The organism is Thalassobacillus devorans, assembly GCF_900176565.1.
In the GTDB taxonomy this organism is placed as follows: Bacteria; Bacillota; Bacilli; order Bacillales; family Halobacillaceae; genus Thalassobacillus; species Thalassobacillus devorans_A.
This window is the reverse complement of sequence record NZ_FXEH01000006.1, coordinates 1,494,249-1,551,379: the sequence shown is the minus strand read 5'-3', so window position 1 is coordinate 1,551,379 and position 57,131 is coordinate 1,494,249. Positions and strand designations below refer to the sequence as shown.

At 40.7% G+C, this 57,131-nt stretch carries 59 protein-coding genes, 7 tRNA genes and 1 riboswitch (2 of these 67 cut by a window edge); of the genes, 44 read left to right on the top strand and 22 right to left on the bottom strand.

The genetic code is table 11. The features are described 5' to 3' along the window. Positions 1–604, top strand: partial view of a Nif3-like dinuclear metal center hexameric protein gene (locus B9Y67_RS18835; protein WP_085508896.1) — the 3' portion only. The gene continues 518 nt to the left of window position 1, outside the view; the window shows 604 of its 1,122 coding nt (coding positions 519–1,122); the start codon falls outside the window, past its left edge; its stop codon occupies positions 602–604. Between the two features lie 27 nt (positions 605–631). Here the strand turns inward: B9Y67_RS18835 and B9Y67_RS18830 are convergent, their stop codons facing one another. After that, on the bottom strand, positions 632–1,582 hold the full coding sequence (locus tag B9Y67_RS18830; protein WP_085508895.1) for a 4-hydroxy-3-methylbut-2-enyl diphosphate reductase: 951 nt from the start codon (positions 1,580–1,582) through the stop codon (positions 632–634). A gap of 211 nt (positions 1,583–1,793) precedes the next feature. On the opposite strand from B9Y67_RS18830, the gene B9Y67_RS18825 reads away from it, so the two are divergent. Continuing rightward, positions 1,794–3,113 carry a DEAD/DEAH box helicase gene (locus tag B9Y67_RS18825; RefSeq protein WP_085508894.1) on the top strand — a complete coding sequence of 440 codons (1,320 nt, stop codon included), beginning with the start codon at positions 1,794–1,796 and terminating at the stop codon, positions 3,111–3,113. 26 nt (positions 3,114–3,139) lie between these two features. After that, complete coding sequence (locus B9Y67_RS18820; protein WP_085508893.1) at positions 3,140–4,033, top strand: deoxyribonuclease IV; 894 nt, start codon at positions 3,140–3,142, stop codon at positions 4,031–4,033. Between the two features lie 40 nt (positions 4,034–4,073). On the opposite strand, the gene B9Y67_RS18815 is transcribed toward B9Y67_RS18820, so the two are convergent. Beyond that, complete coding sequence (locus B9Y67_RS18815; protein WP_085508892.1) at positions 4,074–4,361, bottom strand: DUF2624 family protein; 288 nt, start codon at positions 4,359–4,361, stop codon at positions 4,074–4,076. Positions 4,362–4,551: 190 nt separating this feature from the next. Between B9Y67_RS18815 and B9Y67_RS18810 the strand changes: the two genes are divergently transcribed. Together B9Y67_RS18810 and B9Y67_RS18805 are read left to right on the top strand one after the other, a co-directional pair. After that, entirely contained in the window at positions 4,552–5,253 is a 702-nt protein-coding gene (locus tag B9Y67_RS18810; RefSeq protein ID WP_085508891.1) for a lytic transglycosylase domain-containing protein, read from the top strand. Positions 5,254–5,868: 615 nt separating this feature from the next. Next, on the top strand, positions 5,869–6,276 hold the full coding sequence (locus B9Y67_RS18805; protein ID WP_085508890.1) for a hypothetical protein: 408 nt from the start codon (positions 5,869–5,871) through the stop codon (positions 6,274–6,276). Between the two features lie 37 nt (positions 6,277–6,313). Here the strand turns inward: B9Y67_RS18805 and ispG are convergent, their stop codons facing one another. Next, positions 6,314–7,408, bottom strand: coding sequence for a flavodoxin-dependent (E)-4-hydroxy-3-methylbut-2-enyl-diphosphate synthase (ispG, locus tag B9Y67_RS18800; protein WP_085508889.1), 1,095 nt, complete (start codon positions 7,406–7,408; stop codon positions 6,314–6,316). Positions 7,409–7,594: 186 nt separating this feature from the next. Further along, positions 7,595–7,966 carry a hypothetical protein gene (locus tag B9Y67_RS18795; RefSeq protein WP_085508888.1) on the bottom strand — a complete coding sequence of 124 codons (372 nt, stop codon included), beginning with the start codon at positions 7,964–7,966 and terminating at the stop codon, positions 7,595–7,597. Between the two features lie 125 nt (positions 7,967–8,091). Between B9Y67_RS18795 and B9Y67_RS18790 the strand changes: the two genes are divergently transcribed. After that, a complete protein-coding gene (locus tag B9Y67_RS18790) occupies positions 8,092–8,736 on the top strand; it encodes an NfeD family protein (RefSeq protein WP_085508887.1) in 645 nt (214 codons plus the stop codon). A gap of 24 nt (positions 8,737–8,760) precedes the next feature. Here B9Y67_RS18790 and B9Y67_RS18785 read toward each other — a convergent pair whose 3' ends face one another. Continuing rightward, positions 8,761–9,252, bottom strand: a complete 492-nt coding sequence (locus B9Y67_RS18785) for a DUF1189 family protein (protein WP_085508886.1) — start codon at positions 9,250–9,252, stop codon at positions 8,761–8,763. Between the two features lie 195 nt (positions 9,253–9,447). Between B9Y67_RS18785 and B9Y67_RS18780 the strand changes: the two genes are divergently transcribed. From B9Y67_RS18780 to phoU, 15 genes are all read left to right on the top strand, one after another. Further along, a complete protein-coding gene (locus tag B9Y67_RS18780) occupies positions 9,448–11,082 on the top strand; it encodes a Na/Pi cotransporter family protein (protein WP_085508885.1) in 1,635 nt (544 codons plus the stop codon). Between the two features lie 239 nt (positions 11,083–11,321). Continuing rightward, positions 11,322–11,393, top strand: a tRNA-Asn gene (locus B9Y67_RS18775). A gap of 8 nt (positions 11,394–11,401) precedes the next feature. After that, a tRNA-Met gene (locus tag B9Y67_RS18770) sits at positions 11,402–11,478 on the top strand. A 29-nt stretch (positions 11,479–11,507) separates the two neighbouring features. Next, a tRNA-His gene (locus tag B9Y67_RS18765) sits at positions 11,508–11,583 on the top strand. Positions 11,584–11,586: 3 nt separating this feature from the next. Continuing rightward, positions 11,587–11,663 (top strand) — tRNA-Ile (locus B9Y67_RS18760). 9 nt (positions 11,664–11,672) lie between these two features. After that, a tRNA-Ser gene (locus B9Y67_RS18755) sits at positions 11,673–11,765 on the top strand. Between the two features lie 69 nt (positions 11,766–11,834). Next, positions 11,835–11,907: transfer RNA gene (locus B9Y67_RS18750), tRNA-Phe, on the top strand. Positions 11,908–12,154: 247 nt separating this feature from the next. After that, positions 12,155–12,766 carry a superoxide dismutase gene (locus B9Y67_RS18745; protein ID WP_085508884.1) on the top strand — a complete coding sequence of 204 codons (612 nt, stop codon included), beginning with the start codon at positions 12,155–12,157 and terminating at the stop codon, positions 12,764–12,766. 101 nt (positions 12,767–12,867) lie between these two features. After that, positions 12,868–14,145: an MFS transporter gene (locus tag B9Y67_RS18740; RefSeq protein WP_085508883.1), complete on the top strand. Its 1,278-nt coding sequence runs from the start codon at positions 12,868–12,870 to the stop codon at positions 14,143–14,145. Positions 14,146–14,226: 81 nt separating this feature from the next. Continuing rightward, on the top strand, positions 14,227–16,371 hold the full coding sequence (locus tag B9Y67_RS18735; RefSeq protein WP_085508882.1) for a peptidoglycan D,D-transpeptidase FtsI family protein: 2,145 nt from the start codon (positions 14,227–14,229) through the stop codon (positions 16,369–16,371). A gap of 156 nt (positions 16,372–16,527) precedes the next feature. Beyond that, positions 16,528–17,490, top strand: a complete 963-nt coding sequence (locus B9Y67_RS18730) for a PstS family phosphate ABC transporter substrate-binding protein (RefSeq protein WP_085508881.1) — start codon at positions 16,528–16,530, stop codon at positions 17,488–17,490. A gap of 122 nt (positions 17,491–17,612) precedes the next feature. Further along, positions 17,613–18,560, top strand: coding sequence for a phosphate ABC transporter permease subunit PstC (gene pstC / locus B9Y67_RS18725; RefSeq protein ID WP_085508880.1), 948 nt, complete (start codon positions 17,613–17,615; stop codon positions 18,558–18,560). Further along, positions 18,560–19,426: a phosphate ABC transporter permease PstA gene (gene pstA, locus B9Y67_RS18720; RefSeq protein WP_085508879.1), complete on the top strand. Its 867-nt coding sequence runs from the start codon at positions 18,560–18,562 to the stop codon at positions 19,424–19,426. Before pstC ends, pstA begins: the two co-directional genes overlap by 1 nt. Positions 19,427–19,549: 123 nt before the next feature. Continuing rightward, positions 19,550–20,308 (top strand): phosphate ABC transporter ATP-binding protein PstB, encoded by a 759-nt coding sequence (pstB, locus tag B9Y67_RS18715; protein WP_254901867.1) that lies wholly within the window; start codon positions 19,550–19,552, stop codon positions 20,306–20,308. A gap of 21 nt (positions 20,309–20,329) precedes the next feature. After that, a complete protein-coding gene (gene phoU / locus B9Y67_RS18710) occupies positions 20,330–20,992 on the top strand; it encodes a phosphate signaling complex protein PhoU (protein ID WP_369668774.1) in 663 nt (220 codons plus the stop codon). Between the two features lie 77 nt (positions 20,993–21,069). Here the strand turns inward: phoU and B9Y67_RS18705 are convergent, their stop codons facing one another. Both B9Y67_RS18705 and B9Y67_RS18700 read right to left on the bottom strand, forming a co-directional pair. Next, positions 21,070–21,546, bottom strand: a complete 477-nt coding sequence (locus B9Y67_RS18705) for an MltG/YceG/YrrL family protein (RefSeq protein ID WP_085508877.1) — start codon at positions 21,544–21,546, stop codon at positions 21,070–21,072. Next, entirely contained in the window at positions 21,543–21,854 is a 312-nt protein-coding gene (locus B9Y67_RS18700) for a hypothetical protein (protein ID WP_085508876.1), read from the bottom strand. Before B9Y67_RS18700 ends, B9Y67_RS18705 begins: the two co-directional genes overlap by 4 nt. Positions 21,855–22,038: 184 nt before the next feature. On the opposite strand from B9Y67_RS18700, the gene rpmG reads away from it, so the two are divergent. The 6 genes from rpmG (at position 22,039) to B9Y67_RS18675 (ending at position 27,157) form a co-directional block, all read left to right on the top strand. Continuing rightward, a complete protein-coding gene (rpmG, locus tag B9Y67_RS18695) occupies positions 22,039–22,188 on the top strand; it encodes a 50S ribosomal protein L33 (protein WP_028783218.1) in 150 nt (49 codons plus the stop codon). A 297-nt stretch (positions 22,189–22,485) separates the two neighbouring features. Continuing rightward, on the top strand, positions 22,486–23,043 hold the full coding sequence (locus B9Y67_RS18690) for a 5-formyltetrahydrofolate cyclo-ligase (protein WP_085508875.1): 558 nt from the start codon (positions 22,486–22,488) through the stop codon (positions 23,041–23,043). Between the two features lie 35 nt (positions 23,044–23,078). Beyond that, entirely contained in the window at positions 23,079–24,089 is a 1,011-nt protein-coding gene (locus tag B9Y67_RS18685) for a ThiF family adenylyltransferase (protein WP_085508874.1), read from the top strand. A 105-nt stretch (positions 24,090–24,194) separates the two neighbouring features. Continuing rightward, complete coding sequence (locus B9Y67_RS18680) at positions 24,195–25,160, top strand: L-lactate dehydrogenase (RefSeq protein WP_085508873.1); 966 nt, start codon at positions 24,195–24,197, stop codon at positions 25,158–25,160. A 52-nt stretch (positions 25,161–25,212) separates the two neighbouring features. Next, positions 25,213–25,389 carry a hypothetical protein gene (locus B9Y67_RS20815; RefSeq protein WP_157620209.1) on the top strand — a complete coding sequence of 59 codons (177 nt, stop codon included), beginning with the start codon at positions 25,213–25,215 and terminating at the stop codon, positions 25,387–25,389. A gap of 217 nt (positions 25,390–25,606) precedes the next feature. Further along, positions 25,607–27,157, top strand: coding sequence for a rhomboid family protein (locus B9Y67_RS18675; RefSeq protein ID WP_085508872.1), 1,551 nt, complete (start codon positions 25,607–25,609; stop codon positions 27,155–27,157). Here B9Y67_RS18675 and B9Y67_RS18670 read toward each other — a convergent pair. Then, positions 27,142–28,017 carry a hypothetical protein gene (locus B9Y67_RS18670; protein WP_085508871.1) on the bottom strand — a complete coding sequence of 292 codons (876 nt, stop codon included), beginning with the start codon at positions 28,015–28,017 and terminating at the stop codon, positions 27,142–27,144. The two genes, B9Y67_RS18675 and B9Y67_RS18670, sit on opposite strands and share 16 nt — an antisense overlap. A gap of 85 nt (positions 28,018–28,102) precedes the next feature. Here B9Y67_RS18670 and B9Y67_RS18665 point away from each other — a divergent pair, with 85 nt between their 5' ends. The 8 genes from B9Y67_RS18665 (at position 28,103) to B9Y67_RS18630 (ending at position 36,723) form a co-directional block, all read left to right on the top strand. After that, positions 28,103–29,152: a M42 family metallopeptidase gene (locus B9Y67_RS18665; RefSeq protein ID WP_085508870.1), complete on the top strand. Its 1,050-nt coding sequence runs from the start codon at positions 28,103–28,105 to the stop codon at positions 29,150–29,152. A gap of 60 nt (positions 29,153–29,212) precedes the next feature. Next, on the top strand, positions 29,213–30,667 hold the full coding sequence (locus B9Y67_RS18660; protein WP_085508869.1) for a spore germination protein: 1,455 nt from the start codon (positions 29,213–29,215) through the stop codon (positions 30,665–30,667). A 75-nt stretch (positions 30,668–30,742) separates the two neighbouring features. Next, positions 30,743–30,955, top strand: coding sequence for a YqgQ family protein (locus B9Y67_RS18655; RefSeq protein ID WP_085508868.1), 213 nt, complete (start codon positions 30,743–30,745; stop codon positions 30,953–30,955). A gap of 1 nt (position 30,956) precedes the next feature. Beyond that, positions 30,957–31,916, top strand: coding sequence for an ROK family glucokinase (locus tag B9Y67_RS18650; RefSeq protein ID WP_085508867.1), 960 nt, complete (start codon positions 30,957–30,959; stop codon positions 31,914–31,916). A 318-nt stretch (positions 31,917–32,234) separates the two neighbouring features. After that, positions 32,235–34,157, top strand: a complete 1,923-nt coding sequence (locus B9Y67_RS18645) for an LTA synthase family protein (RefSeq protein ID WP_085508866.1) — start codon at positions 32,235–32,237, stop codon at positions 34,155–34,157. Positions 34,158–34,250: 93 nt separating this feature from the next. Further along, positions 34,251–35,123 carry a M14 family metallopeptidase gene (locus B9Y67_RS18640; protein ID WP_085508865.1) on the top strand — a complete coding sequence of 291 codons (873 nt, stop codon included), beginning with the start codon at positions 34,251–34,253 and terminating at the stop codon, positions 35,121–35,123. Between the two features lie 131 nt (positions 35,124–35,254). Further along, positions 35,255–35,923, top strand: a complete 669-nt coding sequence (locus B9Y67_RS18635) for an ABC transporter ATP-binding protein (RefSeq protein WP_254901841.1) — start codon at positions 35,255–35,257, stop codon at positions 35,921–35,923. A gap of 11 nt (positions 35,924–35,934) precedes the next feature. After that, positions 35,935–36,723, top strand: a complete 789-nt coding sequence (locus B9Y67_RS18630) for an ABC transporter permease (protein ID WP_085508863.1) — start codon at positions 35,935–35,937, stop codon at positions 36,721–36,723. A gap of 176 nt (positions 36,724–36,899) precedes the next feature. Here the strand turns inward: B9Y67_RS18630 and B9Y67_RS18625 are convergent, their stop codons facing one another. Further along, complete coding sequence (locus tag B9Y67_RS18625) at positions 36,900–37,064, bottom strand: DUF2759 domain-containing protein (protein ID WP_085508862.1); 165 nt, start codon at positions 37,062–37,064, stop codon at positions 36,900–36,902. A 172-nt stretch (positions 37,065–37,236) separates the two neighbouring features. Between B9Y67_RS18625 and B9Y67_RS18620 the strand changes: the two genes are divergently transcribed. Then, complete coding sequence (locus tag B9Y67_RS18620) at positions 37,237–37,863, top strand: MBL fold metallo-hydrolase (RefSeq protein ID WP_085508861.1); 627 nt, start codon at positions 37,237–37,239, stop codon at positions 37,861–37,863. Between the two features lie 156 nt (positions 37,864–38,019). Beyond that, the gene (locus tag B9Y67_RS18615) at positions 38,020–39,105 is read left to right on the top strand and encodes an SAM-dependent methyltransferase (RefSeq protein WP_085508860.1); all 1,086 of its coding nucleotides are present in this window, start codon (positions 38,020–38,022) and stop codon (positions 39,103–39,105) included. Positions 39,106–39,153: 48 nt separating this feature from the next. Here the strand turns inward: B9Y67_RS18615 and B9Y67_RS18610 are convergent, their stop codons facing one another. The 10 genes from B9Y67_RS18610 to comGA all read right to left on the bottom strand — a co-directional run bounded on the left by B9Y67_RS18610 (position 39,154) and on the right by comGA (position 44,477). Next, positions 39,154–39,393: a DUF2626 domain-containing protein gene (locus B9Y67_RS18610; RefSeq protein ID WP_062446698.1), complete on the bottom strand. Its 240-nt coding sequence runs from the start codon at positions 39,391–39,393 to the stop codon at positions 39,154–39,156. A gap of 88 nt (positions 39,394–39,481) precedes the next feature. Then, entirely contained in the window at positions 39,482–40,162 is a 681-nt protein-coding gene (locus B9Y67_RS18605; RefSeq protein WP_085508859.1) for a helix-turn-helix transcriptional regulator, read from the bottom strand. Between the two features lie 303 nt (positions 40,163–40,465). Beyond that, positions 40,466–40,537, bottom strand: a tRNA-Gln gene (locus B9Y67_RS18600). 68 nt (positions 40,538–40,605) lie between these two features. Then, entirely contained in the window at positions 40,606–40,911 is a 306-nt protein-coding gene (locus tag B9Y67_RS18595) for a hypothetical protein (RefSeq protein ID WP_085508858.1), read from the bottom strand. Positions 40,912–40,948: 37 nt separating this feature from the next. After that, on the bottom strand, positions 40,949–41,374 hold the full coding sequence (gene comGF / locus B9Y67_RS18590) for a competence type IV pilus minor pilin ComGF (RefSeq protein WP_085508857.1): 426 nt from the start codon (positions 41,372–41,374) through the stop codon (positions 40,949–40,951). Continuing rightward, complete coding sequence (locus B9Y67_RS18585; RefSeq protein WP_139823853.1) at positions 41,355–41,711, bottom strand: hypothetical protein; 357 nt, start codon at positions 41,709–41,711, stop codon at positions 41,355–41,357. Before B9Y67_RS18585 ends, comGF begins: the two co-directional genes overlap by 20 nt. Continuing rightward, the gene (gene comGD, locus B9Y67_RS18580) at positions 41,677–42,114 is read right to left on the bottom strand and encodes a competence type IV pilus minor pilin ComGD (protein WP_085508855.1); all 438 of its coding nucleotides are present in this window, start codon (positions 42,112–42,114) and stop codon (positions 41,677–41,679) included. Before comGD ends, B9Y67_RS18585 begins: the two co-directional genes overlap by 35 nt. A 9-nt stretch (positions 42,115–42,123) precedes the next feature. Further along, positions 42,124–42,435, bottom strand: coding sequence for a competence type IV pilus major pilin ComGC (gene comGC / locus B9Y67_RS18575; RefSeq protein ID WP_085508854.1), 312 nt, complete (start codon positions 42,433–42,435; stop codon positions 42,124–42,126). A 16-nt stretch (positions 42,436–42,451) separates the two neighbouring features. After that, entirely contained in the window at positions 42,452–43,510 is a 1,059-nt protein-coding gene (comGB, locus tag B9Y67_RS18570; RefSeq protein WP_085508853.1) for a competence type IV pilus assembly protein ComGB, read from the bottom strand. Further along, on the bottom strand, positions 43,473–44,477 hold the full coding sequence (gene comGA / locus B9Y67_RS18565; protein WP_085508852.1) for a competence type IV pilus ATPase ComGA: 1,005 nt from the start codon (positions 44,475–44,477) through the stop codon (positions 43,473–43,475). Before comGA ends, comGB begins: the two co-directional genes overlap by 38 nt. A 104-nt stretch (positions 44,478–44,581) precedes the next feature. Between comGA and B9Y67_RS18560 the strand changes: the two genes are divergently transcribed. Together B9Y67_RS18560 and B9Y67_RS18555 are read left to right on the top strand one after the other, a co-directional pair. Continuing rightward, positions 44,582–45,073 (top strand): shikimate kinase, encoded by a 492-nt coding sequence (locus B9Y67_RS18560; protein ID WP_085508851.1) that lies wholly within the window; start codon positions 44,582–44,584, stop codon positions 45,071–45,073. A 51-nt stretch (positions 45,074–45,124) separates the two neighbouring features. Continuing rightward, complete coding sequence (locus B9Y67_RS18555) at positions 45,125–45,298, top strand: YqzE family protein (protein WP_082412084.1); 174 nt, start codon at positions 45,125–45,127, stop codon at positions 45,296–45,298. A gap of 23 nt (positions 45,299–45,321) precedes the next feature. Here B9Y67_RS18555 and B9Y67_RS18550 read toward each other — a convergent pair whose 3' ends face one another. Then, entirely contained in the window at positions 45,322–46,128 is an 807-nt protein-coding gene (locus B9Y67_RS18550) for a YqhG family protein (RefSeq protein ID WP_176224052.1), read from the bottom strand. Beyond that, positions 46,125–47,768, bottom strand: coding sequence for a DEAD/DEAH box helicase (locus B9Y67_RS18545; protein WP_085508849.1), 1,644 nt, complete (start codon positions 47,766–47,768; stop codon positions 46,125–46,127). The genes B9Y67_RS18550 and B9Y67_RS18545 overlap by 4 nt, the downstream gene beginning before the upstream one ends. A gap of 165 nt (positions 47,769–47,933) precedes the next feature. Beyond that, positions 47,934–48,024: riboswitch (glycine riboswitch) on the top strand. A gap of 177 nt (positions 48,025–48,201) precedes the next feature. Between B9Y67_RS18545 and gcvT the strand changes: the two genes are divergently transcribed. From gcvT to gcvPB, 3 genes are read left to right on the top strand one after another with little or no spacing between them, the layout of a single operon-like run. Then, on the top strand, positions 48,202–49,305 hold the full coding sequence (gcvT, locus tag B9Y67_RS18540; RefSeq protein ID WP_085508848.1) for a glycine cleavage system aminomethyltransferase GcvT: 1,104 nt from the start codon (positions 48,202–48,204) through the stop codon (positions 49,303–49,305). A 25-nt stretch (positions 49,306–49,330) separates the two neighbouring features. Further along, positions 49,331–50,680 carry an aminomethyl-transferring glycine dehydrogenase subunit GcvPA gene (gene gcvPA / locus B9Y67_RS18535; RefSeq protein ID WP_085508847.1) on the top strand — a complete coding sequence of 450 codons (1,350 nt, stop codon included), beginning with the start codon at positions 49,331–49,333 and terminating at the stop codon, positions 50,678–50,680. After that, positions 50,673–52,136 carry an aminomethyl-transferring glycine dehydrogenase subunit GcvPB gene (gene gcvPB, locus B9Y67_RS18530; protein ID WP_085508846.1) on the top strand — a complete coding sequence of 488 codons (1,464 nt, stop codon included), beginning with the start codon at positions 50,673–50,675 and terminating at the stop codon, positions 52,134–52,136. Before gcvPA ends, gcvPB begins: the two co-directional genes overlap by 8 nt. Positions 52,137–52,204: 68 nt before the next feature. On the opposite strand, the gene B9Y67_RS18525 is transcribed toward gcvPB, so the two are convergent. Then, positions 52,205–52,576, bottom strand: a complete 372-nt coding sequence (locus tag B9Y67_RS18525; RefSeq protein ID WP_062446668.1) for a rhodanese-like domain-containing protein — start codon at positions 52,574–52,576, stop codon at positions 52,205–52,207. A 625-nt stretch (positions 52,577–53,201) separates the two neighbouring features. On the opposite strand from B9Y67_RS18525, the gene B9Y67_RS18520 reads away from it, so the two are divergent. Together B9Y67_RS18520 and B9Y67_RS18515 are read left to right on the top strand one after the other, a co-directional pair. Further along, positions 53,202–54,314, top strand: a complete 1,113-nt coding sequence (locus B9Y67_RS18520) for an IS110 family RNA-guided transposase (RefSeq protein ID WP_085504929.1) — start codon at positions 53,202–53,204, stop codon at positions 54,312–54,314. A gap of 1,013 nt (positions 54,315–55,327) precedes the next feature. Continuing rightward, a protein-coding gene (locus B9Y67_RS18515; RefSeq protein WP_085508845.1) for a vitamin B12-dependent ribonucleotide reductase crosses the window boundary here: on the top strand, positions 55,328–57,131 show its 5' portion. Its footprint extends 764 nt past the window's final position; only the first 1,804 of its 2,568 coding nucleotides appear in the window; its start codon is at positions 55,328–55,330; its stop codon lies beyond the right edge, outside the window.

Below are 57,131 nucleotides of genomic sequence, written 5' to 3'. Positions count from 1 at the left end.
CATGCCAGGAAAAGGGCGGTTTATGCCAACAGATGCGGCTGATCCTTATATAGGAAAATCTGGGGAATTAGAGATCGTAGAAGAACAACGAGTAGAGTTCTTACTGCCACAATCTAATTTAAAAGGCGTGCTGAAAGCGATGGAAGATGCACATCCATACGAGGAAGTGGCTTATGATGTCTATACGCTTGAAAATGAAGGAGAATCCTTTGGGATCGGTCGAATAGGCGTACTGAAGGAAAAAATGACGTTAAGCAAATTTGCGGAGCATGTAAAAGAAAGCTTAAATGTACCTGGTTTGCGTGTGATTGGTAACATGCAGGATAAAGTTGAAAAAGTAGCCATCCTTGGCGGAAGCGGTGAAAAATACATTTATGATGCCAAAAGGCAAGGGGCTGATGTTTACGTCACAGGAGATATGACTTTCCACCCCGCTCAAGAAGCAGCGAATATCGGCTTGAATGTGATAGACCCTGGTCACCATGTGGAAAAAGTGATGAAAACTGCTGTTAAAAATTATTTAGATGAAAAGTTCAGCCAAAGTAAAGGTGAATTAACTGTTTATGTTTCTGAAGCGAACACGGAACCATTTCAATTCATGTAAAAAAGGCTGCCATTCGGCAGCCTTTTTTTAGGCTTTCTTCTTCGTTTTTACTTTTGGCAGAATTTTCTTTTGCTCGACTTTTGATTCTCTTATCCAAGTGTCTTCGTTTTCCGTATCATATTGTTCAATGAACTTGATAACTTCTTTGGTTATTGGAGTAGGTGTGGAAGCGCCTGCTGTTACTGCCACTTTTTCTACACCTTGCAGCCATTCTAATTGGATTTCCGTTACATCAGCAATTCGATATGCCTCCGTACCAGCGATTTCTTTAGAAACTTGAGCCAATCGATTGGAGTTGTTACTTCGCGGATCCCCAACGACCAAGGTCAAGTCTGCATCTTTTGCTTGTTCTGCTACAGCTTCTTGACGAACTTGGGTTGCCATGCATATCTCCTGATGAAGTTCGACGTGGGGATATTTTTCTTTGATTTCTTCCATGACATCATAAACGTCCCACTGACTCATCGTAGTCTGGTTAGTCACCAGCAGCTTATCATGTTCAACACTCAACTGTTCGACATCCTCTTCCGTTTGCACGAGATGCACTTTACCTGGAGCTACACCAACGGCGCCTTCTGGCTCAGGATGTCCTTTTTTACCGATATAAATGACTTCATAACCGTCGCTTACACGGTCACGGATCAAGTTGTGTGTATTAGTTACATCAGGACAGGTCGCATCAAGCACAGTAAGACCTTTGTCCTTTGCACGCTCTTTGACCTCCGGTGAAACACCATGAGCAGTGAAAATAACGGTGCCCTCAGTAATTCCCTCTAATATATCTAAACGATTTTTTCCATCCAGTGTGACGATTCCCTGGTCTTTAAAAGCTTCCGTTACGTGTGTATTATGCACAATCATACCCAATATATAGATAGGACGGGGTAAATTGGGGTCTTTGGATGCATTTTGTGCGATTACCATGGCATCTACTACCCCATAGCAATAACCACGCGGTGCGATTTTAATTACTTCCATGCTGGTTGGTTCCCCCTCTGCTTAAAATAAATCTTTATTCTTCCAGACATCAATTCCATTATAAAGGGAAAAGTGGAAGATGACAAAGAAGAGCTGTTTAGAAACGTGCAATTGTGCGCAGTGTCTACTATAATGAGGAAGGAAGTTTTTTTCAATGGCTAAGTTCAGTTTGCATCTATCATGGACTTGTCTCTAAAAAAGGAGTAATAAAATGAAAAATCATGAGTTCAATCAATTTGCTATCCATCCGGTAGTCAGTGAAATTATTACTAAATATGGGTTCACCACACCGACTCCGATTCAACAGAAAGTCATACCTGCAGCTTTGCGTGGGGAGAGCATCATCGGACAGTCCCATACTGGATCGGGAAAAACCCATTCCTATTTGCTCCCTCTATTGAACCAATTAGATGAAACGAAAAATCATGTGCAATTTGTTGTCACTGCTCCTACACGAGAGCTGGCTATCCAGATTTATGATGAAGTGCGTAAAAGTATCCACTATGCCGAGAAGGATCATCGTTGGAGGGCTAAGCTTCTGATTGGCGGGACAGATAAACAGAAAACAATGGAAAAATTAAAGGAACCGCCGCATATTATCGTCGGTACGCCAGGTCGTATATTGGATTTGGTAAAAGAGGAAGCTTTGAATTTGCATCAGGCGAATGCTTTTGTACTTGATGAAGCCGATTTGATGCTGGACTTAGGGTTTATAGACGATGTCGATCAGATTCTAATTCGCATGAGTCCGGAGGTACAGCTGCTTGTATTCTCAGCTACTATCCCGGAACGCTTGCAGCCGTTTTTGAAAAAATATCTCTCCAACCCAACTTATATCCATATTAAAGATGAAACGCCTTCTCCGGCTAATATGGAGCACCGGCTGATCCCATTGCGTCACCGCTCTGCTTCAGATATGATTATCAGCATTTCTGAAGTGATACAGCCCTATTTGGCGATTATTTTTACAAATGGAAAAGAACATGCCGACCGCCTCGCACGTGAATTACAGGAAAAAGGTTTAGAGGTCGGTATCTTACACGGGGGGCTGTCTCCGCGTGAAAGAAAAAGAATGTTAAAGGAATTGCAAAATTTGCGCTATCAGTATATCGTAGCAACTGACCTGGCTTCTAGAGGCATTGATATCCAGGGAGTGAGTCATGTTATCAATGCGCAGATGCCGAAGGAAGAAGAATTCTATATCCATCGTGTGGGAAGGACAGCTCGTGCCGGACTTGAAGGCACGGCGATCAATCTGTTCACAGATGAGAATCTTCCTTTAGTGCAACGGTTAGAGAAAAAAGGTATTTCCTTCACTTACTACGACATTCGTAATGGAGAATGGAAAGAAGTAAAAGCGCACAATGAGCGACAAAAACGTGAAAAAACGCAGGAATCAACGGTAGAAAAGCAGGCATGGAATATGGTGAAGAAACCGAAAAAAGTGAAGCCTGGTTATAAAAAGAAAATGAAGAGACAAGCAGAAAAAAATATGAAAAAGCTAAAGAGAAACAATTTTAAAAAGAAATAATATAGATTGCAGAGGTGTCGTTGTTAATGGTTAAAATAGGGTCACACGTTTCTATGAAGGGGAAAAAAATGCTTTTAGGCGCCAGTGAAGAGGCGGCTTCTTATGGTTCCAATACATTTATGATTTATACTGGTGCTCCTCAAAACACACGGAGAAGAGCAATAGAGGAGCTGAACATCGAGGCAGGAATAGAGCATATGCAAGCGAATGAAATTTCGGATATCGTGGTCCATGCTCCATACATTATCAATGTTGGCAATACGACGAAACCAGAAACATTTCAATTAGGCGTTGATTTTCTTAGAAATGAAATTCTGCGGACAGAAGCCATCGGTGCTGATCAGATTGTTCTTCATCCTGGTTCTCATGTAGGGGCAGGAGCAGAGCAAGGGATAGATAAAATCATTGCTGGTTTAAATGAAGTTCTGCATAAAGATCAAAAAGCCCAAATCGCATTAGAAACGATGGCAGGTAAAGGGTCGGAATGTGGCAGAACTTTTGATGAGTTAGCTAAAATCATTGATGGAGTCGAGCTGAACAATAAATTATCTATTTGTCTGGATACTTGTCACATTCATGATGCAGGTTATGATATCGTAAATAATTTTGATGGGGTACTGGAAGAGTTTGATAAAATCATCGGACTCGATCGTCTAAAAGTCATCCATGTCAATGATAGTAAAAACGAGCGCGGAGCCGCAAAAGACCGACATGAAAATATCGGCTTCGGTCACATCGGTTTCGATGCACTAAGTTACGTCGTCCATCATCCGCAGTTACAAGAACTCCCTAAAATATTGGAGACCCCATATGTAGGCGAAGATAAGAAAAATAAAAAGCCTCCATATAAATTTGAAATTGAAATGTTAAAAGCTAAGAAATTCGATGAAAAGTTAAAAGAAAAGATCGTAGAGCAATAAAAATCACGCTCTCCCTTAAAAAGGAGAGCGTGATTTTTTGTTATTTAAGTAAATGACTGACCCCGTATTCCTTGGCGATTTGATTTAATATACGATTTACTTTATTAGCTGTATCACGACTTGTGATGGCTGCTAATTTTTTTAGCATCATTAAACGCTCATTACTATCTAAAGGATTCAGTTTATTACTTTTCAGTTCCTTGATAATCTCCTCTGCTTCCTGACGACTAATATCTATCTGGTACATATTACTATATTTAATAATGTCTTTTACGGTTAGCTGCTTTAATTTTTGGGTAACTATATGTTGTGCCATCTCTTTTTTCATACGGACCGCCTCCTTGAGGGTTATTCTCTTTACACCGTATTCCTACATAATGGAAACGTGAATGGTAAGTTCAGGAATGTAGTGTATTTGAATTGCTTTCTCATAACTAGTCCGTTAGTATCGTTTGATGAGTCCAATTATCTATTGTTCCATTCGGAACAGCCAGTGACTCATCGTAAGGAGTGATATTATGCTATCAACAATAAAAAAGGTTTTTAAATTAGGAGCTACCGTTTTGCTTGTCGGTTTATTCTTTTTTGTTCTTCATATAATCAAAGCAGATACTAAAACAACTGCAGAAGAAAATGATAAGGAAAGGGAAGAAAGAATTGTGGCAGATAGTGCCAAGTCTGCTACACCAAAAAAGTCACAGAAATTAGAAGAAGGGCATTATAAATGGCAGGAGCTGGAGATTAATGCGGACAGGTTAGTGAAAGAAAGTGAAGGAAGGTTTAAGAAGTCATGGGCTATGTTCCTCGTTCGAGAATCAGAGCGTTACGAAATCGATCCATTTTTAGTATATGAACTTTTGAACGTGGAGACAGGAGGAACTTTTAATCCTGAACTGGTCGGCCCATCAACAAAATATGGACGAGCTTATGGAATGGCTCAATTCATGAAAAATACGGCACCATGGATTGCGGATATGGGAGGACTGCCTTATGAAGATGAATTATTGTTCGACCCATACTATTCCATGCAATTATCCCTTATCTACCTGGATTATCTTCACGAAAAATATGGAAACTGGGATGAAGCCTTGACCGCTTACCATCGAGGCGTAGGTGGGTTAGAAAATTACAAAAAAGAGAATGGCCACGCCAGAAGCTGGTATGCTGTTGAAATTCAAGAAAATGCAGAAACCCACCCTACTTTCGCTTCTGCAAATTAACAGATAAGCCCGGGAACCTTCAAAGGTCTTCCCGGCTTTTTGTAATTATGCTCTGCTAAAACTCAGTCTTGATATAGTTGGGCCCTTTATCATGATTGGGAAAGGATGGGCTGGGAAACGACTCGCTTTCCTGCGGGGGATCTGGCGAGCTTCCTCGGGCAAAAAAGCCCTGCGGGAAAGGATAGACTGGCAAGACCCCGCAGAGCTTATAGCTCGAGGAGGCTTTCCGTCTTCCCCGCGGAAAGAAATTAATGCGTAATCACCTTGGGAGACACGACACGCATAAGCAGAACATCAAAAGGGAAGTGATTTTTCTTCCCGTTGATGGACTGCTTATGTCGCGAGTGTCTAGGTGATGGAGCTGGAAAGCGAATCCTTCCCCATCGCCCCTAAACTCTCACAATCATCTCGAAATCAAGTCTTCGACTTTTCAGCCCTTTTGTTGAATAAACCTTTTGTGAAAATCAATTACAACTTCTAACAGAGCAATTATTTAAGGAAGTTTTTCTTTGTAAAAGAAACTAATAAGGACTTTTGTAATATTTACCGTGTAAGTTCAAGTGCTGCCTGCAAATAATATAAAGGAATCTCCATAAAGAAAGTGAGGGTGTCAGCATGGATGATTCCAAAAAGCGCTCAACCTATGATGAGGTGGAAAAAGCACCTCATTATGGAGATGACCACAGGCAGGAAGAAAAACAAGGACTTGTTTATCATGACGAGCCTTATCGGGAAGAGGAATATGAGGAAGAATTCGCCCAGGAACTGGCGATGAGCCCGAATGAAGCGATGAGATCTGAAGAACAAGAGACAGAAATGCAAACAGAAGTGAAATCCGGTATGGGCTGGTTAGCATTAATCCTTGCTGGATTGTCTCTATTTTTTGCTCCCATCCTTTTAGGAGGAGCAGGGATTGTACTTGGTTTCATCTCCAGAAAACGAGGAGCAGAAACCTTAGGAAATACAGCAATCTTCATTGGTGTGGCTTCCATCCTCTTGTCACTGTTTTTCAGCCCGTTTTAGTATAATAAAAAAAGTGAGCCCGATTGGGCTCACTTTTTTATGCTTCCTGCTTTTGTTTTTTGTAATGCTCTTCCGCTAATTTATCGACTTCTTTTTTCAATTCATCAACCATTATATCCTCTGGTACTTTTCGGATGATTTCGCCATGACGGAACAATAATCCTTCACCCCGCGCACCGGCAATACCAATATCCGCTTCACGAGCTTCACCCGGCCCATTAACCGCGCAGCCTAATACAGCTACTTTTATAGGTGCTTTAATGTTTTGAATATATTCTTCCACTTCATTTGCAATGGAAATCAAATCAATTTCAATCCGTCCGCAAGTGGGGCAGGAAATAAGAGTGGCTGCATTAGCAGCAAGGCCAAATGATTTGAGAAGTTCACGACCGACTTTCACCTCTTCTACAGGGTCCGCACTAAGAGAAATTCGTAGTGTGCTGCCAATACCTTTGCTTAAAATAGCTCCCAAACCTGCCGCACTTTTGACAGTGCCGGCAAACTGTGTGCCTGATTCTGTAATTCCTAAGTGGAGCGGATATTTGATCGCTTCCGCAGCTTTCGTGTATGCCTCGATTGCCAACTGCACATCGGATGCTTTTAGAGAAACGATGATGTCATGAAAATCCAGGTCTTCGAGAATCTTGATATGATGTAAGGCACTTTCCACCATTCCATCAGCGGTTGGATAGCCATATTTTTTCAAAATGTGCTTCTCTAAGGAACCAGCATTGACCCCAATTCGAATAGGGATGCCTTTTCTCTTAGCAGCATTTACTACAGCTTCCACCTTTTCCCTGCGACCGATATTACCAGGGTTGATTCGGATTTTATCTGCTCCGCCTTCAATGGCTTTTAAGGCCATTTTATAATCAAAGTGAATGTCGACAACAAGAGGGATGTTAATGCGTTTTTTAATTTCCGGGATGGCGTCAGCAGCTCGATCATCCGGACATGCGACCCTTACAACTTGACAGCCGGCTTCTTCCAGGCGATGTATTTCATTTACGGTAGCTTCTACATCATGCGTTTTGGTGGTGGTCATGGATTGTACCACTACCTGGTCTGATCCACCAATTATCAAATCGCCGACTCTGACTGGCCGGGTATCTTTTCTATGCGTAATTGCCATAAGTGAAACGCTCCTTTGTTTGTTCACATTGAAGTGTAATTCTCTATTCTTCAAGAAAGTTTACCTTTATTAGTGGAATTAAGTCAAAGACTTTCGTAGTAATATATCGGCGACAAGCCGGATTACTATAACACCATCCTTTATTATAAGGCCTAAAGTTTAAAATGAGAAGTAAGATTACTTAGATTATCTTTCTGCTTGTTCATTTTCGTATAAGGGAAAGTAATAAACTTTATCAATGGAGAGAGAAGAAGGTTCAGTTCCCGGGTTCAATTGTTGAAAGTCATGAAGCATATCTTCAATAGAATGGTGATAGCCCCCGTTGTGGAGCTGTTCCATAATAGAAAGGACTGTATCGCCAGGTTTTACCTTCACTGGCACTTGCTGTTCGTATCGGAGTGGTGGATCGAGAATTTCAGCTTGTGAAGGCGGAGGATATTCGATATTTGCAGGCTTTTTTTCGGTTTCAGTACGCACTATTGTTGTGCCAACAGTCAAGTCTTTGTATAAACTAACTAAAAGCAGTAAGATAAAGATAAATAAACCGAACTTTTTCATACAACAGGTCACCCCCGAAGAAGATATATATGTTCTATTCGCCTTTGAATAAAAAGTTTCCTTGTTTGAAACAAAATTAAATTTGATTCGTATATATCTATATAGTATGGAGAGGGCGTGATGAAGTGGGAATTTTACAGTATGATTGGGTCAGCTTTGTTATTACATTCTTAGGTACCTTATTTTTGATTGGTGAGCTGCTTGTCAACGCACGTGGGATATTTGGAATTGTAGGTTTAGGGTTCATCACCGTTTATTTTTATTCCTTCCTTTCCCCAAGCATGTTTATTATTATGATGTTCATTTACCTGATTGGACTTATTTTGATTATTATAGATGGCAAACTTATTAATGATGGGACATTGGCTACCATCGGTGGAGTTTGTATGATTATTGCTGTCGGTTTCAGCTCACCTAACTGGGTAGCCGGATTGTACGGAATAATAGGGGTAATATTGGGTTCTGCAAGCTCCTTATTTTTCTTAAAAGCATTTAAGCGTAGAGATATGTGGTCCAAAATAACCTTAATTGACCAGTTATCAACAGAAGCAGGCTATAATACAATGAATGAAACGTATCGCGATTTGCTCAATAAGGAAGGGATTGCCCAAACGGATATGCGTCCGGTCGGCACCATAAATATAGCCGGAAGGAATTATAGTGCCGTTTCGAATGGACAGTGGATCGAGAGGGGTGCTTCTATTGTTGTAGAAGCAGTCGATGGTACGAAAATTTTAGTAGCAAAGAAAATAAATGAAGAGAAAAAATAATGACCCGCCTTTCCCAGAGGCGGGTCATTTCATGTTCGGTAGATAACGCATACTTACTAAAAGAAGGACGATGCTGGCAAGAAAATATAACCACACGATATGGGAGGTGGACCATAGAAAAGATTCGATTACGACTAATAGAAGAGTCGGCGATGTAATTGCAAGGGTGCTCATATTCCAAAGCTGCTTGAAATCTGTCCGTTTTTTTACAACTGTTTTATAGAGCAGCCCGATGCCTGCCAATATGCTTGCAGTGCAGAATAATAAGAAAGATATCAGTAAATAGATAAAAGGCAGGAAGATGATAGTAAAAACCCCGCCGGAGATTCCTTTCATGAGACTTCCTGATTCGTCGCCAAAGAGTGTTGTCAATAACATACTGATGAGTACTGGAAGAAGTACGATTAAACTGAGAAAAAACAAATAGCCGATTGCCTTTCCTATTGGTTGGAATCGAAAAGCACTGATTAGTTTAAATTGATAACAGCTTTTTATAAGTAGTTGGGTTTTGCTCATGACTCATTCTCCTTTATACCCTTCTAATAGTAAATCAGCTATTCAATGAGGACAAGAAAAATATAAGTTCCTGTTTGTAAATTTAATGTTAAATTTCGCGTATTCCCTTTACAAATGTTTCGCAGGTCATTAATAATGGTAGAGGTGTTTTAAAGAGAAACAAAACTTTGGATGAAAAGAAGGGGTGGACAACCGTTGGAAATCGATGTTCAACAAATGATATTTGAATTTATCGGCGGTCTGGGTATATTCTTGTTTGGTCTGAAATACATGGGAGACGGTCTGCAAAAATCCGCAGGTGACCGATTGAGGGATTTACTTGATCGCTTTACCTCCAATCCATTTATGGGGGTTCTTGCAGGTATTGTAGTAACCATTCTTATCCAGACAAGTACAGGTACAACTGTACTTACTATAGGACTGGTTAATGCTGGTTTCATGACATTCAGGCAGGCGATTGGTGTCATCATGGGTGCGAATATTGGGACAACCGTAACGGCATTCATTATCGGCCTTGAAATCAAAGCCTATGCATTGCCGATCATCGCAGTAGGTGCAATATTATTATTCTTCTTTAAAAATAAACGTATTTCTTACATTGGACAAACCGTGTTCGGTTTTGGTGCGCTATTCTTAGGCCTTGACATCATGGAAGGTGGAATGAAACCACTTCGTTCCATGGAGGTATTCCAGGAACTTACATTAAGCATGAGTGAAAATGCTATTCTTGGGGTTGTCATTGGTACTGTGTTTACCGTTATAGTCCAGAGTTCCAGTGCAACCATCGGAGTTCTGCAAGGTTTGTTCGCGCAAGGAGCGATGGACTTAAATGCAGCATTGCCGGTATTATTCGGTGATAACATCGGTACCACAATTACCGCTGTACTAGCTTCCATTGGTGCCAGCATTGCAGCCAAGCGTGCGGCTATGGTTCACGTTATCTTCAATATTGTCGGTACAACCATTTTCCTGATCATTTTACCGCTATTTGAATTATTCGTAAGGTATTTAAGGGATACTCTTTCCCTTAACCCTGAAATGACAATTGCGTTCGCTCACGGAAGTTTCAACGTAACCAATACAATTATTCAGTTCCCATTGATTGCTGTACTCGCATGGATTGTCATCAAACTGGTTCCAGGCGATGATACTGTTATGGAATTCAAACCTCAGCATCTTGACCCGATCTTTATTGATCAGTCACCTGCCCTGGCACTTGATCAGGCGAAAGAAGAGGTCCTGAAAATGGGTGAATTATCATATAAAGGGCTGGAAGAAACAAGCAATTACTTGAATAATCAAAAGCCAAAACATGCAGAGGTAGCACTTCAGCTTGAAGATGCACTGAATAATCTGGATAGAAAAATAACAGATTATCTTGTGCAATTATCTGTGGCTCCATTGACTGATGAAGATAGCCGGAAGCACTCCGCCCTTCTTGATTCAGTAAGAGATTATGAACGTATCGGAGACCATTTTGAAAATATTGTTGAATTAATTGATTATAAAATTTCGAATAAGGTTGATTTGACAGGTCAGGCCCAAGAAGATCTAAATGAAATGTTCAACTTGACGGCTATAACTGTTAAACAGGCAACCAAAGCTTTAGAAACCATGGATCGTGAAGAAGCTTTGGCAGTAGTTCAAAAAGAGGATCAAATTGACCAGATGGAAAGAAACTACCGTAAGAAGCACATCCTGCGTTTGAATGAAGGTTTATGTACCGGACAAGCAGGTATTGTGTTTGTAGATATTATCAGTAACCTGGAGCGTATTGGAGATCACGCAGTAAATATCGCCGAGGAAGTTTTAGGTGAAGAGGACCAATAAGACAAGCGCGCCTGCGGGCGCGCTTTATCTTTTAAAAAAGTCCTTGAAAGCATGTGAGGAACGTGCTATATTATTTCTGTTGCTTTTAAATCCAACATTTTTTCTTGGTTGACACCCATGAGAATACATGATATATTATATTTCGTCGCTTCCACAAAGTAACCCACTTTCATAATCCTATTGGAAGCAATACATACTGCATAAAAGCTTAGTTATCACCCAAAATATATTGACATTATTCCACCGTAGCTCAGTGGTAGAGCAATCGGCTGTTAACCGATTGGTCGTAGGTTCGAATCCTACCGGTGGAGCCTTACATGTCGGCGTAGCTCAGCTGGCGAGAGCGTACGGTTCATACCCGTAAGGTCGGGGGTTCGATCCCCTCCGCCGACACCATACATATTAAAACTATATACATTCACATGGCGGTCGTGGCGAAGTGGTTAACGCACCGGATTGTGGTTCCGGCATACGTGGGTTCGATCCCCACCGGTCGCCCCATGTGGACCCTTAGCTCAGCTGGTTAGAGCTATCGGCTCATAACCGATCGGTCGCAGGTTCGAATCCTGCAGGGTCCACCATTTTTTTGCGGAGGAGTACCCAAGTCTGGCTGAAGGGAGCGGTCTTGAAAACCGCCAGGGGCTTCACGGCCCGCGGGGGTTCGAATCCCTCCTCCTCCGCCATTTTTTCATAAGTGAAAAAAAACAAAAGTCAGTGCACTAATTATCAGTTAACTGAATAATACCAATAATGGCTTGGTAGCTCAGTCGGTAGAGCAACGGACTGAAAATCCGTGTGTCGGCGGTTCGATTCCGTCCCAAGCCACTTTCTGGAATTGACTACAAATGCTGCTGTAAACGCAGCATTTTTTTATACTTTTCAAAGGGTAAATGTTTGAATAGACTTCGATTAGGTAACATTATATATGCAGCGTGTTTAAAAAAGATAAATAAGAATATGCATAATATTTGCAACACTTCAAAGGCTTTGTTACATTTGCATTAGAGGCTTAAAAGTAGTAATACTGCTTCCAAGCACTTATGTACATATTCTAAAAAGGAGGAATTTCATTATGGCTAAATTTGAACTACCTGAACTACCTTACGCTTATGACGCACTAGAACCACACATCGACAAGGAAACAATGAACATCCACCACACGAAGCACCATAACACCTATGTTACGAAATTGAACAATGCATTGGAAGGTCATCAGGATTTAGAAAGCAAATCCTTGGAAGATCTCATTGGCAACCTGGATGCTGTACCTGAAGACATTCGTAATGCTGTCCGTAACAATGGTGGTGGACATGCAAACCACACTCTATTCTGGCAGATCATGTCTCCAAACGGTGGAGGAGAGCCATCAGGAGATCTAGCTAATGCTATTAACGAAAAGTTTGGCAGCTTCGAATCCTTTAAAGAAGAATTCGAAAAAACAGCAACTGGTCGTTTTGGTTCTGGTTGGGCATGGTTAGTCGTTAATAACGGCAACCTTGAACTCACTGATACGTTGAACCAGGACTCTCCGATTATGGAAGGTAAAACTCCTGTATTAGGATTGGACGTATGGGAGCATGCGTATTATCTTAAGTATCAAAACAAGCGTCCGGATTATGCAAAAGCATTCTGGAACGTAGTGAATTGGGAAGAAGTTTCTAAACGCTACCAAGAAGCAAAATAATGATAAAACTAAGCGCGGACCAAGGGTCCGCGCTTTTTTCATGTGCATATCTCCACTCTGTTTGCAGAGACTAAGGAATGACAGTAAAGGAGATTGGAGATATGAAAAAATTATTACATTCCCTCTTAGGGCCGACGGAAGTGAATAAAGACTTACTGCTATTGCTGTTGATAGGTGGACTTTACTCGTTAGGAATATTTTTGTCGAATACTTTTGTAAACGTTTATCTTTGGAAACAATCCAGTGAATATACTGCTATCGCATTGTATAACTTAAGCATCTATATACTCCAGCCGGTGACTTTCATCATTGCCGGAAAATTTGCGAAAAAGGTGGACCGTGTAGTTGTCTTACGTGCAGGGGTTATTTTTTTGTCCTTGTTCTTTTTGACGGTCTTGATCGTAGGCGAAAAAGCTGCCAGCTTTAATATATTGCTTGGCGGTTTATTAGGCATTGGTTATGGGTTTTACTGGCTTGCGTTTAATGTACTTACCTTCGAAATCACGGAACCGGATACCCGAGATTTCTTTAATGGTTTTCTTGGTTTGCTTCAGTCTTTTGGCGGTATGGTTGGTCCCATATTAGCTGGGCTGATTATTGCCAATATGGCTGCATTTACAGGATATACGGTGATCTTCACCATTTCATTTGTTCTCTTTATTTGTGCGGTTGTTACCAGTTTCTTTCTGCAACGCAGAAAAGCTAAAGGTAACTTTTCTTTTCAACGAATTTTCCAGGAGCGAAAAAGCAATAAGAATTGGGGGAAGATATTACACGCCCATGTATTCCAAGGGCTGAGGGAAGGGACTTTTTTATTTGTTATTTCCATTTGGGTTTATATAGCTACCCAAAGTGAGCTTTCTTTAGGTATGTTTAATCTTGTATATTCCGGAAGTGCATTTGTCCTTTATTTTCTGGCAACCAAGTGGATAAAACCTCGAATGAGGAAATGGGCAATATTCGCAGGAGGGGTTTCTTTATACCTTGCGCTCTCCATTTTATTGATTAATGTAAATTTCACTACATTGTTGATTTATGCAGCTGTGATTGGAATTTCTTACCCAATTCTATATGTGCCTTACATTTCACTGACTTACGATGTAATCGGAAAATCTTGGAAAGCGGCGGAAATGCGGATTGAATATATTGTGGTGCGAGAATTGTTCTTGAATGCCGGAAGAGTAGCTTCGATTCTTATATTCCTGCTGGGTATTACTTTGTTTTCTCCGGAACGAGCGATACCTTTCATCTTGCTTCTGGTAGGATCTGGACATTTCTGGATTTACTTTTTTGTAAAAGGGATTGATCTTAGAAAAGAAGAAGAATCAGAAAGTGCATATGTTACGGATACAACTATGACAACCAGTAAAAACCCTTAAATATCCCTATTGGCAACTATTTTAATATGTTGGAAAATGTTATAATAGTTGGGTGAATTTTGATAGGTAAGGGGGAGGACGATGGGGAAAAGCAAAAAGAAAAAATCGCATCTTCCTTTAAGAATGAATATTTTATTCTTTGTGATTTTTTTACTATTCGCTTCGTTGATACTTCAGTTGGGCGTGGTTCAAATTTTATATGGAGAAGATGCCCAGGAAGAAATCAACCGAACAGAAAATACAACGATTCATACACCGGTGCCGAGAGGGAAAATGTTTGACCGGTTTGGACGTGTGATTGTTGATAATGAACCACTCTATTCGATTACTTATACCCCTCCTAAAGGGGTACAGCCAATGGACCGTCTCAAGCTTGCAGAAGATTTAGCTGAGTTTATCAGTATGGGCGAAGAGGAAGAATTGAAAAAAATTGTCCGTGAACGTGACTTGAAAGAGTATTTTTACCTGCTGAATGAAGAAGAAGTCAGAGAACGGGTCTCACAAGAAGAATCAGAAGACTTATCCGGAGGAGAAGAATACCAGCTTTTGCTGGACCGGATTACAGAAGAGGAAGTCGAATCGATTCCATTTGAAAAATACCAGGTGATTGCAATAAAGAAAGAGCTCGATCAGGCTTCTGCTCTGGCCCCTCATATCATTAAAAATGATGAGATAACCATCGAAGAATATGCATCAGTGGCGGAGCACCTGAATCAGCTTCCTGGAATAAACGTAACATCAGACTGGAACAGGAAATACCCGTATGAAGGCACGTTCCGTAATTATATTGGCACCATAACTACTGCTGAACAGGGGATTCCAAGAGCGAACCAGGATTATTATTTATCCCTTGATTATAGTCGTAATGACCGAGTCGGTAAAAGTGGCCTGGAAGAAAAATATGAAAGTATACTAAGAGGATCAAAAGAAAAAATCCGCTATGAAACGGATAAGAAGAACAATATCGTAAATACCGAGGTGGTCAGAGAAGGGTCACGTGGTGATGATCTTGTTCTATCGATTGATATAGAACTCCAGCAGCAGGTGGATGAGATTGTTAAAAAGCGATTGAAAGAAGAGATTGCCCGCCAGCCTTATAAAAATCGGTTCCTCGAAGATGCCATGGTTGTTATGATGGACCCTAATACCGGTGAAGTTTTGGCGGTATCTGGTATGTACTATAACCGGGACAGGGAATCTGGAGAGCCTGAAGTGGTCGATCACTCCTATAAAGCTATCCAGGCCCAGCATTTACCAGGGTCAACTGTGAAAGGTGCCACCGTTTTAATGGCGTTACAGGAAGATGTCATGCAACCTGGTGAATCCATTTATGATAGAAAGTTGTATGTCTCAGACACAGTAAAAGGTTCTTACAGGAATTTAGGACCTGTAAATGACATAACAGCACTTCAGAAATCTTCCAACGTATATATGTTTTTAGCGGGATATCGAATTGGCGGTGAAACATATGTGCCACGTAAGCCCATAGATTTCAAATCTGGCACCTATAATAAATTCTTATATAACTTTAATCAATTTGGGTTAGGCGTTCCAACTGGTATTGATATGCCTTCTGAGGCCACTGGGGTGATTGGTGAAAAGCCTATTCCTGGTACCCAATTAGACTTTTTGATAGGTCAGTATAATTCTTATACAACAATGCAACTTGCACAGTATGTTTCTACAATAGCGAATGATGGCTATCGGATACGCCCTCATTTGGTAAAGGAAATTAGGGAGCCATCCAATGAGATGGAGCAATTAGGTTCCGTCAAAGAAAACGTCAATACAGATGTATTAAACCGCATTGACATGGAAGAAAAATACATTGATCGAGTGAAGTTAGGTTTTCAATACGCCTTTCAAAGACAGGGTGGAACCGCATATAGCACATTCAAGGATGTAGATTACAGGCCGGCAGGGAAGACAGGAACAGCACAAAATTTTATGTTTCCAAAAGACAGCAATGGAAATACCACTAAAATTGAAACCGAAAATTTAACGATGGTTGGCTATGCCCCACATGATAAACCGGAAGTAGCCTTCTCTGTAGTTGTTCCTCATGTTGGAAAACAGATTGGCTCTTCCATCAACAAAGATATATCCAAGGACATCCTCGATGCTTATTTCGAACTGAAAAAGGAACGCAGCGAGAAAGGCATAGAAGATGTGGAAGAGAACCTCAACGAAGAAGAAAATGAGGCGTCCGACAATAACGAAGAGTAATACCTAAATGGTATTGCTCTTTTTTTATACGTCAAAATCTTATGATTTACACAATCTTTACAATAGCTTCATTCCAGTTTAAAAGTCTCGCTTTATTATTGTACATGTAGTTGGCCAAGCCAACCGACAAAATAATGGAGTGTAGGGGGAAAAGAAATGAACCGTTTCAAGAATTATTCACTACTATTTACACTAGTCCTAATGCTGAGTGTGTTAGCAGCATGCGGCGGCCAATCAAATGGTGAGGCCGGTGAAGAGGGATCAGAGGAGTCTGTTTCTGGAAGTATCTCAGTTGACGGATCATCCACAGTATTTCCTATTATGGAAGCTTTGACTTATGAATATAACAAGGAAAACCCTGAAGTTAATGTTTCTGTGAATAGTTCCGGTTCCGGCGGTGGATTTAAAAAGTCTACCAAAGGTGAAATCGATCTAAGCAATGCTTCCCGACCGATTAAGGATGAAGAAAAAGCAGCCGCAGAAGAAAACGGTGTAGACCTCAAAGAGTTGGAATTAGCTTATGATGGACTTTCTATCGTAGTGAGCCAGCAAAATGATTTTGTTGAAGAACTTTCTGTAGAAGATTTGAAAAAAATCTTCTTAGATGGTAATGGTGCAACAAAGTGGTCAGACATTAATCCAGAATGGCCAGATGAAACAATCAAAATCTATAGCCCCGGTCATGATTCAGGTACTTTTGATTACTTTAACGAAGTAGTACTGGAGGATGAACCAATGAAAGAGGGTGCCAACACAACCCTTTCTGAAGATGATAACGTGCTGGTACGCGGTATTGAAAGTGACCCGAACGCCATTGGATTCTTTGGTTATGCGTACTACCAGGAAAATCAGGATAGCTTGAAAGTTCTTGGAATTAAAGATGGAGAAGGAAAAGCCGTAAAACCATCACCAGAAACCATTCAGGATGGTTCCTACACACCATTTTCCCGTCCATTGTTCACTTATGTAAATATGGATTCCTATAACGAAAAAGAACAAGTAAAAGATTTTACAGAATATATGTTGAACAATGCTGCGAAAGCGGCTGAACAAGTCGGCTATGTAGCCCTGCCTGAAGATGAATATCAGAAGCAATTAGAATCACTGCAATCAGAATAAGAAATAGGCTAAGTAAAATTCAGCGGGGGGGTGGGGCTTTTTTAGCCTCACCTTGCTGTTGTGTAAAAGAGAACGCCTGGTGATAAACAGAAATTCCTTTTACGGATGAGAGGGGATTGAGGATGGAAAAAGCTTTTAAAGACGAAACGATTGATTTGGATGTTCAAGCACTAATCGATAATAAACGTAAGAAGAAAAGTATTTCAGGTAAGATAGAGAAACTTGTTCCTGCATTTTTATTGTTATGTGCGAGTGTAAGTGTTTTGACAACAGCAGGGATTCTCTTTACGTTACTTCGGGAATCGATCACCTTTTTTAGCAGCACATCTATTTTTGATTTTTATACTGGAACACAGTGGTCGCCATGGAGCGGGCATTTTGGAGTATTACCTTTGATTACTGGTACTTTATTGATTACATTGATTGCTGCAATCGTAGCTGTGCCTTTAGGTCTGATGTCTGCTATTTTTTTGAGTGAGTACGCAAGTAATCGTGCACGCAAGATCATCAAGCCAACATTAGAGGTGCTTGCAGGAATTCCAACGGTTGTATATGGATTTTTTGCACTTACCTTTGTCACGCCGTTGCTGAAGAGCTTTTTACCTGGGCTGGGAGTTTTCAATGCCTTAAGTGCAGGTATTGTAGTGGGAATCATGATTATCCCAATGATTGCTTCCCTTTCAGAAGATGCGATGAATTCCGTACCGAATAACTTACGTGAAGGTGCGTTGGCTTTAGGAGCTACGAAGTTGGAAGTGGCGTTTAAAGTGGTTCTTCCTGCGGCTTTTTCAGGAATTATGGCATCTATTGTTCTTGCTATTTCTCGGGCCATCGGTGAAACAATGATCGTCGTTATAGCTGCAGGAGCATCACCAGCGTTAACATTTGACCCGACCCGTTCGATTCAGACGTTGACTGCATTTATTGTCCAGGGCGCGACTGGGGATACTACCTTCGGCTCAACCATATATTATAGTATTTATGCTGTAGGAGCTACTTTGTTCATATTCACATTGCTCATGAACATGCTATCCCAGTATATCTCACGTAAGTTCAGGGAGGAATACTGATGCTGGATACAAATCAGAATAATATTCAAAAAAGAATTCGTGGCAGGGTACTGTTAAATAATGTACTGAAAGTATTATTTTTCACTTCGACAACTGTTGGACTGATTTTTCTGGCGTTATTGTTATATCGTGTACTGACTCAAGGAATTGGCTATTTAAATGGGAATTTCATTTCAAATTTTCCTGCCCCATATCCTGAAGAAGCTGGTATTTTTGCAGGATTAATCGGATCGATTATGTTGATTGGCATCGTTGCACCAGTAGCAATTGTTATTGGTGTCGGTACTGCTATTTTCTTAGAGGAATATGCTTATAAAAACCGATGGACGAAATTCATACAGGTTAATATTCAAAATCTTGCGGGAGTACCGTCGATTGTTTATGGTTTGCTTGGCTTGACTTTCTTTGTTTATATGCTTCGCTTCGGTTATACCCTGATTGCCGGTGGATTGACGATGGCTTTGCTAGTACTCCCGGTTATTGTGGTAGCTGCGCAGGAAGCAATCAGGTCAGTGCCGGCAGACATCAAAGAAGCCTCTTATGGAATGGGGGCATCGAAATGGCAGACGATCCGTCGTGTTGTTTTACCCGCGGCTTTACCTGGAATATTGACAGGTACCATCCTTGCTTTATCTCGTGCAATCGGGGAGACAGCTCCCTTGATTATTGTAGGAGCTGCTACTGCAATTTATACAATTCCCGATTCATTGCTTTCTAAATATACCGTCATGCCTATACAAATCTTCAATTGGACAGGCCGGCCTCAAGAAGAGTGGCAGTTCGTTGCAGCTGCGGGAATTATCGTGCTGTTGATTGTACTCTTGCTAATGAACGCTATTGCGGTTTTCATTCGTAACAAATTCTAGAAAAGGTATTAAGCGCTGATAGGAGGAATTTTTATGCAAACTATTACTAAAAATAACCAATCCGCTGAACGTCCCCTGGGTACAGGTGTAAAAGGCACCAGTGTGATAAAGAGTGAGGGTACTATGGAACAGAACGTATTTGAAATTAACGATCTAAATCTTTGGTATGGAAATGACCAGGCATTATATGGAATCGACATGAAGGTACCTCAAAATAAAGTGACTGCTATCATTGGTCCATCAGGTTGTGGTAAGTCAACGTATCTAAAGACTTTAAATCGTATGGTTGAGATGGTCCCAACTGTAAAAACTTCCGGATCAATTAAATATAAAGGGGAAGACATTTTCTCCAATAAGTATGGTGTGGAAGACTTAAGAACGAAAGTAGGAATGGTCTTCCAAAAACCTAATCCATTCCCAAAGTCCATCTATGATAATGTTGCTTATGGCCCACGTGTTCATGGTGTGAAGAAGAAGGCTGTACTGGATCAGGTCGTCGAAAAAAGTTTAAAAGATGCTGCTATATGGGATGAAGTGAAAGATCGTTTAAATGAGAATGCGTTCGGTCTATCAGGAGGTCAGCAGCAGAGGATCTGTATTGCCCGGGCTTTAGCTATTGAACCGGATGTAATATTGATGGATGAACCAACTTCAGCTCTTGACCCTATTTCAACTTTGAAAGTAGAGGAATTAGTCCAAGAACTGAAAAAGAAATACAGCATCATTATTGTGACTCATAATATGCAGCAGGCAGCGAGAATTTCCGATAAAACCGCCTTCTTCTTAAACGGAGAACTGATAGAATTTGATGATACTGATAAACTGTTCTCAAATCCTTCAGATAAGCGTACGGAGGACTATATCAGCGGTAGGTTCGGTTAATTTAAATATGGGAGGAGTCATATGATGGTGACTAGAGAACACTTTTCAGAAGAACTGGCTAATTTGAAAGCAGATATATTTGAGCTTGCAGAAACAACCAAACAAGCTTTTATGACAGCTATCGATGCCTTATATGCAAGTGATATAAAGAAGGCAGAGCAAATTATTAAGGAAGATGTCAAGATAGACAAAAAAGAAGATGAAATCAATGATAAAGTTATGATTCTAATCGCTAAACAACAACCAGTGGCGACCGATTTACGTCGACTGATCATTGCTATCAAAATTACGACTGACTTAGAAAGAATGGCTGACCATGCGAAGAATATTGCTAAGGCAACGCAGCATTTAGGAGAGAAACATCCGCTTTCTATCCATCCTGGAATCCGTGAAATGGCAGATGTGGCCTTCGACATGGTAGATATCGCTAAAAAGGCGTTTGATCTTGAAGATATCACATTTGCCAATAAGCTTTCAGAAATGGATGATATCGTAGATAGGAAATATGGAGAACTCATAAGAGAGTTGCTGGAATCAACAGCAAATAACCCAGATCAAATCCAGTATTTAATGCAAATGGCTTATTCAGCTCGTTACATCGAACGGTTTGCTGACCATATCACTAATATTGGGGAAGAGGTTTTTTTCCTTGTTAAAGGCAGATCTTATGATTTGAATGAATAAAAAAGGAAGGGCTGTATCTTATGGATACAACCCTTCTTTGTTTGATTTGAATTTACAGACACCGAGCAAAATGCACTTCAATTCGACGTTATAAGTTTAGCTATTTCCTGGTAGGTCATTTCAGAATCAAGCTGGAATTGGCCGACCTGAAGGTTGCGGCTGTAACCTGCTTCATCTAAATATTGTTGGAAATTTACCTTATTTATAATCAAGCCTTCTTCTTCCAGAAATTCTGTAATTGTTTCTGAGTTCATCCCTGGTTCGATTTTAAGAGTAGTACTGGTAAATCTATTGTTTTCAGGCGAGAAGACCGCTAACTCATCATTGCTTATGGGCGCTTCTTGTTGCTTCTCTTTCAGTCCAAGCTCGTATTGATTTGTCAGCATTTCCTGTAATTCCGTTTCTTCTATTAATATGTATCCTTCTTTAGTTGCATCTCCAGTTTCTTCCTGTAAAAACATTTCCTCAGGAAATCCGACAAAGTGCATGACAAGAAAATATACTAATGAAGATGCAAGTAAGCCAAAAGAAAAAGCTCTTACCGTATGTTTCATGCCTTTCGCCTCGCAGAGCTCAGATGGTCAAGATTCCTTTTGGGATGATGGTCTGCTACTCCGTCCTTTATGGGGTCATCTTGGAGGGATTGTTTATATTGTGGCTCGTTTTCTTTAGCAGGCAATGAGACGAGTAACTCTTCCTCTAGAATATTTACCTTTCGCTTTAATTTATAGCTTTCCTGTAGAGATGTAATCGATATTTGTTCCACCTCATCTTCCAACTGCTTCAAGCGATCATTCATAAAAAACGAAGCCAAAAATAGAAATAGACCGGTAATAGTTATGGTTATGAAGGCTATGATCATGTCGTTCACTCCTATGTAAGTTACAGTTACATTTATATCACATACATCCAACTTTTTCTACATGATCATTTAATACATTAATTTAATAGGAATGCTTGAAACGCCAAAGTAGTTCTGCTATTATAAATAAGTCTGATATTATCAAGTAGAGATATGAAACGAGATAGGATATGGAGGGATAAACATGCGTGTAAATATTACACTTGCTTGCACTGAAACTGGTGACCGCAATTATATTACAACTAAAAACAAGCGTACAAATCCGGAGCGCCTGGAGCTGAAAAAGTATAGCCCACGTCTTCGTAAATATACGCTTCATCGTGAAACTAAGTAAGCAGTAGGATATTTGATCCTACTGTTTTTTTATACCTAGGTCTGTTAAATCTCACTGAATGATTTTCAGATAAAGCTCCCTTTAACAGAAGACTCAGTTTCGAGATAGTTGGATCCGTTACCATAAGTGGAAAGGGAGTAGTTTCCCAACCAGCCCTGACGCTATTATGGTAAAGAACCCTTACTATCTTGAAACTGAGTCTTCCACAATTCGGCCCTATGGTTGAATAAGCTTCTTAGAAATCAAACGGGGTTAATACATACGTAAGATAAAATTTTTCTGGTTAGGAGTGATCATATGGATAAAGTCCAGTTACGGGCAAGAGGTAAGCAAATAATGGCCAGTCTATCTAAGGATGAAAAAGGATTGATCGAGCAGAAATTGGCGGATCAGCTGCTCCAATCTGAGATATATAAAGAAGCAGACACGATTGGCATCACTATTTCTCAAAAGAATGAATGGAATACATCACCTATTATTGAAAAGTCCTGGCAACTGGGAAAGACAGCTGCTGTTCCGAAATGTAACCCCGGGCCTCGCCATTTACATTTTTATCAATTAGATGATTTCAATCAATTAGAAACAGTTTTTTACGATTTGCAAGAGCCAAATCCGAATTTATGTGAACCTAAAAAAAAGAGTGCCATTGATTTAATTATCGTACCTGGATTGTTGTTTGATACCCGTGGGTATAGGATTGGGTATGGCGGGGGCTACTATGATCGTTTCTTATCGGATTATCAGGGAAAGACGGTTGCTCTTGCTTCCAATGCACAGGTTGTCGAGGCGCTTCCGCATGAAGCTTTTGATATTCCGGTTGATCATTTGATAACCGAGGATGGTTTTGTGTTTTAATAAGGCTAATCATCTTTGCAGTAGGAGGGAAGCATATGAATAGTCGTTATTCGAGACAAGTATTATTTCCACCAATTGGAGAAGAAGGTCAGGATCTTCTTAGCAGGAAAACGGTATTGGTTGTAGGTGCCGGTGCCCTGGGGACAGTAGTCAGCAATCATCTTGTCAGAGCGGGTGTGGGTTATATCCGGATCGTAGACAGAGATTTTGTCGAGTTTAGTAACCTTCAGCGTCAAATGCTTTACACCCAAAAGGACGCGGAGGATATGCTGCCGAAAGCTGTAGCTGCTGAAAAGAGACTGAAAGACATCAATTCGGAAATATCAGTGGAAGGAATTGTAACAGATGTTACGGCTGATAACATAGAAAAATTGATGGAAGGCGTCGACGTAGTAATAGATGGAACCGATAATTTTTCCACACGATACCTTCTGAATGATGCATGCTTTAAACTTGGGATTCCGTATGCCTACGGTGGTGCTGTCAGCTCAAGAGGTATGACGGCATTGTTCATCCCAGGGAAGACGCCATGTTTAAGGTGTGTTGTTCCGGATGGTGCAGGTAGTGGCCAGACATGTGATACAGTGGGGGTCATTGCTCCGGTGGTTGATATGGTATCTTCTCACCAGGTGGTAGAAGTGATGAAATATTTAACAGACAACAAAAATGCTCTGAGAGGCGATTTATTAACGTTTGATATTTGGCAGAATCAGCAATTTTCCATGAAGCTGAAAAAACCGGTAACATATTGTACGACGTGTCAAACTAGTGAGTATCCTTATCTTCATTCCGGTGCTGATGAAGATTATAGTGTTCTTTGTGGAAGAGATTCTGTACAGATACACAAACAATCAGAGCTGGATTTACAGCTGTGGAACCAACGTCTCACCTCCGTTGCTAAAGTGAAAAAAACACCTTTCCTATTGAAAGCTGAGTTAGATAGCGGTGAAACTTTAGTACTGTTTCCAGATGGCAGGGTCTTGATACAAGGGGTGGAGGAAGTCTCTAGAGCAAAAACTCTATATGATCGGCTAATTGGCTCTTGAAGTTACTAAAGTTGTCATGATTTCAAACGCTTTCATTCATTGCAGAGTTTGTGAAATAGTGTACAATCTAAAGTGTAAGGTTAGTAAACGAGGGGAGTGCTGAAAATGGAAAGAGTAAATCGTGTTGCATTGATCGGGACAGGGTTTGTCGGTTCAAGTTATGCTTTTGCTTTATTGAATCAAGGGGTAGCGGATGAGTTGGTAATGATTGATCTAAATAAAGATAAATCTGAAGGGGATGCTATGGATCTTAATCATGGAGTTCCATTTGCACCTGGCAGTAAAAAGATTTGGTTCGGGGATTATCAGGATTGTAAAGATGCTGACTTGGTAGTCATTACAGCTGGAGCGAACCAGAAGCCAGGGGAAACCAGGCTGGATTTAGTAGAAAAGAACAGTAACATTTTCAAAGAAATTGTTACTGCTGTCATGAATAGCGGCTTCGATGGGATCTTCCTGGTAGCAACCAATCCTGTCGATATCCTGACGTATATGACTTGGAAATTTTCCGGACTGCCATCTCATCGGGTCATTGGTTCAGGAACGATATTGGATACAGCAAGGCTTCGCTACCTGTTAAGCGATTACTTTGATGTCGATGCACGAAATATACATGCCTACATCATGGGAGAGCACGGTGACTCTGAATTGCCGGTTTGGAGCCATGCTAATGTTGGAGGCAGATCTGTGTTTGACCGCATCCATGACCGTCCAGATCAATACAAGGTAGAAGATCTTGATGATATTTTCGTCAATGTCCGTGACGCTGCTTACCATATCATCCAACGTAAAGGCGCAACTTATTACGGCATTGCGATGGGACTGGTGAGGCTCACAAAAGCTATATTGCACAATGAAAACTCTATCCTTACAGTTTCAGCCTATTTAGAAGGGGAATACGAGGAAGAAGACCTGTATATTGGTGTTCCTGCCATTGTTAATCGGACAGGAATCCGGGAAGTACTTCACTTGAATTTAGATAACGAGGAAAAGGAAAAGTTTAAAAAATCTGCTGATGTTCTTAGAGAGACCATGGACCCACTGGTTGATAAGTTTTTCGAGAATAAATAAGCTCTTTTGTGAAAAGATAAAGGTATCCAACTGATTTTGAAGGGGTGTCTTTATGAGAGCTGTTGTTTCTACCATCATCGGTTTTTCCATATTATTGTTATTGTTGAAATATCGTTTTAAACTGATCAACCAACTACTTGCTATTCAATTGATCAGAAAATTGGTGACCATTTTCCTCATTAATATTCCTGGTGTGAGAGAAAGAATGTTTCGAGCATCATCTTTATAAATATTAAGAAGGAAAGAATGCAGGGTCTGTAGCTGCCGAGCAATACCGGCGCTTCAGACTCTTTTTATATTCCTATGTAAATAATTTTTAACTTTATAAAGCTTCACTTTTTTTTTGTAACTATTTTATTGTTGAAAAAATTATTTTAAGAATATAATCGTTGGATTTCTACCATATTCTAGACCATGATATGATAAGAGGAGGAAGGAGCCGGGCTATGTTTATTGAGGAAGAATTTTATTTTTGGAAGCTGACTCATGACCTGGTGGTCAACCAGGGTTTTGATATCCTCCATGTCAATGAAATGACCAGTGAAGTGTGGCTGGAAAAACAAATAAATCGTAAAAATCATATAGTTAGGCTGTATCGCTCCCAATTTGATTGGTCGAACCATATAAAAAAAGACATTGCTCGCATCAATCAGCATATTCAGAAGAATAAGCATATGTTCGTGGGGAAGGAAATAAATGTCCACGCTGTTTATGTGTCAGAATATAGTCCTGTTGATGAGTGGGATGGTCTGGTACGCCCATTAAAAGTAAAAGGGAAGAAAGACATGTACTTGACAGTGCATTATTTAGATCGATCTGAGCGAGAGCTAAAGCGTGGCAAATTATATGAAGCGTTGCAGCTTTCTCCGTTACCTCAACAGCCAGATCTCATAAATATAGATATTCATGAATTAGAGGCAGAAGTCGAACACCTGAAACAGGAGATATTATTTCAGCGGGATAAAAGTAGAAAAGAACAAGAAAAGTTGTTCGATTATGGTAAACCTTTCATGACACGTGTACTTTTAGTTATCAACATAGCTGTTTTTCTATATATAGAGATGAATGGACAAAGTACTTCGGTAATGAATTTAATTGAATTTGGTGCTAAATATAATCCTGCTATTATCGAAGGGGAATGGTGGAGGATTGTAACTTCTATGTTCATCCACATCGGGATGCTGCACTTATTTATGAACATGCTTGCTTTGTACTATTTAGGTATGGCGGTAGAAAAAATATTTGGTACGATCCGTTTTACTTTCATATATTTTTTAGCTGGAATTTTCGGTGGCGTTACCAGTTTTGCATTAAATCCTCAAGTTGCCGCAGGAGCATCAGGAGCTATATTTGGGTTGTTCGGTGCACTGCTATTTTTTGGCGTCAAGCACAAACGCATCTTTTTCCGGACGATGGGGCGCAACTTGTTATTTATTATTGGTTTGAATGTTGTCCTGGGACTATCGGTGCCTCAAATTGACAATGGTGCCCATATGGGCGGATTGGCAGGAGGTTTTATTGCCAGCGCAATCGTGAACCTGCCAAAAAACCGCCAGCCATTATGGCAAATAATAGCGGTTGCAGGTTATGCGGCAGCCCTTATAACATTAGGTCTTTATGGCTTTTTACAGGCAGATAATCAACAGCATACAGCGGTAGATGTAGAGATGTCTAATTCTATGCTGGAAGAAAATAGATTTAATGAAAGTATTACCTATACAACACAAGCTTTAGAAAAGGACGGCGATTACACTTCCTATTTACTTTTCAATCGGGCCGTTGCCTATTACGAAACCGGCGAAATAGACAAAGCCCAGGCTGACTTGGAGCAAGTGGTTGAGCTAGAGCCTGATATGGCAGAAGCACACTATAATTTGGCATTGATTTATCGTAATAAAGGCGATAATGAGAAAGCTATTGTCCATGCAAAGAAGGCGAAAGACCTTCGTCCTTCCAATGAAGACTTTGAAGATTTGTACAATCAATTAAATGAATAATATTGAATCAACTGTTCCTTTCTTCCTTGGTCGTCTTCAAAAAGAACCAGTAGATGGTCAGCTTTTTTGGAAAAAAGAATCAAAGGTATATAACTTTGAATCGGGTGCCCTGTTGATTTTTCATCTGTGATTCCTAGCACGTAATTTTTATAGAGCCCTTCCCAGAGTTGACCAAGAATTCTTGTTGTATCCTCTTTTGATACACCTGGAATCGCTTTGTTCTCATATTTATATAAGTCAGTCAACGGGACGGCTTCATATTCTTCTTTTGGGATATTAAAGTGTGCGATCAACTCGTCCCATTGGTAATCCAATTGCTGTTGGATAGAATGGTTAACGGTCTTAGTCCATTCTTTATCTTCTCCCGTTTCTGGAGTATGGAAGCTTTCCAACGGAGTGTGTGGGGAGTCTACGACATATAATTGATCATAGGAAAGTGTCTGGATGCTTTTGATTACATCTTCCGGGTAATGGATTTCCCCATGGTGAAAAGTAATTGCCTGATAAAGACTTGTATCTTCGCCGTGAAGAACAGAGGACTGTTCGATTTTCTGTCCATTCTCCCGCCATTTGTTCAGAATACCTTTCAATTGGCCATTCACATATAATAATGATAAGTCCTGTCTTAAATACATCGGCTCATTGCTTTCTGATATACTTTCCCATTTTACTTCGTATTCGTCGGCATCCGTTTCAGATTCAAAACTTAACCGAGTCTCCGCTTTCAGGAAATTTTTCGTTTCATCAATGGGGAAGTACTTAATGACGTTTTCTGTACCAGTTCGGAAAGATTGGTATAACATTACAACCAGAAGGAATATTGCCAGTACCATTATTGTTGCCCATACATATTTCTTCATCTGCTCGTCCCCTTTTTAATCAGACGCCTTTTTACATGTTATATGAGTGAAAAACACATTTATGCTACTGAACGGAGGAATAATGATGCAAAAAAATATTAATCATATGGTGAACTATTTGAAAGAACTGGTTAGCATTCCAAGTCCATCAGGGGATACGGAAGAAATTATCCGTTTCTGTGAAAATTTATTGAAGATGCATCAAAGGGTGGAAATGACAACCACCAATAAAGGAGCACTGCTTGCAACGATTAGAGGAAACAATGACAAGAAGCAACGGGTATTGACCGCACATTTGGATACTTTGGGGGCAATGGTAAAAGAAATAAAATCCGATGGAAAAATTCGTTTATCAATGATTGGCGGATTTAAATGGAATAGTGTAGAAGGTGAGTATTGTACGATACATACGATGGAGGATGAAAACTATACAGGTACTATACTGATGCATCAGGCATCTGTCCATGTTTACCAGGGTGTTGGAAAAGAGAAACGAAATGATCAGAATATCGAAATAAGACTGGATGAACAAGTGGACAGTAAAGAAGAGGTTGAAGCTCTGGGGATCAATGTAGGGGATTTCGTATCCTTTGACCCACGTTATCAATATACAGATAGTGGCTATATAAAGTCCCGTCATTTAGATGATAAAGCGAGTGCCGCAATTTTACTGCATATGATTGAAGAGATTTCAGAAAATGAATCAGAAATCCCTTATACCACCCATTTCTTCTTTTCCAATAATGAAGAAATCGGTTATGGTGCCAATGCAAGTATTCCGCATCAAACGGTAGAATACATTGCCGTTGATATGGGGGCAATCGGGGACGGGCAGACTTCAACAGAGCATGATGTATCTATATGTGCAAAAGATTCAAGCGGTCCCTATCACCTTGGATTAAAAAACCAGTTGGTCCGCCTTGCAAACAGTAATAATATCGCTTATCAAGTAGATATCTATCCTTATTACGGTTCAGATGCTTCCGCCGCAATACGTGCCGGCTTTGATATTAAGCATGGACTGGTAGGCCCGGGAATTGATGCCTCTCACTCTTTTGAAAGAACGCACACCGATTCGTTATGGAACACGTATCAATTACTGATGGCCTATATTCAAGCACCCATGATTAAATGATGAATCATTCTTCTTTGTTAGTACAAACTACCCTTATCAGCTGTTGATAAGGGTGGTTGGATGAAAGAGAAGCAACAGTTATTTTCGGAGTATAAGAAAAATATAGACTATCTGCATGATTACTTGGGGATTGAAAAGAGCTTTGATCTTATTCAACTGGATGTACATTATGCGGAACGAAACATGTCGTTATTTATGGTGGATGGCTTTGTTAAGGATGAGATACTTAACCGTCTCATGGAGTTTTTAGCTAGGATTGAAAGCGAACATTTAGATCCGGAGCCACTAGAAAATCTTTTAAAGCGTTACATTCCTTATGTAGAACTGGAACAGACGGACGATTTGAACGATGCCGGTGATAAAGTGTTGGCGGGTCCTACCGCTTTGGTGGTCGAAGGGTTGGACGTTGTTTTACTGATTGACGCCAGAACCTATCCTGTTCGAGGACCGGAGGAGCCGGATTTGGAACGGGTAACTCGTGGTTCAAGGGACGGATTCGTGGAAACGATTGTATTTAATACGGCACTGACGAGACGCCGGGTAAGGGATCGTAGTCTCCGGATGGAATATATGCAGATTGGCCGACGATCTCAGACAGACATCTGTTTATGTTATATAGAAGATATAGCAGATGACAGCCGGGTGGAGCATCTAAAGTCTATACTGGACAAAATCGATACCGATGCTCTTCCAATGGCAGAAAAGACGGTTGAGGAATTTTTAAGTGGAGAACATTGGAACCCCTATCCGAAAATCAGGTATACCGAAAGGCCTGATACTGCTGCGGCGCACTTATATGAGGGACATGTGTTAATCATGATCGACGGTTCACCAAGCGTGATGATAACCCCTGCCACTTATTGGCATCATTTGCAGCATGCTGAAGAATATCGCCAGAAGCCGGTCGTAGGGGCTTATCTGCGATTTGTCCGCTTTTTTGCCGTGCTTGCATCGATTTTTATTTTACCGCTTTATTATTTGTTTTCGATATCACCAGACATGCTTCCTGAAGCATGGAGTTTTATTGGACCAGCAGAAGCGGCCGCCATCCCATTGATTGCACAGTTTTTAGTAGCAGAGTTTGGTATTGACATGTTGAAAATGGCGGCTATTCATACCCCTTCTTCACTAGCTACGGCTTTGGGATTGGTAGCAGCCATTCTGATTGGCCAGGTGGCAGTCGAGGTTGGCTTATTTTCTAATGAAGTTGTCCTTTACCTTGCGATAGCAGCGATCGGAACCTTTACCACTCCGAGTTATGAATTGAGCCTAGCTAACCGGATGGTAAGAATCGCTTTATTAATAGTTACAGCATTATTTGGATTGGCTGGGTATGTAATAGGTATCACGGTGTGGTTATTGAACCTTGTGAGGATGAAAACATTTAAAACTCCATATTTTTGGCCATTTTTGCCTTTTAATGCAAGAGCAATGCGAGATGTGTTAATTCGATCACCAATCCCTTTGAAAAACCGTCGCCCCGCCTTTTTGCACCCGAAAGACCCGGACAGGTAAAATTGTCCGGGTCTTTTCATTAGCCGATATTTCAATTCTAACCACTGATTGATATAATACATACAGGTGATGACGATGAAAACAATTTATGATATTCAACAATTGCTGAAAAAATTTGGCACCTTCATTTATATAGGGGATCGATTAGCTGATTTAGAGTTGATGGAGGAAGAAATAAAAGAACTCCATCAAGCCCAGTGTATGTCCAATGAGGATTACCAAATGGCAATTTTATTGTTGAGAAGTGAAGCGGCCCGGGAACGGGATAGACTAAAAGGGAGAGAATAATATGCAAAAGTACTACATAGGAGCAGATATCGGCGGGACCACTATAAAAATGGCAGTGATCACGGAACAAGGCAGCATTCATGAAAAATGGGAAATCCCCACCAACCATGAAGATAACGGAGAACATATTCCAGAAGATATAACAGTTTCATTAAAAGAAGTATTAGCCCAGTTGAACATCGCGATGAGCCAGGTACTAGGTTTAGGCGCGGGTGCCCCTGGCTTTGTCGATACCGAGACGGGCTTTGTTTATCAAACAGTGAATATCGGCTGGAAGGACTTCGACCTTGCTAAAATATTGAATGAAAAAACCGGTCTGCCTATTTTCGTCGATAATGATGCGAACCTGGCGGCATTAGGAGAAAAGTGGAAAGGATCCGGTGAAGATGCCGATGATTTAATAGCTGTTACACTGGGGACAGGTGTTGGAGGTGGCATCGTTGCTAATGGTGCAGTTATAAATGGAGCTAACGGTACTGGTGGAGAGATCGGCCACATAACTGTAATTCCATCAGGCGGGGCAAGCTGCAACTGTGGAAAAACCGGCTGCCTGGAAACGATTGCTTCCGCCACTGGGATTGTCAGACTTGCAAAAGAAGCTATAAAGAGGAACCCTGATTCATTATTAAGTAATTATTCCTCATCTGATGATCCATTGACTGCAAAAGAAGTGTTTGACGCAGCGGCGGAAGGTGATAAGGAAGCGAAAGAAGTTTTGGCCTATGTAACAGATATTTTAGGCATGACAATTGCGAACCTTGCAATTGCCTGCAATCCCTCCAAAATAGTCATTGGCGGCGGTGTTTCCAAGGCAGGAGAGAAATTACTCATTCCTTTGAGGGAGTCTTTTGATAAGTATGCGTTACCTCGTACAAGCGAAGCTTGTGAATTTGCTATAGCCGAGCTCGGAAATGATGCAGGTGTCATCGGCGGTGCATTTCTAGTTAAACAAAATTTATAATGGTGACATCTAAGAACAGGGCTGTAAAAAAGGCAGTCCTGTTTTTACATGTAATTCCATATGATAACCGTTGCTTTTCTGAAAGCTATCGCTTATAATTTTCTTTTAGCCGGATATGATGGAGACATTCAGAGACCGGCATGTAAAGTGTTTGTAACCGAACGGTAAAAAAATAAATGAAACTTTTCTGGTACAATAGTCGTCATATTAGGGGATAGGTTTAATATGAATGATAAATGGATATTGTAAAATACAGGTGTGTTTCATGTAAATCTTATGTAAACATGAAAGCCCTGGAAGGTTGAGGAGGATATAACCATGCAAGCATCAAAATTCAAAATACCTTTATTTATAATTGCTACTGTATTATTTGGCTTGAAGACATATATCGTTTATAAATATATGTTTAATCTCTCCATTGAAAATACTATGCAGGAATTGATCCTGTTTTTGAACCCATTTGTAAGTGCATATCTGGTTTTCGCCATAAGTGTATGGCTAAAGCCTAGAAGACAGATGAAATATTTACGGTGGACGATGGTTATCGGAACATTGATCCTTTACCTGAATCTAGTATTCTATCGTAACTTTACTGATTTCATTACTATCCCAGTGCTATTCCAGGGTAACAATGCCGCTGATTTAGGAGGCAGTTTGCTTTCATTGATGCATTTGCCAGATATTTTCTTGTTCCTGGATATAGTCATCGTGTGGTTTTTGAGTAAGCGCACTACACGATTTGCGGTTGATTTTCCAAAGGCAGGGAAGATTGCAGCAACAGCTGTTACTTTCCTCTTGTTGACAGCTAACGTCGTTTTGGCTGAAATGGAACGGCCAATGTTGTTTGTTCGTGCTTTCGACCGCGAATATTTAGTGAAGAACATAGGAATTTTCAACTACCATGCGTATGATGCAACAATGACTACCAAGACAAAAGCACAGCGTGTATTAGCTGATGGCAGCGAAGTGAAAGAAATCGAAACGTATATGCGTGAAAATACAAGTAATGACGAAAAGACTGACCTTTTCGGTATTGCTAAAGACAAAAACGTTATATTTGTATCAGTAGAATCAATGCAGAATTTTGTGTTGGATGAAGAAGTTAACGGAAAAGAAATCACTCCTTTCATGAATGACTTAAAAGAGAGCAAGGATACGATCTTCTTCCCTAACTTTTATCACCAGACAGCACAGGGTAAAACATCTGATTCGGAATTTCTTGTAGAAAACAGTATGTATCCTCTTCCTAGAGGTGCTGTATATTTCACTCATGCTAGTAATGAATATAATTCCTTACCGGAAATTTTGAATGAAGAAGATTACTATACTTCTGTATATCATGCTAACAACAAGAGTTTCTGGAACCGTGATTCCATGTATGACAATATTGGTTATGATAAGTTTTTTGATGAACAGTCATTTGAAGAAAATGAAGAGAATTCATTTGGCTGGGGACTGGAAGATAAGGCGTTCTTTGAACAATCGATCAAGTATCTAAAAGAGCAGGATCAGCCTTTCTACAGCAAGTTTATTACACTGACGCACCACTTCCCGTTTGAGTTACCGGAAGACAAGGCTAATATTGATAAGTATGATTCGAACTCCAGGACACTAAATAATTATATGCCGACAGCCCGGTATACAGATGAATCATTAGAGGATTTCTTCCAGCAGCTGAAGGATGCCGGTTTATATGAAGACTCCATCATTGTGTTGATGGGTGACCACTATGGTATTAGTGACTTCCACAATAAAGCAATGAGTCAATTCCAGGGGAAAGAAATAGATGGCTACCAGCATGTGCAGAACCAGCGTGTACCATTTATGATTCATATCCCTGGGTATGACAAAGGAAAGCAATATGATAAAATCGCTGGTCAGATTGATGTGAAGCCAACATTATTGCATTTGATGGGAATCGAAGAAGGAAACGACCTATCGTTTGGCACGAACATGTTCGCTGAAGATCGCAAAGACTTTATAGCCATGCGTGATGGAAGCTTTGTTACAGACGAATATGTATACAAAAGCGAAGTATGCTACGACCGGGAAACAGGTGAACCAATTGAGGAAACAGCAGAAGAATCACCTTGTGCACCTTTCCAGGAAAAAGTAGAGAAAGAACTTGGATACTCTGACAGTCTTATCTATGGCGACCTGCTTCGCTTCTACAACTTCGATAACGGCAAACATCAAACGAAAGAAGAAGTAGAAGAATTGGAAAAGTCAGCAGAACAATAAATCTTAATCAGTATAATTTTGATGAAAAAGGCACCCATTGGGGTGTCTTTTTTTATAATGAAGTAAGCAGTCAAAAAGGGAGAGAATAGGGGAATGGAAATTTATGATTCTGAAATGCTATACAAAGATATAGCTCAATATAAGCAAATGGAGTCAGCAAGTGTAGAAATCATTGGCGAGACAGTTTTAAAAAAGCCGATCTATTCCGTCACGGTTGGAAAGGGGCCTTTTCTAGTGCATTGGAATGCAGGTTTTCATGGTAATGAATGGATAACATCCAAAGTTATAATGGATATCCTCGGCGAATTGGTGGAAGCACTGGAAGATGGAAGAGAATTGGAAGGATTAAATGTGAGGAAAATCTTTGATCAAATCACCCTGCAGGTCGTCCCTATGGTTAATATGGATGGTGTGGACTTGGCGATTCATGGCTTGGAAAAGGCAGGGGGTTATACCGATCTTGTTCTTAATTGTAACCAGATCAATAAAACCTTTACTTCATGGAAAGCAAATATCCGGGGAGTAGATTTGAATAAACAGTTTCCTGCCGGTTGGAAGGTAGAGAAGGAACGTAAGCCTGCTCAGCCATCATTCAGGGATTTTCCGGGCTATTCCCCTCTTACAGAACCTGAGGCAAGGGCAATGGCTGACCTGCTAAAAAACAATGAGATAGAAAGAGTCTTATGTTTTCATTCCCAGGGCGAGGTCATTTACTTTGGCTATCAAAATAAACGGCCGATGAATTCACAAAGGGTTGTCGAAAATTTTCAAAGAGCAAGCGGATATGAACCGATTTGTACCTTTGATAGCCATGCCGGAATGAAAGATTGGTTTATTGACAACTATAGAAAGGAAGGATATACGATAGAAGTAGGTAAAGGAATCAATCCCTTACCACTATCACAATATACATCCATCTTGAATAAAGTTCGACCCATTGCTTTGCTATCTCTATTGCCCAACTAAGCATTATCTTCTATTATCATGTAAGTCAGGTTGCTCGAAGAAACGAACGGTCATAAAAGCATGAAGATGGATAAGTTTATTAATCGAAAGTTGGTGAAAAAGTGGAACATACTGTTTTTCAATTTCAAAATGTGAGTGATGATATCCTCCATAATCTGAATTTCAAAATCAACAAAAACGAAAAAGTTATCTTATTTGGACCTTCCGGAGCGGGAAAAAGTTCTTTATTGTTTTTATTCAACCGATTAAGGGACCCTAAGCAAGGAGATATCAATTACAATGGCAAACCGATAACGGAATATGTAATTTCACAGCTGCGAAGGAAAGTCGGTCTGCTGCTACAATCCCCGAATTTATTCCCAGGTACTGTATTAGATAATTTGAAATATGGACCTTCGCTATGCGGGGAATGGAATCCTGATGATGCTAAAAAGCTGCTGGAGTATGTTCAACTTCCAGAGAGTTATTTAAATCGAAAGGTTGACCAGCTATCCGGTGGGGAACAACAACGTGTTTCCCTGGGCCGTACATTGGCCAATTCCCCTGATGTGCTTTTATTGGATGAGCCTACGAGTGCCTTAGATTATCGTACCGCAGAGGAAATAGAAGAAGTATTGGAAAGACTGATCGAGGAGCACCAGTTGACGATGATTATGGTTACCCATGATTTGAAACAAGCTAAAAGGCTTGGTGAACGTGGGTTATTCCTCATGGATGGCGAGCTTAAAGAGGATGGAGACCTCGAATCCATGCTGACAGACCCGAAGACAGAAGAATTAAAAGAATTCATACAGGATTAGGAGAATGGTATATGGAACCGGAAATATCTAACCAATCGTTACTGTTTCTGATTATTTTTGTACTTGTGCCTTTGACACTATCTTATTATTATCAACTGGGCATGAGCAAAGACATCGTTTGGTCTTCTATACGTGGGACGGTACAACTGTTTGCCATCGGCTACATATTGACTTTCCTCTTTGACTTGAATCCGTTTATGGGTATTCCATTGATGTTATCTATTATGATTATCATAGCCACATTCCATGCATGGAATAAAGGAAAAGAGCTGCCGCATGCATTCCTGGTGATTTTACTTGGATTAATAATAGTAGAAGTAAGTGTGTTAACGCTGTGGCTGGCTTTTGATATGGTGGAGTTCACCCCGTCTGAAGTAATTCCAATGAGTGGAATGGTCATAGGAAACAGCATGGTTGCAATGGGGCTTGCGCTGGAGCGGATGAAAAGTGAATTCACGGAAAACAGTGGTCGCTTAATGGCCGCCCTGTCCCTCGGAGCAAAGCCGAGCCAGGCTTCTCACTTAATTGTGACAAAAACACTGAACGCAGCTTTGATTCCGAATGTTGATCGTTTGAAAACGATCGGACTCGTACAGCTGCCTGGTATGATGACTGGGTTGATACTCGGGGGTGTCGCTCCGGTAATGGCCATTAAATATCAGCTTGTGATTTCCTTGAGCATTTTTTCTTCCGTTTCCTTAAGTGCTATGTTTGTAACTATGGCAATGTACCGTTATTTCTTTAATAAGAATGATCAGTTATTGGAAAATGAGGAGGAACTTCGCAATCAGCAAAAATAAAAGTACAAAAGCGCAAGCGCCTTGCTAGTAATGACGTTCGACTAAAAACGGCACGTCCTGTGCGGCGGTGCTGGATGTAACCCACCACGTAGGTTATTCACAAAAAGATAATTTTGTAATTTCCGAGAAAACGAAAAAACCTTGCCACAAAAAAAGTGGCAAGGTTTTGTGTTATTTTATCCAAATAACCGTACGTAAATCGTCATGACAGAGAACCAGCCGAAAATTAATGCTGAAGCTCCTGCAAACAATACTGCAAAGAAATTTTTCGTTTTCAATTCGCGGAATACGGCAAGTACGCAAAGAATTGCGACTAGTAAAAGAATGATAGCTGTTACCAAACTCAGCACCCCCTAAACCCTTCACTGTGTAGTATCCATAGCTTAACGTTGGATGTTATAATGGCTATGTAAAAACCTTTTCATTCCTCATACATTTTATAGTATGGAGTAGAATTTGTCGAGTTATTCTATAAGAATTTTAATAAAACATCGCAAAGGAGTCAATAGGCTTATGGAAATTGTGCAAATGCCCCTTGGTCCGCTTGGGACGAATTGCTATATCGTATCTAATGACGAAAAGGAGTGTCTGATTGTTGATCCAGGTGGAGACAGCAGGCAATTGACTGATTACCTCACCGAACGTCATTTAAAACCTGTTGCTATCGTTTTGACGCACGCTCATTTTGATCATATAGGCGCGGTTGATGATGTAAGAGATCAATTCAATATTCCTGTGTATGTACATAAGGAAGAAGCTGACTGGTTGTCAGATCCTCAGTTAAATGGATCAGCTTTTTTTCAAATGGGATCTGTGGCAGCTCGGAGAGCAGAAAGAATGATCGATACAGGGGAAAGGAAAGTCGGTTCTTTTAGGTTTGAAGTGAGACATACGCCAGGACACTCTCCAGGAAGCGTGTCGCTAGTTTTTTTAGAGGAAGGATTCGTCATAGCGGGTGATGCATTATTTCAGCGTGGTATCGGTCGTACGGACCTTCCAGGCGGAGATATGAATACTTTGCTTAATAGTATTAAGAAACAATTGTTTACACTCCCTGAAGATTTAAAGGTTTATCCAGGTCATGGTCCATCCACTACAATTGGTGAAGAAAAACGGGAGAATCCATTCGCCGGCATGTAAAAGGGCAAAAAAAGATCCTTCTTGATTATTCAAGAAGGATCTTAGGGGGGATGTGCTCTGCTCTTTTGTTGGTTAGGGATAAAAGTTAAGCTACTATAAATAATTATAAACGAAATTATCACTATGTCAATAGTGTAAATTACAAAGGGGAAGGCAATGGAAGACATTTTAAGAGCTTTAATTAAAGATCACCCGAAACAATCGATTGGGTATGATACATTCATTGATTACTCGCTGTACCATGAGAAATACGGTTATTATCAAAAAGGTGGGGTTAAAGTAGGGAAGGAAGGCGATTTCTACACCTCCAGTATGATCCATAAAGTTTTTGCCCATATATTTGCTGATTATTTCTATAATACAAGCCGCAGGCTGAACATGCCCTTAGCCATTTGTGAAATTGGCGGGGGAGATGGGACATTTGCCCGTGAGGTGATTAACCGCTTAAGCCTGACAACTAAAGACTTTACCTATCACCTGATTGAGAAAAGTCCCTACCATCGTGAGAAAATTAAGGAAGGAACAGACACCGATCACTTATCTTTATATCATCATTTGGACGAATTCAAAGCCAGAAATCCTTATTTCGAGGGGATCGTCTTCTCCAATGAGTGGCTGGACGCTCAACCCGTAAAAGTGGTGGAGATAAAGGATGGTATACCGATGGAAATCCGAATTGCACTGGATGAAAGTGAGGATTTTATAGAAATATATTATCCACTGACTGTTGAATTAGCTGATTTTGTAAAGACTTACAATCTTCCTTTAAGGGAAGAAGGTCAACGCATGGAAATTCCGGGCTACATGGAAACATTGGCAAAGGAATTGGACAGCATGTTACATAAGGGAGTTATTGTGACAGTGGATTATGGTTATAGGAATGCAGAGTGGCAGCATCCGGCTCGAAAAAAAGGAAGCCTTAGAGGGTATTATCAGCACAGACTTATTTATGATGTGCTTCAGTTACCGGGGATGATGGATATAACCCACCACCTGCACTGGGATGCATGGAAAGCTATCGGAAAGAAAATGGGATGGGAAAACGGTTTCATTCTTAAACAAAATGATTTCCTCCTTCGGTCAGGGATTATGGATGAGCTGATTCCCCATACTAATCCTGATCCATTTTCGGAAGAAAGTAAAAAAAATCGTGCGATTCGCACGTTGATAACAGGAGAGGGGTTTAGCGAAGCTTTCGATGTGGTTGTACAAGCAAAAAAAGTGACTATTCCCGCTATATAAAGAACCAGACTAAAAAATCTGTTATCCAATTAAGGATAACAGATTTTTTTAGTGGAATCCTGGTTGTAAAATGAAAGTGGTGTAATACGTAAACCCAATCATAAATACTGTCAGGTAGGCGCCGAATATGTACATATACATACGTTCTGACAGTTTTAAGTAGCTTACTGTAAGGAAAAAAGCCGTTTGAACTAAGAATAATAAAGCCGATTCATTCATGTCGCCCACATAAAACATGACGGTAAAGATACCAGTCCAAAAGGCAAGCACGCGGAACATACGATCCATGCTTTTCCCCCTCCTTTTCTTCGATGAAACTATCATAGATATTATAAACGACTACTTAGAGAATGTAAAATGAATCATCGAAAAATTGTCAGATTTGTGCTTTGTATAAACAGTTTGCACAACCATCCATCATATTATGCTCTTCTTTTAACACAATATCCTGGAACATCGCTTCAAACATGCCTTTTAGGAAATGACTATGCATCTCACACACCAGTTGTTTCTGATGAGAGGCTACTTCCTTGAAAGGACAGTTGTTTACAGTAAAAACGATCGTATCATCTGTCTGGTTATGGAACTCCGGAAAGAGCCCGGTCATTTCAGCTGCAGCTTTTAAAACTTCTAATTTTCCAGCACGATCTAAATGGCTTGCATGCGAAGCTTCCCTTTCCATCATTTCTTTACCAAATTTTTTCCCGGTTGTATAAAGTGCTTCCTGTCCGGCTTCCCCCATACCTGCAAAAGCTTCAAAAGCAATTTGAGCCAGTAATTGATAATCCCTGAAAGGGAAATGTAATTGGACTACTTCCTTGGAAAGGTTATAGACTCTGCTTGGTCTTCCGCCGCGTCCTGTTTTCTTAGTGTGCGAATGAAGCATATTGACGTCTTCCAGTTTTGATAAGTGGAGTCGTGCAACATTCGGGTGAATTTCAAAAGCCTCTGCAATATCCTGGACGGTAACATCTGCATTTTTTTTAACTATAAACTCATAAATATGAAAACGGGTCGGATCACTTAATACGTTAGTTATTTTCAAGGTCTGTTCCATGGACAGTCACCCCTCGTAATAGGTTTGCCCTCATTATAATATAAACAACATGCTTTGTTATCAAAAGGGAAAGAATGTTAAAAAACGTACACAAATTGAAAATATAAAAAAAACCCTTTTGTTCAAAATTAGTTTGACCCTAGGGATTATTATGGCATTTTGGGAGCATGCAGCATAGAGGGACAACAAAAACTCATAATATAAAGTGATGACCCGTCACGAATGCAAAGATTAAAAAACAGCAAAAAGAAAAATGCCTTGGGTTAGAGCTAACCTATTCCAAGACACTTTTCTTTGATAAAGCTGGGCTAGCTGGATTCGAACCAACGAATGACGGAATCAAAATCCGCTGCCTTACCACTTGGCTATAGCCCACTAATGATGATGTGGTCTTAGTTTGTACCTGTGGTTAAAATTTATACAGGATTATTTAATAAAATTCATTATAAATCTGTCTTGTATCTTCGATTTAATTTTTTTCTTGTTCCATCTTTAGTTACGATCGACAGTTGAAGAAAGTAGGTTCGTTCTGCTATCCGTCCGTACGTAATAATAACTTCTCCATCCGGAAAAAAGTACCTGGTTTCGCCGCTTTCAGGTGGTTCCTGATATTGATTCATATCATTCCCAAACTTTGCCAGGCCAGACTGGATTAAAGTATCGATGACGATTTTTTTAACATGCAAGTCAGTATTATATTGATGGTTTTGATATAAGTGAATGGATGCAGAAGTAACCGTCAGGAACATAAAAGCCACCAAGAAAACAAATGGGTATATAAACCCGTTAAGGATAGGAGGACGAGTAAGCCTGCAGGAGCTTTTCATATTCAGACCCTCCTTGATCAATAATTTTAATAACCAGCAGGTTATTACTTATAGTAAACTCCACATCCCTGACTCCTGTTAGTAAAGTTTCATGGCCACGCCCGCCAACCTGCCTTCGGATGGTAGTTCCATACTTCTCAATACTGATGATGTCACCATCTGGTGACTGGAATGTTATTTGAGTGTTTGTTACAGTTTTCAAGTCATTGTATGATAATTCATCGGAAAGGAAGTGGAAAAGCTGATGAATGCTAAGCTCCTGATTACGGTTGTCCATGGAGAGTAGTTGAAAGATAGGAGAGAGAAGGGCGGTCAGTAAGGAAAAAACCAATAGGCTGATAATTGTTTCTGCAAGCGTATAGCCGTTATGTCTCCCGGTATCCATTAAGACAAACACTTTCTCTCTTATTTTGTTTGCTTATCCATGTGGCACACCCTTTTATAAGCTCTCCATGTGATTTGAATGTTATCTCAATTACTGTAAAATCTTTAAGGCTGTAGCTTTTATCATTTGTAAGAGATTCATTTATTTCCCTTGCTAATTCATTATGGAGAATAGATACTGCCTTTCTTTTATCAGCAAGATCTGCCTCTTCTAAATTTACTTTCATCAGAATCGGGAGGGTGCTCAGTAATATCATAAGCAGCAAGCCGAAAGCGAATATTACTTCCACTAATGTAAAGCCATTATATTTCATACATATAGCACCTGCTTTTTCCAAAGGGAAAAACCACCCTGTAGGATTTGCTGTTCGTTTTTATCCGCATACTGCCGGGACTATAAATAGTTCCATCAGAGGAAAAACGAACAGGCACTTTCAATGTTTGCAGTTCCAGCTTAATGGTATCGGGAATGGAACGCTCCAAAACTTTCCGCTCGGTTTTTGTTTCTAATAAAAAATATTTTTTCTGTGAAGGCAGGATCATCAAATCATAGAACGCCTGATTTGTCATCGATAGCTGCTGGGTAAGTAGCACGTCATCTTCGAATTGTTGATAAAACGTGTGAAAAGTATGAGCCTCGACAGTTTTACTATGAAAGGGGACTGCGATAGCGATTACAACACTGAGGGTTAATAAAACAATCACCGTTTCTATTAAGGTGTAGCCGTTTCTAGTTGACATAATTATATTCTAGCTGCCTGTATTCGTGGTTACTTCACCATCGACCACTTCAAGAATCTTATCATTAGGACACTTTGTTTGAGTGTCGGTTAAGTATTGTTCACTTACTAATTCTGATATATTTGCAGGTAATTTGTTTTCAGCGATATAATAAGCCTGCACTTGCGCTTCTACAAGCTTTACCAGACCGTCGCATCCTTTATCGCGTACCATCGAGTTATTATTACTGACATTCGGTATGGTAATGATTAATAATACGGAAATTATGAGCAGGACAATCAGCATTTCAATCAACGTAAAGCCTTTTTCGTTTTTGAACATATGGTTTACTTCCTCTCTATAGTTGGTTCATCCATTGATACATCGGCAGCATGATCGATCCATATATAAACAGGATAAAAACCGCAACGATGATAAAAAATATCGGCTGGATGAGTTCGAGTGTTTTGTTTAATTTTTGTTTTGTCATTTCGGTAAGCATTTCGGCAAGCACTGCTAGATCCCTCGTCATTGTTGTGATGTCTGCAGTTTTATGAAATATGGTGGTCAGCTCTGCGCGGAATAATGGGCATTGATGGATGGCCTGGGCAAGTGTTGCGCCTTCTTCAAGCTGATGTAAGATGTGCATGGAGTGATGAGCGAGCAGGGGATAATGATTTTGACTGCTTATCACATGTAAAGCCTCTTTCATGGAGATTCCGGTAGAAAGAATCGAGTGGAAATGGGTAGCAAATAAAAATGTAAGTTTGATTTTTTGATAATCCCTTAAAAGAGGAATTTTTTCGAATAGTTTAATTTGGCTTGTGATGGAGAGTTTCTTATGTTTTAACTTCCATACCAAGGCGAGGAAGGTGAAAGTGAGCAGAAATATTTTACTGGTATCAATAACAAAACTGACTATATTCACAGCGATCTGCAAGCCTAAGCTTTCCTTGCCGGATTGGAACAAGTCAAGCAACGCTGGAAAGATCGTCTGATCAATGACGACCAGCATGATCACTAAAAAGATACTTAAAAAAATTGGATATCGAATCACCTGTTTGAATTTATCAACATAGGTTTTATCTAGTTGAAGCATTGTACTGCATTGCTGGAAAACTTCATCAAGGTTACTGTGCATTCTGGCAAAATATAAAAAGGAGACGACATTTTTGGAGAAGCCTGATTTTTTTAGACAAACATCTATTGGTCGGCCATTTTTAAGTTCCTTGATTATTTCTGCAGTGATGTCAGCAAAGCGTTCATCCCAAGTCACTATTTCAAGGGCTTCGAGCAAAGGGTAGCCTTTCTTTAAAAGACGGCTCATCCTTTCTAAAAATTGTAATTGAAGCGGATAAGATAAATTTTTATTAGCGGGATTAGGAAAAAATTTCGTAAGGAAGGTATCCATAGGCATAAGCTTTTCTCCTTAAATGATCAAACGAATAAAAGGATGATTGGGAAGGGATCATATGGTGATGAATCGCATGTTGCAGAAGATCCCCATCCAACAGCTCCATAATAGCCGCTCGTCTAGGCAAGTGGGCTGCGGCGGAAATTGGCACAAGCTGCTGGGAAGCGATAGAGATTAATGTTTGTTCTAAATCAATGGTTTGTATCCCCATTTCTTTCAACCTTAATATGGTTCCGAGTGCATCTTTTGCATGCAAACTGGATAGGACCAGATGACCGGTGTGAGCAGCGTGAAAAGCAAAATGTGCTGTTTGCCTGTCACGTATTTCTCCTACCATGATTAAGTCAGGATCATGCCGCAATGCAGCTTTCAAACCCGCATCATAAGTGATGCCGGCTCGTTCATTTACCTGGACTTGGATAATGTTTTCCATATCTTTCTCGATCGGGTCTTCCAAAGTTATAGCCTGGTAGGAATTTTCTTTGATTAATGCCTGGATGAGGGCGTACAGAGTAGTTGTCTTGCCACTTCCGGTCGGGCCTGTGAATAAAATCATGCCACTTTGATGACCGAGCCATCGTTTAATTCGTTGATATTGAGAGGGAAAAAGGAATAGATTGTCCAGGGAAAGGGAATCCGTCTGAGGAAGAATGCGGATAGCGAGACTCTCGTTTGATTGAATAGGGAGCGTTGAAAGTCGTAAAGAGTAAAGGTGTTCTTTGTTTCTAAAAGAAAGGGAACCATTTTGAGGTTTTTTAATTTCTCCAATATCCATCCCGGAGGAGAACTTGTAGTAGGAAAGTAATTTGGCGTAAACTTGGGTGGAGATGGCAGAATGGAAAATTCGTTTTCCGTGGATTCTAAAATGAATATCGACCTTTTGATGATAAGGGGAGAAATGCAGGTCAGAAGCAGTGGATTGGATAGCGGCAATCAGCAGCTGGTTGGATAGGTTGGCAGTTGCACTCACTTGAATTTATCACCTCACAAATACTGTTTAGTTACATATTTCGACAAAAGTCTTAAAAATCCTGCTTATATTAAAAAAATATTTACAAAGGGGAGAAAAAATATATGAAGACCATTTATTTGATAGGGTTTATGGGGAGTGGAAAAACGACCGTAGCGGAAATATTATGTGAGAAGCTTGATGTCCCTTTAATTGAAATGGACAGTTTAATTGAAAAAAGGGAAGGGAGAGCAATTAAAGAGATATTCGCTGAAAAGGGCGAAGCCTATTTTCGTCAATTGGAAACTTCATTGCTTGAAGAGATACCTTTGGAAAATATGGTGGTTTCCACTGGGGGAGGAGCTCCAATAAATCCGATCAATCAGAAATTAATGCGTAGGGGTACCGTTATTTTCCTTGATGCCAGCTTCCAGGTAATCCAGGAGCGGCTGTCACAAGATGAAAATCGCCCCTTATGGAAAGGAAAAGAGCAGGAAAAAGAGCGTCTTTTACAAGAGCGCTGGCCGGTTTATCAGCAAGCTGCAGATATTACCATCGATGTCGAGTATAAGTCACCGGAACGCATTGCAGACGAGATTCTGGATGTATGGAAGTAATTATTTCAGTTCATACTAACAATGATTAAATTTTCACTAAGGGTGAGCTGAATGTCCGGAAATGATTACGTTAAATATGTAACAGAAGAGTTCGTCCGCTATATGAATTTAACTAAAGAAGAAAAACATAACCGAAAAAGGCAAAAAATTAAGCAGCCAAAACGGAACAAGTGGTTTGGCATGTTACCATTTGCCATGAAAATGCTTTTTAATCGCCATAAATAAGGCTGTCTCCACTGGAGGCAGCCTTATATTATGATTTGATTGGTGGTAGTCTGGGAAAAATAGAACAACCCGCCATTGATAACATCTACGGTAACTTTGGGGGTAAACCTTCCTTTCAGAGCTTCGAGTTCCTGTTCCAGCAATTTTCTATCTTCTTCATTTTCTTCCTTGAAAAAAGCAGACAGCAACTGCTTTTCTTCGTGTAATGCTTCCATCGCCTGACTAGCCCAGGTACGGTCCTGACTTTCAATATGATTGTGAACATAACTGACTATTCGCTGATAACCACTTGGTATCCGAATCAACGGGGTCATGGGAAAAGTGAAATCAGATATCGTGGTTTCTAAAGGGTAATTTTCTATCCGTTCCATAAAAGAAGGCACCAGGGTTCCGTGTATAAGGTTCAGCCCTATTGATAAGAGTTCATCTTTTTTTTGCTTCCCGAAGTAACTGATTCTCAAGTTAGTGACCAGCCATGGTACCAAAGGGCTTTGTTGATCTGTAATGGTGACTGCTTCATAAAGTTTCGTAAACCGGCAGTTGTCCTGGAGAAAGCTGTATAACTGACGTAAACGCGGGGAACCGGAATGGATATACTCCCCTTTTTCTTCGCTAAGGTCAGGGTTGGTAATCAGCGTGAGTGACATGGGATCACCTTGCCGGCCCATCTTTTTGATGTAATGCCAGTAAAATGGCCTGTTCATAAGTGCCTCGTCCATTTTGTCGGTCAACTGAATGACCAGGCGTCCGTCCTCATCTGAAAGAATAGGACAATCGTATTCATGGAAAAAACTTCTGATAAACTGTTCATGTGCGGCAGCTTCTTTCACGATGATGACCTCCGTTCTGCTTCAGAATGAGAAGAAATGACAGAGGCAAGGTTGTTCAATTTTATTTTAGCCTCACCGTAACTGGAGGACTCGGAATAAATCGCCTCTATTTCGTGGCCCAAATCTTTGATGTCCAAGTCTTCCAAAATATGATCCAATTCTCCAATGGCATTTTCGAATAAACTTATTTTATCGTATAACAAGTTCAGGATATGCTCTTCTATCGTATTTTTGATAGCGAAATTATAAATTTGCACATTCTTTTCTTGACCAAATCGGTGAATACGCCCTATTCGTTGTTCCAAACGCATCGGGTTCCACGGGAGATCATAATTGATCATGTTTCTACAAAATTGTAAGTTAATCCCTTCTCCAGCAGCTTCTGTCGCGATCATGACTTGTGCATGATCACGGAACAATTGCTTCATCCAGTCCTTTTTACTTCGTTTAAAGCCGCCACGAAACGGTACCGAAGATATCCCATGCTGCTGTAGGTACCATTGTAAGTAATATTGGCTGGCGCGATATTCGGTGAATACAATGAATTTTTCATCAGACTGTTGGATGATCTCCACCATACGTTTAGCTTTGGCGTGGTGGGGGAGCTGTTCTACCCCTGAAATTAAATCATGTAAAGGACCAGTATTTTCCGGATCTCCTAATTTATCATACATTTGCTTGCTGGATAGGTAGCAGGCTTCCCGGGAAGAACAAAGTTCTTTCGCCAATGTAAGATAAGTGAAAGATGGATGGGTTCCCTTAATTGTTTCAAGTTTCTCGTAAACTTGTTGTTCCTCTTCCGAGAATTCGATCCACTCTGTCTTGACCATACGCTTTGTATCCGCAAGGCCTGTGTCTTGTCTGCGGTTGCGGATCATTACCTTGCTGATCAACTTTTTTAAATGAAGGTTTCCATCCAGGTTGCCCATTTTCTTTCCATATTCCTTTTTGAAGGAGGACAAATCTCCAAGATAGCCTGGCTTTAAGATTGAAACTAAGTTAAATATATCGGTTATCCGGTTTTGTATAGGAGTAGCAGTTAACAATAAACAATACTTTTTCTGCAAAGCTTTGACGAATTGATAGTTTTTGGTAGCTGGATTTTTTAATTTGTGTGCTTCATCAATGATAATCAGATCATAGGGAATGGAAAGGATTTCACTATAATGAGGGTCTTTTTTCGCCATATCTATGGATGTAACCATAATATCAGCATCTTTCCAGGCGGGATTTTTCCGGGGAGCATATGCCTGGATATAAAATTTTTCATGTAATTCAGTGACCCATTGATTAACAAGCGATGCCGGTGTAAGGATCAGTACCTTATTGACCATTCCACGAATCAAGTATTCTTTCAAAACCAATCCAGCTTCGATTGTTTTTCCCAAACCTACCTCATCAGCAAGTATCGCTCTTCCCTGCATTTGATGAATAATTTCTTCCGCCGCTTCTTTCTGGTGGGGAAGAAAGTCGATATGAGGCAGATGGCTTAAAGCTACGAGTCCTTCAAAATAGGGGACTGAAGAGGCTTTCGCTGCCTGGTAAGTAAGTTTAAACTGATTCCAACTGCTGATTGCATCAGGATTGGCCGCCTCTTTAGCTAATTGTTCCCCATATTTTTCGTCTAATAAAATTTCCATTCTATAGAAGCCTTCCTTTCCCTGTGCTCTGCTATCAGATAAAAGGTTCAAAATTATTTTTAAAACCTGATGGAGCATGTGATATAATGTTTGTGACAAAATGACAGATTTTTCACAGCTTTTATTGGCTAGTATGCCCAATTGAAAAATAAATACTACCAGCGAATGATTACAGGGGGAGAGACTACGTTTGTAGCGCCGAAGGAGCAAACATATAGCATGTGAATCTCTCAGGCAAAAAGACCCCTGTGTGACGCACCTCTGGAGAGTGTTCAGATTTGTGAACCACCCAAGAAGCAAGCCAGGTTTGTAAAATGCATTGAATGCGTTTACAATTCCAGGTGAAACTTTCTGGTGAACGGACAGAGTATCCCATACATAGCCGTGGGATATCTGTCTGTTTTTTTATACAAACTAGTAGAGGAGTGTTCGCATGGCTGATTTGAAAAGGACGCCGCTGTTTCCAGAATATGAAAAGCACGGTGCAAAGACGATTGATTTTGGTGGATGGGATTTGCCTGTCCAATTTTCTGGAATCAAGGATGAACATGAAGCGACTCGAAACAAAGCAGGACTTTTTGATGTTTCTCATATGGGAGAAATTTTTGTGGAAGGACCCGAAAGTGAGAACTTCTTACAAAAAATGCTGACGAACGATGTTTCAAAATTAGAACCCAAAAAAGCACAATATACCATTATGTGCTACGAAAATGGTGGAACGGTTGATGACTTGATTGTATATCAACTGGAAGAGGATAAATATTTGCTAGTCGTCAATGCTGCAAATGTAGAAAAGGATTATCAATGGCTGGAAGATCATTTAATTGATGGTGTGTCCATAAGAAATGAATCTGATGCATATGTTCAACTGGCTCTTCAAGGTCCAATTGCTGAGAAAGTACTGAAAAATCTGACTACTGTTGATTTATCAGCAATCAGATTTTTCCGATTTGAATTTCCTGTTTCTTTTGAGGGTGTACCAGATGACGCTATTGTCTCAAGAACCGGATATACCGGAGAAGATGGTTTTGAAATTTATATATCAAAAGAATCAGGTCCCCTTCTCTGGCAGAAGATTCTTCAAGCCGGCGAATCTGAAGGAGTCAAACCGATTGGCTTAGGAGCAAGAGACACGTTAAGGTTTGAAGCCAATCTTGCTTTGTACGGCCAGGAGCTCTCTCCTGAAATATCTCCACTTGAAGCGGGGTTAGGATTTGCTGTCAAGTTGAAGAAAGAAGCAGACTTCCTTGGTAAGGAAGCTCTTTTGAAACAGAAGGAAAACGGCCTGGAACGGAAACTTGTTGGAATAGAAATGCTGGACAAAGGTATTCCTAGAACGGGATATAAAGTTTTATCCGGAGAAAATGAAATCGGATTTGTAACGACCGGTACGCAATCCCCTACATTAGGGAAAAATGTCGGCCTGGCCTTACTTAATATAGACTATACGGAAGTAGGGACTGTGGTAGAGGTACAGGTGAGAAAGAGAAGATTGAAGGCGGAAGTTGTAAAGACACCATTTTATAAACGCGGATAATACAAACAGGGCAGGGGGATTTATCATGGAGTTTCGTTATTTACCGATGACGGAAAAAGATAAACAGGAAATGTTAGATACGATAGGAATCAATAAAACTGAGGAGCTATTCGAAGATATTCCTGAAAAGGTAAGGTTCAAAGGGGAATTGGGGATCAAGCCTCCTTCAAATGAATATAAACTCACAAAGGAATTGACCGAATTGGCTAATAAAAATGTCAATTTGAAGTCACATACTTCCTTTCTCGGAGCAGGAGTCTATGATCACTATATTCCGTCGGTTGTAGACCATGTGATTTCCCGGTCAGAATTCTATACTGCTTATACCCCTTATCAGCCGGAGATTTCGCAAGGTGAATTACAGGCAATCTTCGAGTTTCAGACCATGATTTGTGAGCTCACTGCAATGGATGTCGCAAACTCCTCCATGTATGACGGCGGGACGGCTCTGGCAGAAGCTGTAAATCTTAGTGCTGGTACAACCAGAAAGAAAAAAGTGATTGTATCAAGTACGGTTCATCCTGAATCACGTGCTGTCATTCAATCCTATGCAAACGGTCCTGGAGTGGAAATTATTGAAATTGGCCACGAAAATGGGGTAACAGATTTAAAAGCACTGGCAGCTGAACTTGATGAAAATACAGCAGGTGTCGTGCTTCAATATCCGAACTTTTTTGGCCAAATCGAACCGTTGGCAGAAGTGCGAGAGTTATTGGATACCCAAAAGAAAGCGATGATGATAGTTTCCAGCAACCCACTCGCATTGGGTTACATGAACCCACCTGGTGAATTCGGGGCGGATATCGTCGTCGGTGATGCACAGGTATTTGGAATCCCGGCTCAGTTTGGCGGGCCTCACTGCGGTTATTTTGCCACAACGAAGAAATTGATGCGCAAAGTACCTGGCCGCCTGGTAGGGCAAACAAAAGATGAGCAGGGAAGAAGAGGTTTTGTGTTGACTTTACAAGCCAGGGAACAACATATTCGCCGTGATAAAGCGACATCCAATATCTGTTCCAACCAGGCATTGAATGCTCTTGCGTCCTCGGTTGCCATGTCCTCGTTAGGTAAACAGGGCGTTAAGAAAATGGCATGGACCAATATTCAGAAAACCGCATATATGAAGAAAGCATTAGAAGACAATGGAGTGAATGTCGCGTATACAGGTCCGTTTTTCAACGAATTGGTCATCAATTTAGGAAATGATGTCCAGAATGCAAACAAAAAACTGCTGGAAAAAGGATTTATCGGGGGCTATGACCTGGGTGCCAGCTATAATGAGTTAGCAGGACACATGCTGATCGCAGTGACAGAGGTTCGGACAAAAGATGAAATCGATAACTTCGCGCAGGAATTGGGGGATATAAATGGCTAATCAAGATTTTCCACTCATATTTGAACACAGCCAAGAAAGTCGTACAGGATTCAGTCTACCGGAAATGGACGTGCCTGAAGTAGATTTAACCGATATGTTTGACGAGCGTTATATCCGTGAGACGGAAGCAGATTTGCCGGAAGTAAGTGAATTGCAGATCATGCGGCATTATACTGCTTTATCTACTCGCAACCACGGGGTAGATTCTGGCTTCTATCCGCTTGGTTCTTGTACGATGAAATATAATCCCAAGATGAATGAAGATATCGCGCGATTGGCTGGTTTTAGTCATATTCATCCTTACCAGGATGAAGAAACGATCCAGGGTGCATTAGAGCTGATGTACGATTTACAAACAAGCCTGGCTGAAATTACAGGCATGCACACAGTAACCCTCCAGCCTGCGGCAGGGGCACATGGGGAATGGACAGGCCTTATGATGATCCGTGCCTTCCATGAAGCAAATGGTGATTTTGGCCGCACGAAGGTAATCGTACCTGACTCTGCCCATGGGACAAATCCTGCCTCCGCTACCGTTGCTGGTTTCGAGGCAGTGACAGTGAAGTCCGATGATCGTGGTCTCGTTGACTTGGAAGATTTGAAACGTGTTGTCGGCGAAGACACAGCAGCACTGATGCTGACTAATCCGAACACGCTTGGCTTATTTGAAGAACATATATTGGAAATGGCAGAGATTATCCATGATGCAGGGGGAAAGCTCTATTATGATGGTGCTAATCTTAACGCTATTCTTGGTTATGCCCGCCCTGGAGACATGGGATTCGATGTTGTACACTTGAACCTTCATAAGACATTCACTGGCCCACACGGCGGGGGAGGTCCTGGTTCTGGACCTGTCGGCGTAACAGAAGAATTTGCTGCCTATTTACCTAAGCCGGTTTTAATTAAAAAGGGAGAACAATATGGTTTTGATTACGATCGTCCAAAATCAATCGGTCGTGTGAAACCGTACTACGGTAATTTCGGTATTAACGTCCGTGCTTATACGTATATTCGCACCATGGGAGCGGAAGGTCTGAAGAAGGTAAGCGAATACGCTGTATTGAATGCAAACTATATGATGAGACGTCTGGAGAAAGAATTTGACTTGCCGTTTTCCCAGCATTGTAAACATGAATTTGTGTTGTCGGGTAAGCGTCAGAAGAAGTTGGGTGTACGTACACTTGATATTGCGAAGCGCCTGTTAGACTTCGGATACCATCCACCAACTATCTACTTCCCGTTAAATGTGGAAGAAGCGCTGATGGTAGAGCCGACCGAAACGGAATCGAAAGAAACTCTCGACGCATTCGTTGATGCAATGATCCAAATTTCTAATGAAGCGAAAGAGGATCCTGAAATTGTGCAGGAAGCACCTCATACAACCGTGGTGAGCCGTATGGATGAGACTACTGCAGCAAGAAAGCCTGTGCTTCGTTATAACAAAGGTAGCTGATAAAATAGAACAACAAAAAAGCATCCCAAACAGGATGCTTTTTTGTTATGAAATACATGATGTTCATATTAACCTTTTTTTATTTTTCCGCCCCAGTGCTTGAATCCGCCTTTCAGCTGATTCAAATCGCGATATCCTTTTTTATGAAGAATTGCAGCTGCTCGGGCAGAACGTGAGCCACTTTGACAATACATGTAAACTGGCTGATCTTTACGAAGTTCGGTTAGACGGTGGTTCAATTGGGATAAAGGAATGTTGCGTGCTCCAAGAATGTGACCACCTTTGAATTCCTTTGGTTCCCTGACATCAATGAGTTGCGCTTTCCGGTAGCCTTGTCTAAATTCATCTTCAGTCAATGTAGTCAGGATTTTACGCGTTTTAAAAAATCTATATAGCCCAAAGCCAATTAATACGATGAGCGTTATGATTAATAATTCCATTGGTTCCTACCCCCATTTGTCTATTCCCTTATCTATTATATGGATGTTTGTCTAACTTTTCAAAGAGTTTTTATAGAAAGGCTATGTTAAATCCCCGTGTTGATTTTACAGTAAAGCTCCCTATAATGGAAGACTCAGTTTCAAGATAGTTGGGTCCGTTACCGTAATGGAAAAGGGATGGGCTGGGAAACGACTCGCTTTCCTGCGGGGGACCTGGCAAGCTTCCTCGGGCTAAAGCCCTGCGGGATCTCGCCTAGCCCCCTCTCCCGCGGGAGTCTCCCCGTTTCCCTGCCCACCCAGCCATTGTTAAAGTTAACGGGCCCTTCAAAAGGTGTATAACTAACCCCTTCAACTGCGCATGTAAAGAATGTAAATGTTTTTTTATCACATCATGGGGCTGTTTTTATAAGCGTGATTTCGAGAACTTCATATGGCAAGGGGCGTGGGGGAAGGGTGAGACTCCTGCGGGAAAGGATAGACTGGCAAGACCCCGCAGAGCTTTAGCTCGAGTTATCATGAACGAAAACTAGCTCCTTACTCGTAAAATCGTAGGTTAATCTGGTTAGAATGATTACTGCTAAACAAAAACCAAACCAGAGCTACATTACGGAAGGAGCTAGTTATTATGAAGGATACCATTAAATACGTTGGTTTAGACGTATCAAAGGAAAAAATTGCAGTCGCTATCGCTGAAGAAGGGCGCGAAGCGCCCAGGTACTGGGGGATGATACCTCATACACCAGAAGCAATTAAGAAATTGGTGAAAAAACTTGGGGATCCAAAAGCCTTACGGTTTTGTTACGAGGCTGGCCCCACAGGATATGCATTATATAGGCTTTTCCTTACCCTGGATGTTCATTGTGAGGTTATCGCGCCGTCCTTAATTCCCCAAAGACCTGGTGAGCGTATCAAAACAGATCGCAGGGATTCTATTCGTCTCGCTCAATTATATCGAGCTGGGGAATTAACGTCTATTTATGTTCCCACCCCTGAGGATGAAGCACTTCGCGATCTAGTCAGGGCACGTGAAGACGCTAAAGAAGATGAGCTAAGGGCGAAGCATCGTTTAACTAAATTTCTCCTGCGCAATAATATTCAAGCACCCCCAGGAGTTAATAGGTGGACCAGAAAGTATCGAGATTGGCTGGATGCACTAAAGTTTGAACGCTCTTCCTTACAAGTAGTTTTTCAGGAGTATTATCATCAAATACAAGAGTTAGAACAACGAATTTTAAGACTGGAAGAAGAAATAAGAGTTCAGGCAACCGAAGGTGTGCACGCGCCAACCATTCAAGCTCTTCAATCATTAAGAGGGGTGGCGCTGATTACAGCAGCAAGTCTTGTAGCTGAAATTGGTTCTTTCAAGCGTTTTCCTTCTCCTAGACAGTTTATGTCTTATCTTGGATTGATTCCAAGTGAATCTTCAAGTGGGGAGAGTAGGCGACAAGGTGATATTACGAAAACAGGAAATCGCCACGCACGACGTTTATTAGTAGAAGCGGCCTGGAGTTATCGTTATCGACCTGCAGTAAAAGGAGAATTAAAAAAGAGACAACATGGTCAAGCCCCCAATATCCAATCAATATCCTGGAAGGCACAAAACAGGCTTCACAAGAAGTATTATCGATTATTATCCAGAGGTAAAGAAAGCGGTAAAGCTATTACTGCAGTGGCTAGAGAATTAGCTGGTTTTGTTTGGGCGATCACTCAAGAGTTAGAAGATGTTTCAAACATTTGAAATGTAGAGGTTTAACTGAATTCATTATAAGCTTCATTTAAATTAGATAGATGGATGAGAATAGGGCTCGAAGGCAAAGAGGTAATACCGGAAAGGAAAACCCACGTGCCTCCTCTGTGCTATTTCTATAAGAATAACGCACGTCTCGAGTTAGTGGATTAGTCCTTTATACGGAAAGATAAATTGTGAAAACCCACGGATATCAGAATGCAAACCGCAGTAGAGATTTTTGCCTTCGTGCCGTGTTCTTACCCTCTATTCAACTGTTTAAAAGGAATAAAAGGAGGGACGAACCGACGTTATCTTTAGCTTTAAAGTAGGGTCTCACCTCGCAGAAGACCAGTCAAGGAATACACTTGACAGCCCTTCTGCGAGGTGAGAGGTAATTGGTAAGCTAAAGGTAAGAGATAATTTAGCCAGAATGGCTAATAAGAGTAACCAAAGAAAGAAGCCAAAACAGCTTCTCTTCTTAAAATTGCCCAAAAATAATTTAAAAAACCTTGGAGAGTGGGAGCCTTGACAGTTTCGTTCATATCAGGAGGCTTGCCGTCTTCCCCGCGGAAAGCGAATCCTTTCCCAACGACCCTTCCCCTCACACAATCATCTCGAAATCAAGTCTTCGACTTTTCGGCCCTTTAATTGAATAGACCTCTTATGGTAAATTAACAACAATGTTTAACAGAGACTAACAAAATTATGTATCATCACGAAGTAAGGTTGTGGTGAAAAATGTCATATCTTGCAAATGATAAAAAAGTTTACCTGCAAAGAAAAAAGGCGTATTAACTTATTTTATCTCTGGTTCTCTATCTTTTTCGCATGATTTTAAGATTGACAAAAACTAATCACTTCGTTCTAAACACAATATCTGGTGTTATTTTTAAAAAAAGAACACAATATATTGATTAAGATTCTTTTTATGTGGTATGTTACTTGTAGAATAAAAAAAACAGACAACAAGAAGAATACCATCATTTTTATATAAAATAAATAGATAAGGGAGAGGTTCATTGATGCCAACTACTGCTGAATCTCATACAAACATTGACGTAGAGCGGTTGAATAAAGATATTCGACAATTCCCTCAAGTCCATGAGATTGAACCGGATATGAACATTACACATAAAGGAGTATCGCGTCTTGTCATGCTGGATCGATACGCTTTTAAAGATACAGAAAGACTGACTTTAGGCGAAGGGGATTTTGTAGTACTAACAGTAAAGGAAGATCCGAATTTCCCTGCACGTGGTCTGGGGTTCATTGAATCGATTGATTGGGAAGCGAAAAGGGCGAATGTTAAGGTTGAACAGGAATTTGTTCATGTACTGGATAACGATGAAGAACGCGAAACAGGGATAGTAACACGGAATCTGGATACGATTGATAAACCCTTGGAAATATTTTACGAACAAATTGCTATGCGTAATGCAACCGGGTTAGCGGAGGTAGAAACAGATCCGGAGAAAAAGCACACCTGGTATCAGGAATTTTATAAAGAACTCTCTGAATTGAATTTTGTACCGGCAGGCCGAGTCCTCTATGGAGCAGGTGCCAATACTGATGTTACTTACTTCAACTGCTACGTCATGCCGTTTGTACAGGATTCCAGGGAAGGAATATCTGATCATCGAAAGCAAGTGATGGAAATCATGTCCCGTGGAGGCGGGGTCGGAACGAATGGATCGACATTACGGCCGCGTAACGCCCTGGCGAGAGGCGTAAATGGGAAGTCCTCTGGTTCTGTATCCTGGCTTGATGATATTGCCAAGCTTACCCACTTGGTCGAGCAGGGCGGATCAAGAAGAGGGGCTCAGATGATTATGCTTGCGGACTGGCATCCGGATGTTCTGGAGTTCATTATTTCGAAGATGCAGAATCCCCGGATTCTTCGTTTCCTGATTGAGAACACGGAAGATGGACAAATTAAGCGATTAGCTCAGGAAAAACTGAAGTTCACTCCTTTAACAGAAACAGAGCGTGACATGTATCAAAGTGTTGTGAACTATAAAAATATGCCGGGCTATGGTGGTTTTACAGAAAAGGCTATTAGGGAAGCGGAAGAAAAACTGTTGACCGGAGGGACTTATACGGTTCATAATCCTGATTTCCTTACAGGAGCCAATATTTCGGTCTGCATCACTAAAGAATTTATGGAAGCAGTAGAGAATGACGAAGATTACCATCTTCGATTCCCGGATGTGGAAAATTACACTGCTCAGGAAATGGATGAATATAATGCTGAATGGCATAAGGTTGGCGATGTACGGGAATGGAAAGCCAAAGGATACGGCGTTCGTACGTACAGGAAAATCAAAGCAAAAGAACTATGGAATTTGATTAACATCTGTGCCACTTATTCGGCAGAGCCTGGTATTTTCTTTATTGATAATGCTAATGAAAAAACGAATGCTACTGCCTATGGACAAAAAGTGGTTGCAACCAACCCTTGCGGTGAACAGCCTCTTGCTCCTTATTCTGTTTGTAACCTTGCCGCCGTCAATCTGGCAGCGATGGCGGACAAAGAGAATAAAAAAGTCAACTACGATAAATTGAAGAAGACAGTAGAAACCGGGGTACGGATGCAGGATAATGTCATCGATGCGACGCCTTACTTCCTGGAAGAGAACCGTAAGCAGGCGCTTGGTGAGCGTCGTGTCGGTCTGGGTGTCATGGGGCTTCATGACCTGTTGATCTACTGTGAAACGGAATATGGTTCAGAAGAAGGCAACAAACTGGTGGATGAAATCTTTGAAACGATTGCCACCACAGCTTATCGTGCTTCGATTGAGCTGGCTAAAGAAAAAGGGAGCTTCCCTT

Coding starts and splice junctions, on each gene's coding strand:
- B9Y67_RS18830 (WP_085508895.1), bottom strand. CDS start 1,582: ATGGAAGTAATTAAAATCGCACCGCGTGGTTATTGCTATGGGGTAGTA.
- B9Y67_RS18825 (WP_085508894.1), top strand. CDS start 1,794: ATGAAAAATCATGAGTTCAATCAATTTGCTATCCATCCGGTAGTCAGT.
- B9Y67_RS18820 (WP_085508893.1), top strand. CDS start 3,140: ATGGTTAAAATAGGGTCACACGTTTCTATGAAGGGGAAAAAAATGCTT.
- B9Y67_RS18815 (WP_085508892.1), bottom strand. CDS start 4,361: ATGAAAAAAGAGATGGCACAACATATAGTTACCCAAAAATTAAAGCAG.
- B9Y67_RS18810 (WP_085508891.1), top strand. CDS start 4,552: ATGCTATCAACAATAAAAAAGGTTTTTAAATTAGGAGCTACCGTTTTG.
- B9Y67_RS18805 (WP_085508890.1), top strand. CDS start 5,869: ATGGATGATTCCAAAAAGCGCTCAACCTATGATGAGGTGGAAAAAGCA.
- ispG (WP_085508889.1), bottom strand. CDS start 7,408: ATGGCAATTACGCATAGAAAAGATACCCGGCCAGTCAGAGTCGGCGAT.
- B9Y67_RS18795 (WP_085508888.1), bottom strand. CDS start 7,966: ATGAAAAAGTTCGGTTTATTTATCTTTATCTTACTGCTTTTAGTTAGT.
- B9Y67_RS18785 (WP_085508886.1), bottom strand. CDS start 9,252: ATGAGCAAAACCCAACTACTTATAAAAAGCTGTTATCAATTTAAACTA.
- B9Y67_RS18745 (WP_085508884.1), top strand. CDS start 12,155: ATGGCTAAATTTGAACTACCTGAACTACCTTACGCTTATGACGCACTA.
- B9Y67_RS18740 (WP_085508883.1), top strand. CDS start 12,868: ATGAAAAAATTATTACATTCCCTCTTAGGGCCGACGGAAGTGAATAAA.
- B9Y67_RS18735 (WP_085508882.1), top strand. CDS start 14,227: ATGGGGAAAAGCAAAAAGAAAAAATCGCATCTTCCTTTAAGAATGAAT.
- B9Y67_RS18730 (WP_085508881.1), top strand. CDS start 16,528: ATGAACCGTTTCAAGAATTATTCACTACTATTTACACTAGTCCTAATG.
- pstC (WP_085508880.1), top strand. CDS start 17,613: ATGGAAAAAGCTTTTAAAGACGAAACGATTGATTTGGATGTTCAAGCA.
- pstA (WP_085508879.1), top strand. CDS start 18,560: ATGCTGGATACAAATCAGAATAATATTCAAAAAAGAATTCGTGGCAGG.
- pstB (WP_254901867.1), top strand. CDS start 19,550: ATGGAACAGAACGTATTTGAAATTAACGATCTAAATCTTTGGTATGGA.
- phoU (WP_369668774.1), top strand. CDS start 20,330: ATGATGGTGACTAGAGAACACTTTTCAGAAGAACTGGCTAATTTGAAA.
- B9Y67_RS18705 (WP_085508877.1), bottom strand. CDS start 21,546: ATGAAACATACGGTAAGAGCTTTTTCTTTTGGCTTACTTGCATCTTCA.
- B9Y67_RS18700 (WP_085508876.1), bottom strand. CDS start 21,854: ATGATCATAGCCTTCATAACCATAACTATTACCGGTCTATTTCTATTT.
- rpmG (WP_028783218.1), top strand. CDS start 22,039: ATGCGTGTAAATATTACACTTGCTTGCACTGAAACTGGTGACCGCAAT.
- B9Y67_RS18690 (WP_085508875.1), top strand. CDS start 22,486: ATGGATAAAGTCCAGTTACGGGCAAGAGGTAAGCAAATAATGGCCAGT.
- B9Y67_RS18685 (WP_085508874.1), top strand. CDS start 23,079: ATGAATAGTCGTTATTCGAGACAAGTATTATTTCCACCAATTGGAGAA.
- B9Y67_RS18680 (WP_085508873.1), top strand. CDS start 24,195: ATGGAAAGAGTAAATCGTGTTGCATTGATCGGGACAGGGTTTGTCGGT.
- B9Y67_RS20815 (WP_157620209.1), top strand. CDS start 25,213: ATGAGAGCTGTTGTTTCTACCATCATCGGTTTTTCCATATTATTGTTA.
- B9Y67_RS18675 (WP_085508872.1), top strand. CDS start 25,607: ATGTTTATTGAGGAAGAATTTTATTTTTGGAAGCTGACTCATGACCTG.
- B9Y67_RS18670 (WP_085508871.1), bottom strand. CDS start 28,017: ATGAAGAAATATGTATGGGCAACAATAATGGTACTGGCAATATTCCTT.
- B9Y67_RS18665 (WP_085508870.1), top strand. CDS start 28,103: ATGCAAAAAAATATTAATCATATGGTGAACTATTTGAAAGAACTGGTT.
- B9Y67_RS18660 (WP_085508869.1), top strand. CDS start 29,213: ATGAAAGAGAAGCAACAGTTATTTTCGGAGTATAAGAAAAATATAGAC.
- B9Y67_RS18655 (WP_085508868.1), top strand. CDS start 30,743: ATGAAAACAATTTATGATATTCAACAATTGCTGAAAAAATTTGGCACC.
- B9Y67_RS18650 (WP_085508867.1), top strand. CDS start 30,957: ATGCAAAAGTACTACATAGGAGCAGATATCGGCGGGACCACTATAAAA.
- B9Y67_RS18645 (WP_085508866.1), top strand. CDS start 32,235: ATGCAAGCATCAAAATTCAAAATACCTTTATTTATAATTGCTACTGTA.
- B9Y67_RS18640 (WP_085508865.1), top strand. CDS start 34,251: ATGGAAATTTATGATTCTGAAATGCTATACAAAGATATAGCTCAATAT.
- B9Y67_RS18630 (WP_085508863.1), top strand. CDS start 35,935: ATGGAACCGGAAATATCTAACCAATCGTTACTGTTTCTGATTATTTTT.
- B9Y67_RS18620 (WP_085508861.1), top strand. CDS start 37,237: ATGGAAATTGTGCAAATGCCCCTTGGTCCGCTTGGGACGAATTGCTAT.
- B9Y67_RS18615 (WP_085508860.1), top strand. CDS start 38,020: ATGGAAGACATTTTAAGAGCTTTAATTAAAGATCACCCGAAACAATCG.
- B9Y67_RS18610 (WP_062446698.1), bottom strand. CDS start 39,393: ATGGATCGTATGTTCCGCGTGCTTGCCTTTTGGACTGGTATCTTTACC.
- B9Y67_RS18605 (WP_085508859.1), bottom strand. CDS start 40,162: ATGGAACAGACCTTGAAAATAACTAACGTATTAAGTGATCCGACCCGT.
- B9Y67_RS18595 (WP_085508858.1), bottom strand. CDS start 40,911: ATGTTCCTGACGGTTACTTCTGCATCCATTCACTTATATCAAAACCAT.
- comGF (WP_085508857.1), bottom strand. CDS start 41,374: ATGGATACCGGGAGACATAACGGCTATACGCTTGCAGAAACAATTATC.
- comGD (WP_085508855.1), bottom strand. CDS start 42,114: ATGTCAACTAGAAACGGCTACACCTTAATAGAAACGGTGATTGTTTTA.
- comGC (WP_085508854.1), bottom strand. CDS start 42,435: ATGTTCAAAAACGAAAAAGGCTTTACGTTGATTGAAATGCTGATTGTC.
- comGB (WP_085508853.1), bottom strand. CDS start 43,510: ATGCCTATGGATACCTTCCTTACGAAATTTTTTCCTAATCCCGCTAAT.
- B9Y67_RS18560 (WP_085508851.1), top strand. CDS start 44,582: ATGAAGACCATTTATTTGATAGGGTTTATGGGGAGTGGAAAAACGACC.
- B9Y67_RS18555 (WP_082412084.1), top strand. CDS start 45,125: ATGTCCGGAAATGATTACGTTAAATATGTAACAGAAGAGTTCGTCCGC.
- B9Y67_RS18545 (WP_085508849.1), bottom strand. CDS start 47,768: ATGGAAATTTTATTAGACGAAAAATATGGGGAACAATTAGCTAAAGAG.
- gcvT (WP_085508848.1), top strand. CDS start 48,202: ATGGCTGATTTGAAAAGGACGCCGCTGTTTCCAGAATATGAAAAGCAC.
- gcvPA (WP_085508847.1), top strand. CDS start 49,331: ATGGAGTTTCGTTATTTACCGATGACGGAAAAAGATAAACAGGAAATG.
- gcvPB (WP_085508846.1), top strand. CDS start 50,673: ATGGCTAATCAAGATTTTCCACTCATATTTGAACACAGCCAAGAAAGT.
- B9Y67_RS18525 (WP_062446668.1), bottom strand. CDS start 52,576: ATGGAATTATTAATCATAACGCTCATCGTATTAATTGGCTTTGGGCTA.
- B9Y67_RS18520 (WP_085504929.1), top strand. CDS start 53,202: ATGAAGGATACCATTAAATACGTTGGTTTAGACGTATCAAAGGAAAAA.